The following is a 57,671-nucleotide window of genomic DNA, read 5'->3' as shown; positions in this document are numbered from 1 at the left end:
ACGGGCTGTTTGGACTTAGGGCCAGCCTCTTCAGCAGCGAACAAGGCAGCAGAGGTCTCCGGCATTGATGTTGCGACTTACTTTGTGAGCTACCAGATGGTGGTTGCTGGCGCGGCGATGATCGTGATTGCGATTCTGCACTTTGTCTGTCAGCGTTACTTCGATAAAAAAGACGCAGAAAATGGCGTAGAACGCGAATTTAATCTAGAAGAAAAAGAGCAGCGTCAGGTACCAAAATGGTTCGCGATTCTGCCTGTGCTGCCATTATTGCTCCTACTGACATTCAGTAAATTTGCCATCACCAGTATTCGTATGGATGTGGTCACAGCGATGTTTATTTCCCTCTTTGTTGCCATGGCCTGTGATTACATTGTCGAACGCGACGGTAAGGCGGTGGCAGCGTCTTTAAAAGTCTACCTAGACGGGATGGGCGGCGTGTTTGCCAGCGTGGTGAGCTTGATCATCGCGGCACAAGTGTTTGTAAATGGTCTGAAATCTATCGGCTTCATTGATTTGCTGCTTAACTCTGCCTCTAGCTTTGGTTTTGGTTACCTCGCGATGGTTCTGGTTCTTGTGGGCATTATTTTGTTGGTCACGCTGCTATCAGGCTCGGGTAACGCGTCTTTCTTCAGCTTCTCGAACCTGGCGCCGGATGTGGCCACTCAGGTGGGTGCACCGATTGCGGCCGTTGCCATGCCAATGCAGCTCGCTTCTGGCCTGATGCGTTCCGCCTCTCCGGTGGCTGGCGTGATCATCGCTTGTTCTGCGGTCGCGAATGTCTCTCCAATTGATTTGGCGAAACGTACTGTGATCCCAATGCTTGGTGGTCTGGCGACGGTGCTTATCGTCTCTCAGATGCTCATTTAATGGGAGGATGTATGAATATTATTGATCGCTTTATCAGCTATACCGAAATTAACACTACCACCAATCGTGCTAACGGGGCGGCGGGTATCATGCCCTCCTCTCCGGGTCAGATGGTGTTAGCGAAAAAATTGGCCGATGAACTCATTGGCCTCGGAATGCAAGAGGTGCAGGTTGCAGAAACCGCGATCGTCACCGCGACGCTGCCCGCCAATATCGATACTGACGCGCCTGTGGTCTCTTTCTTTGCTCACCTTGATACCAGTGCTGAGCAAAGCGCCGACACGAAAGCACAGATTAAGCGTCACGACAGCGACGCGATTTGTCTTAATACGGAGCTTGGCATCTACCTCAGTGAAAAAGAGTTCCCAGAACTGGCGGACTACCGTGGTGAGGAGATTCTTGTCACCGATGGTACCAGCCTGTTAGGCGCAGACGACAAAGCGGCGATTGCTGCCATCATGGATGCGCTGCAACATTTTCAGGCTCACCCAGAAGAGAAGCATGGCACGGTCAAAGTCGCCTTTGTTCCGGATGAAGAGCAAGGTTTACGCGGTGCAAAAGCCTTCGATGTCGAGGCGTTCGGTGCGGACTTTGGTTTTACCCTGGACTGCTGTGGCATTGGTGAGTTTGTGTGTGAAAACTGGAACGCGGGCAACGCAGTGGTGACCTTTACCGGACAATCGGCGCACCCGATGTCAGCCAAAGGCAAACTGAAAAACTCACTCCTGATGGCGCACAAGTTTATCGCCATGTTACCTCCGGGCGAAGCGCCTGAATACACCGAAGGGCGTGAAGGTTACTACTGGGTAAAAGAGCTGAAAGGCAACAGTGCGAAAACCGTGCTCAACCTCGACATTCGTGACTTCTCTTTTGAAGGCTACAAAAAACGCATGGCGTTCTTGCAGCAGCTGGCTGATAGCTGCAACGATTTGTGGGGCGGTGTTGAGATTGACTTAAGTAATCGCTACGAAAATGTGGCCAATAGCCTGCAAGGTGACACGGCTTATGTCGTGGATATCGCCAAGCAAGCGTACGCCAATAATCACATCGAGATGAAACAAATACCAATGCGTGGCGGCTATGATGGTGCGGTGTTGTCTCAAAACGGACTGCCTTGCCCTAACCTGTTCACCGGCGCTCATAACTTCCACTCCATTTATGAGTACCTGCCGGTGAAATCGCTGCGCGCCGCAAGCAAAGTGGTGCAAGAGATCATTCGACTCACGAGTGAAAAATCGATAAATCGTAATTAGCGGAGAAACGCCATGAATGTATTGTTGTTTAGTAATGGCAAAGTGGCTGGCAATACCTCATTACTTGAGTTTGGTATTGATTGGGTTGAAGAAGCTATCAACCGCACAGGTGCAAAAAAATTGCTTTTTATCCCGTTCGCGATGATCCGCGGCGACTATGATGAGCGATTGGCGCAATTGAACAGCGTCGTGGCACCGTTTGGTGCTAGCGTCACCGGACTCCATCAAGCCGACGATCCGGTTGAAGCGGTCAAAGCCGCTGATGGGTTTATTGTCAGTGGCGGTAACACCTGGGTATTGAACAAGATGTTGCACGACCAAGGTCTGATTGGCCCACTACGACAGGCGATCTTGAAGCAAGATAAGCTTTACATTGGCTGGAGCGCGGGCACAAACATTGCGTGCCCAACCATTCGCACCACCAATGATATGCCGATTGTATCGGCGGCAATCTTACCTGCACTCAATCTAGTGCCATTCCAGATTAACCCGCACTATATTGAAGCCAACATTTCTGGGCACATGGGGGAAACTCGCGATGAACGTATTGAAGAGTTTTTGATCCAGAACCCACATGAGATCGTGGTCGGCATTCCCGAAGGGACGATGCTGAAAGTAGAAGGTCAACAGCTGGCCTACCACAGCGCCACAGGTGCACCGCTCAAGCTGTTCCGACATAAACAAGAGGCGCAATACTTTAGTGCCGAGGACAATATCCAGGCGTTAATGCAGCAAGGTATTTAGTCTCTTTCATTGAGCTAACGTATAAAAAACGGTGATAAAGAATTATCACCGTTTTTTTATCCCATCACTCTATGTACTGTAATGAAAGCGCAACTGGTCGATGAGTATGGCGTCTTCATGGTATATATACAACCCCACACTCATCGTTAATTCTTCTTGACCAATAACCAGACAAACCGTGCTTGAGTGGTTCTGGCTTGCCTATCCCGTCGTAGGGTTCTCGTTGTATGCCTTTAATCAGCGTATTAATTCGCTTCAGGATCTTTTTATCGGCTTTCTGCCAGTAAAGATAATCTTCTCAAGCATTGGTCGAGAAAATTAACCTCATTCGAGCAGTTCTCTCTCTTGCCCTTTTCCTGACTCGAGTTCGACTATCGACTCTAGCAATCGACGAGCATTGGCTGGCGCACATAAAAGGTACGTGGTTTCTTGCATCGCTTCATAATCTTCAAGTGACACCACCACCACAGGCGCTTCACTTTTACGTGTAATAATAACTGGCGCGTGATCATTACAGACGTTTTCCATTGTACTCGCTAGGTTCGATCTCGCCGCGATATAACTGATGGCATCCATTTTCAACGCCAAAACGTGCATGTACAGGTTTAAGTACAGAGCATGGAAGTACATCGTCAATGCTTCAAGCGATAGATACGCCTTCCATCGTCACTCGATAGCGCCCCGTCTAAAAGTAGCGGGGTTGGACTAACTTTAAAAATCGAACATGGCTTTTCCTGGCACATACTAGCCTTACATGCAGCGCTCAAATAGCAGGTAAAACAAAGCCGCTCACGAGGAGCGGCTTGATCAACTTAAATATACGTTCGATCTTTATGCTTTTTTCAGAGTGACCTGAATTGGCAGACCATCTTTACACATAAAGGATACGGTCGTTTTGCTGCCTTTCACGTCCGCTTTCACGTTGCTGTGTTCACCCGTGAGTTCCCATGCGCCGTGCAGTGTCACCATTACTGGAGCGTAATCACTGAGCGTATTTTTTTCCATGTTGAGGTCTGGGTTTGCCACGCTTAGTTTCAGCTTGTCTTCACCTTCTGGTTGAGTCATCACTAAAGATGATGTACTCACGGCGCGAACATATTTATCCGTGATACGTGCAAAGCTAAATACAGAGTAACCCGTTGCACCCGTGGCTTTATCACGAACAACGTGAACGTTGCTGTTCTTTTGCACCACTTCGTACACATCGCCCGCTTTCACCGCGTCTGCAACCTGTGCCATTTTCGCTGGTGTAGCATCAAGAATAACGATGTATTCATATTCAGCGTTATCTGGTTTCACACCGTGGTTAATCCAAGCCGATTGGAAGTTACCGAAAGTTGGCTGTTTTTTCTGGTTATCGCGTGATTCTTGCGCCTGGCGACGAACTTGGATTTCGGCACCTTTTACGATGTAGTAACCGTTACCCATGCCATCGATCAACCAATCACCTTCTGTTAGCGTTGCTTCGTATGGGAACTGAGTGATCTTCTCACCATTCACATTCAAAGAGTCTGTTAGCTGAGTGATGCCATGTTGGAAGAGTGTCGTTTCTGTCGGATACTCGCTGTTATTGTTGCGGATATCATTACCCGTCAGTACCAGACGGTTGTCGAAACTGAACACCGCTTTCTTCGCCGTGAAAGCAGGATCAATTACTGGTGCGTAACGAGTTGGGTTTTGCAGGATGAAACCAAACGTACCGTACTTACCATCTAAGCTGGTTGCACCGTTAAACTTAACGTCGTTTACTAGCATTGTCGTATGTGGGTTTGGCGCATCAAGCAGCTCCCACGGTAGATGGATCGTGGTACCACCCGGTGGACGGTTCCAATCCCATCCGTTTTGATCGTAACCGTAATCTGACTCTTCACCAAATTTGTGAATTTGCACTGTACCGTGTGATTGGTAGCGACCGTAGCGGTTAGCAGGGCCACCGCCGCCGTAGATCTCTGATGACCACACGTATTTGTTCCAACCTTTCATGGTCGCCATCTTGTCGGAAAAACGATGGATACCCATCGCTGCGTAGTTAAACGCCGTAAAGCCTTGTGGGTGAGATTCTGGTGTGACCTTAGTTTTAAAAATCTTAGTGCCATCTTTTTCGGAAAGCTGCTCGATACGGAGATAAGCGCTGGCTAGCTCTTTATCTACTTGATTCGACTCTACGCCCGCTAAAGCTAGGTAGCGCATACCTGTCGCCACTTTATCAACACTGGTTTTAAAGAATGGACGACGACCAATCACACCCAGACCTGGGTTATTATTACTGTAAGTACGTGCCGCCAGCATCGTTTTTTTCAATACTTGACGCGCCTCAGTAGACAACTCGAATAGAGTGCCGCGCAGTAAGTACGCAAGATGTCCACTCGCAGAAAGTGCCGCAAATGAGTAACCTGGGTAGTTACCTTTATGACGCCAAGCGGTGCCATCTGGACGGAAACCATCTTCATAGCCCACTGGCACCTGCGTCAGGTTAGCAGACATAAAGTCACTAAACTTATTCATTAACGCAACACGCTCATTCTGATCAGGCACAGTCAGCGTCATAGAAAGTTGAGCAAGCAAGAGTGTGTTCAAATAGTCCATATCCAGGGACTTTTTGTTGACAAACATACCAAAGCCACGCTCATTAAATTCACGCGAGTACCACAACAAAGCGTCATGCACTGGTTTCATTAGATTGGCTTTGATCAGCTCATCTTCCATCAATAGGATGGATGCGTACCAATCGCGCGATGCGTAACCCCAGTGGTGGGTGGAAATTAGGCCAGAGCCTTTTTGAAAACCTTGATCCAATAGGTGCTTAGACATCAGAATGTATTTGTTAGCCAGGTCTTGGCGAACAGCAGCGTCATTACTCACTAAATAAGTACGAGCGATTTTACTCATCAACTCAGAGAATGGGCGCAGGTAGTAGTAACCATCAACCAACGCTTTGTCATAAGCGTTCATGTGTTTTACTTGGTAAATCACATTTTGTTTTTTGGTGATGATATGAGGGCCATTAATCACACCATCAGCATGTTGAGTTAAGCCGATGTTCGCGAATTCTTTATCGATATCACGCAGTACTTTGGCGCTCGCTTTACTCTCTTTAATGTAGTAATTAATCAGGTCATTTTTGATACGCGTAACGCCAACGATTTCTTCTGCACTTGCTTGCGGTAGCTCTTTTGGCAGTTTGAAATCGATTTCTGGTACGTCAATCGCGGTCATAACCGTGTAGTCTGACCATTGGTAGCGGGCATCATCAATACTGACCATAACGCGGTCAATGTAAAGTTGACCAGGTTTATCTGTTTTCGGTGTGATGCTTAAGCCATCCATTACCGACGATGGCATACCATTCATATCACGCTCAACGGCAAAGCCGATTGCTCGCCAACCTGTAAAGTTAAGTTTCGCTTTTGCTGTGCTTGAGCCGAGTTTGAATTCTAGCTCACCATCATTTGCTTCTTCGTTATAAACCCAAGTAGAGAGGACGGTGTAACCCCAACGACCCCACTCTTTTCGAATGGTTTTTATTGGGTAGAAATTAAAGCTTTGATCGATAACAAGCGGTGCGTTTGGTTCATATTTCCAGATCAGAGATTGTGAACCGTTCAAAAAACGTTTTTTAGTGACATCAACAGAACCTTCACCATCGATCGACACATAATCAGGCACAGACGCTTCTTCGAATGAGAGCATCTTCGGCGTCATCATATTCACTTGTTGTTCAACTACTGGCGCGGTCTCTTTTTCTGTCGATTTAGCAGCGTCAGCCCATACGTTACCTGACAATACGATTGAAATCGCGGCAGCTAACACGGTACGACTTGAAATACTCATGTCTATTCCTTCTAGAGGACGCGGGGGCAACCCCGCGACGCATTATTTAATTTTATTCAGTGTTATTTGGATCGGGTTGGCTTCGACTGTGGTGAAGTTAACCACGGTTGTGTCTTTAACACGTGTTAATGAAACCGTTGTTGGTAAGCTATCGGCTTGCCAATGACCTTTAAGCACCAATGAGTTAGCTACTGGTTGAGATGGACTATGACGCCACTCACGAGAGTAGATGCTCACCTCTTTTTGCACACCGTCTTCGGTGTACTGCGACTCATCCTTACCTTGGTATAAGTTGAGGTCTGGATTAACCATCGCTAGATTAATAGCTTGGCCTTTCTTCTCCACCATCAACATAGCTGGTTTGTCTACACTCGCAATCACACCAAATTTGAACTCTGATTGAGCAAAAACAGCGTAGCCAGTGGTTCTGCTCGCACGGTCAAGGACCACGTGTGCTTTGCTATCTTTTTGCAGGACTCGGTAAGGAGCCGCCTTTTTATCATCCAAAGTGCTAGCAAAAGTCAGTAACTCTTTTTGTTCTGGATTGATTAGAACAGCGTATTCGTATCCCGCCTTGTTAGGCGCTTTACCATGATCAATCACAGCCGTGGCAAATTCACCCTCAGTTACAGAGCTGTTCTTTTGGTGTAGTGACTGCTGCTTCTGAGCCGCAACTTTGACGACGCTGTTACCCGGAACAAAATAAGCGTTACCATCTGGGTCGATGATTTGTTGGTGACCATTTCTGGTGGACTTCAACGCTGTTTCAGCCCCCTGGTAAGCATTACCGTTAACCAATATGGTATCGCGTGGAGAACGAATCGCATGTTGGAACAAAGTCGTTTGTGTTGGGTAGTCGTTTACCTTGGTCACAATATCGCTACCTAGGGCAACAATTCGGTTATCAAAGAAAAAGATCGACTTGTTAGCGCGAAAAGAGGCATCATATTTAGGGTGGCCTTGCAGCACCATGGCATACAAGCCATTTTTTCCATTAGAAACTGCGCCAGCATAGGTTTGTTCAGAGAACAACATCTCTTCTAAACCAGAGAAACGGTCAACGTTGAGTAGATGCGCTTCAACCTGCCCCATCGGAAGCTGGACTGCTGTCGTGCCTGGCCAACGGTTCCAATCCCAGCCATCATGGCTGAATGCACGCGTCTTACCGTCTGCATCCATGATCTCTAATTGACCATAGTTAATGTAACGTCCGTAGCGGTTTGCATTCGCATAGGATTCATGGCTGACTAAGTAACGGCTGAAACCGCGTACGGCAGCAACCCAGTCATCTCGGCGTTGAATGCCCATACTGGCATAGTTCATTGCCCAGTTACCCTGCGCGACAGAGCCCGCTTTAAAGCCTTTATCTAGCAAGAAACGACGGAATGAGTCATCTTTCATACCTTTGGTTAAACGCAGGTATGCCGATGCCATATCCGGGTCAATATCTTGTTTGCCGTCCGGTGTGCCAGCCATTGCCATGTGCTGGAACGGCTCAACAGAGATGCCTTCTTTACCCGTTGGGTGGCGGCCAGTAATGGACATTAATGTTAGCCCATCATTGCTCCATATTTCCGACATTGCGGTTGCTTTTTTCAGCGTTTCATGGGCATGAGTGTCGATCGCATATTTTGTGCGAGCTAACGCTTCAACTACAGGTGTCAGACCGGTTAGCGCTCCGTTACCATATGCTGGATAGTGTTGAGAGTGGTGGAAGATAGAACCATCTTGCTTAAAGCCTCCACTGAGACCATGAGAAGTTGAGATAGACTTAGACAGCCAGAAACCAAACTGTGCCAACAACATGTCTCGTTTTTCAGCGTCTTCTTGCATCAAGATGCTGTACAACATACCACGCAATTGCGTGTTCATGACATCAACGTTGAAGCTGGTCATCTCTTCTACTGGTCGGTAGATACGCCCTGCACCCGAGAACCATGCCATCATCTCAGTAACATCTTTACTTAAGCCGTGCGCTTGCAATAGATCACGTGATAAGTAATGCGCCTGGAATAGCGCACGCAATGTATAACCAAAGTGATGCACAGTACCAACGCCACTCTCAGCGGTATAGCCTTGTGCTAATGCGTAGCGCGTTAATTTAACGTACTTATCAGTGAGATCCGCACGCGTGTTATCATCAAGTTTGCCTTGCAATGCTCGCGCAATATCGAGCATTAACTCACCATAGCGACGCAAATCGGCAGTATCAAAAACAACCTCAAAACCATTCTCATCAAGCAAACCACGATTTACGCCTTTGTCGAGGAACAGTTTCAATCGGTTTGAGTTATCAAGCCCTTCACCAACAATAACGCCATCCACCTCTTTCAGGTTATAAGAGGCGTATTTCTTTTCGATCTCAGCTAATTTTGCATGACTGTTACTTTGTGCTTTACCAAGTGCAAACGCATGCAATTTCTCATGAATATCAGCAATAGAACGAGGCGCCTTAGCGGATGATGTGACTTTTGCACTCTCATGCTGGCGATCTTGATATTGGTTGATAAAACCATAATAACGATGCAACGCTAACCAATGTTGGTTTGGCGCGGTATCGGCAGCTAAATTCACAAACGGGACTTGTGCGTCACGTGTAGCCCAGCGAGGATCAACAGGAATGCTCACCATCACCTGATCCAGGTAAATCGTTCCCTTATCTGCCATATCTGTGGTGTCAATCACCAACTGATCCATGGTTTCCGTTGCTTTACCTGTCATGTCTTCGAAAGGAATCATTAACTGACGCCAACCTTCGAAATCCATGTTTACATCAAAGTAGACTTGAGTTTTACCTGCCTCTTTGAATGAAAAACGCAATTGACCTTTGTTCGCTTTGGTATTGTAAATCCAAGTGGTAAAGGCACTGGTCGACTGGTCTTTACCGTTGGCTTCAAAGTGCTTGTAGCCAATTGGCTGGTTAAAAATGAGCTTACCTTTACGCTCAAATTCCCATTTAAGACCCGTATCACCGTCTTTACGGAAATCATTATTTAAGCTCAGCGTGCCTTTTTCCGCCTGAATGGGCGCAGGCATGCCTTGCTCAAAGAAATACATGTGTCCCGCAGGCTGTAAATAAGACGTAGTATCGATGTCTGCAGCCATGACCGCGCCACTTTGTAATGCAGAGAAGACAGTAAGTGGCAGGAGTTTAAGTGTCATTTTCATTTTCAATACAACCCACTAAATTAGAAAGAGTACGCCCCACGGCCGTAGAACATGGTCGTGTCTTGTGAATCACTCCAAGAGTACTGAGCACCGAGGTTAAATGAGAAGTTGCTTGCGGTTTCCCAGATGAAATCGACGTTGGTTTCATAGAAAGTGTCATCAAGTTGTGCAATTGGCGCTGAAAATTCATAACCACTATTAGCCAGACGACCTTTGGAGAAGGTGGTATGATCAAGCACTTCTTGTTTGGCTTTAAATTTCGCTTGTGCAGAGAAAATACCCAGGTTAGTGGAAATGCTGTTCGCGACTTCAACACCAACACCGAGATACAAGGCTTCATGCTCAAGTTTGTCAAAATCTTTCACTACTAGAGAATTATCGGCTTGATTTTCTTTATAACCATCCACGCGAACCAATTGGTAATTGGCGTAAACAGATGGAAGAACAGTAAAAGAACCAACGTAAAGTGGGTAGTACAAATCCGCACTCACACCGTAGTTATCACCACCAAACGTTGCATCTTCAGCGGTTGAACCTGAGTAAGAAGGAACACCATTCACATTGTGTTTGCTTAGGTAATCAGACCAACCAACAATACCTTGTGCTGAAATATATATGTCGTCAAATTTGAACAGACCATGCAAGGCCGCATAGTAATTTTCGATATCCAGCCTACGGCCAGTCAGACGGTTTTTCACGTCTGTTTTTTGTTGACTGAATGCTAACCCAACAATTGCATCACTTGAACGCATAAGATCGTAACCGAAGGCAATACCCGTGGATTCTGAGTTATAACCATCATAGCGATTGCTACCATCATTCGTCACATAGTGGCTTGAATCTGCCCCCAAAACCGATACCCACAAAGAAGTGTTACCGTAATCCCCTAAGATAAAGTCTGTGCCACGTTTACGTAAGGTATTGGAAAAGAGAGATTGTGATGACATTACGCTGTATAACGACGCCCCGCTGCGATCTGGACTGAGAGCACTCGCCAGCGCCGCCGCTTCTTCTTTAGTGGTTGCGGATTCTAACAACTGATAAAGCCCTGAGTTCCATGCCTGGTTTGCATTAACATACTCATACAGTGCTTTTAAGTTGTACACATCATAAGCATCAGCACCACCACTGGCAGCTAGTCCGGTTAGGTTATCAATATTGACGTTTGCTGAAACACTTGTTGTAAAGACAAAACCCATCGATGTAGCGAGTGTCAATTTGACTAAATTGCTCAACTTAGTGTTTTTGTTCATCGACATTCTTATTCACCCCTTGATGATAAGGCCATAGTTTTAAAGTTGCGGGGTGTCGTAGCCTTTACCCTCAACTTACGAAGATGTTCATTATATTTACAAACACTTTCGAAGTAAGTGATCTTGGTAAGGATTTCATATAAAAACTAGTAAAAAATCAAAAAAGAAAGGATTCGAAAAGAATAAATCACAAATAAACCACGCGCGAGGAGGAAAAGAAGGGACAGAAGTCACATTCTGAATTTTTCAGGATAACGCACTCAGATTCATACCCAGCGCAGCAAAACTAAAGAGAGATTTATATCCATACGTAACCATAAAAAAGTGCCGAACTTGCGTCGGCATCTTGAAGTTAGTTAACTATAAATTAGCTTAAGAAGTCTGGAACATCATTTTGTTCCCACTCGCGTAAGTGTTTTTCTAAGAAATCACCTTGCTTAAAGTCTTCCATACCATAAGGTAAGCGATTCTTTGTTGGGATCCATACTTTGAGTTTTTCAATCACACCTTTGTATTCTGACTGATTTGCCAGGTTGGTATGTTCATTTGGATCGACGTTGTGATCATACAACTCTTCAGAACCATCGCGATATTGAATGTAACGGTAGCGTTCATCACGCACGGCATGGTTTTTATATCCCCAAGTCATCACCGCTGGCTTATTTCGTTTAAAGTCAGGGTTATTAATGAAAGGGGTCAGGCTTAACCCTTCGTTGGAAGGCACTTCTGGCAAACCGCATAGTGATGTAATGGTCGGGTAAACATCAAGTAAGCTTACCGCTTCTGTATATTCCACACCTTGTGTCTGTTTCGGCATTTTAATTACTAAGGGAACATGAGTAGACTCTTCCCATAACGTGTTTTTACGCCAGTTTCGGTGTTCACCAAAATTTTGCCCATGATCAGACCAAAGCATCACCACGGTATTATCGTTATATTTACTCGACTCAAGCGCATCTAAGACTTTACCAATTTGCGCATCCACGAAAGCAATGCAAGCCAGGTTAGCGCGCACCAGCTCTCTCCAGAACGTCGGACTCACTTTTTCTACTGCTGCGTGGTCCCCTCCTTCAATTGCGCCCATCGTCATGGCTTTACCGTAAAGTGGGATATCTTTCATTTCGTCTTCGATAATGTCCGGCATCTGAATAGACTCAAGCGGGAACATATCAAAATACTCTTTCGGCGCAGTGAAAGGCACATGCGGTCGAATAAAACCCGCCGCTAAAAAGAAAGGCTGATCGTAATCTTTGTGCAGTTGCTCGGCCGCCCAATGTGCAAAATATTCGTCCGGCATCAAGCCGCCCATTGGGATATCCTTACGCTCAAGTTCGCCCCAGCAGAGGGATTTCCCTTTCGCATCCGGACCAAATGTCGTGACGATTTGACCGCCATCTTTCGGAAATGGGTAGTATTTGTGATCATTGACGCCGTAACGACCATAGCCAAAACCACGATCGAGGTATTCCTGGTTTTTGATTTCGTATTTATCTTGCTCAACGTGCCACTGCTTTTCTGCACGATAGTCCGAGGTACCATGATGGAAAATTTTGCCACACGCCATGGTGTAGTAACCATTCTGCTTAAAATGCTGTGGTAAGGTGGGAATATTGCCCATCACTTCTTCAGCGATCGCTGGAAAGTTTTTCAGACCAAGTTCTCGGTTGGTGTACCAACCTGTTGTCGTTGGCGCCATACCAGACAAAATCGCGTTACGTGACGGACCACAAACGGGGACCGCACAGTGGGCATTGACAAAATTATGGCTTTTTTGCATCAAACGATCGATGTTCGGTGTTTTTGCCTGTACATGACCACGTAACCCACCAATCCAATCGTTTAGGTCGTCAATGGCGATAAACAGCACATTCGGCTTTTGGTTCTGAGCATGAACTAACGGGCTCAAGCTTAAACTCGCCCCTAACGCTCCAATAGATTTAAGAAAATTACGGCGTGAAATTTTCACTTGAACTCCTTGGTTTAAATTCTACGTTACCAAAACGATATACCCAACAACTCCAAATACTTGGTCTACAGACGCGCTAAGTATGCGAATACCCACTATTGATACAAATACCAATAGAAACAACTAAAAAACCAAACAGTCCTGAAGGCATGCAATTGCATACAAACCGGGCATGAGTGATCTATTTGGATATAGTAAAATTAAGACAGATGAAACTGAGAGACATGCTCATTGATGTCATCCTTACAAGCAGCTAACTGCTCTGCGGTTTTTTCTAGCTGTTCAGCTCGCTCGGAATAACGTCGGGTAATATCGACAATGACTTGCATGCTTTCGTTAAATGACTCAGCAGTCACGTTTTGCTCAACCGATGCCGATGATAAGTTAATCGCCTGATCAGCAACATTGCTGACTAAATCTTGAACATTGTGCAGGTGTGAAGCAATATCATTCACTTGTTGGTGAGAGGCAGACATCGCATTGCGGCTCTGTTCCATGACTTCAACCGCTTGTGAGGCATCTTCACGCAATGAGGTGATGATGGTTTTAATTTCTAGAGTCGAGCTTTGTGTTCGTTGTGCAAGCAAACGTACTTCATCTGCCACCACAGCAAAACCACGCCCCTGATCACCAGCACGTGCCGCTTCAATGGCGGCATTCAGTGCCAATAAGTTGGTTTGCTCGGAAATGCTATTGATGACTTCAAGCACGGAGCTGATGTTTTCCGTCCCTTTCGCTAGCTGCTCAACGACAGTGGATGCCCCCATAATATTGCTATCTAGTGTGGTAAAACCCTTAATCGCGTCGTCGGTCACTTCATTACAACGATTGATGAGCTGCTGACTTCTGCCTGCACTTTCTGCAACTTCAGAAATACTGCCTGTAATCTCATTCATTGTTGCCGTCAATTGAGTCATCGCCGTCGCAACGAGTTCAGATTCTGATAACTGTCTTTTCGAGCCGTTATTGTTTTCCGTTGCCATCACGCCCACGTCTGCCGCGATAGTGTTAAGTGCACCAAGGTTATGACTGATGTCCCCTACCATAGCACGTAGCGATCTCGTCATATCGTTGATCGCAATCGCAAGGCTGGCCATTTCATCTTTACCTGTGGTTGGCAAATGATGGTGTAATTCCCCCGCAGCCAAATGCTTTACAATACGAATAGTCGCATTAACCGGGGTAACCACAGAACGCGTAATCACCAAACCAATAAAGAAGCTCGCAATAACGGAAAGCAGGCAAACCACAATACTGACTATCGAACTAAAGCGCTCCGATTCCTCCATTTGGGTTTCAATGTTACTCGCTAACGTTTTGGCACTATCACGCACTTGTACTGCATATGTGTTCATTACTTCACGAGTATGAACAAGGTTAGAAACATACTGAGCAACTTGATTTAACTCATTTTGATATTCAGCAACTTCGTTACCCGTCACCATAATATTGCGATTCCACTCTTCAAGCTGATGCTGCCACGCTTCAATCAATGACGGTTCTAATTGCAGTTCAACCTGCATTCTTGCTTTACTTAGTTGTATTAATCTCAATTGTGCGCTGTCAGATAAAAACTCACTTGCCCACTTTTCTTCTAATTGTTCAAGCTGCTTATTGATGCTTTGAACCTTATTCATCTGTTGATTGAAGGCATCGAATTCCTTGCCATAAGCAACACTTGCAAATTCAAATGTCTCAACTAATTCACGGTTATCCGGATGAGTAAAAATATGTTCATTAGCAATAAAATTATCTAAGTTGACCTTATGCCACTTTTTGAAACGTTGAGCATAAACAGGGTCTCGTGTATTAAGGTAGCTATTTTCTAATACTTGCAAACCAAACACTTCACGTACGCCAACATGCGCTTTAATCAACTGACTGACTTGGCTCTTCGTCACCGAGTGAGAGCGAAGACCTTCTCCATAAATCACCAACGACAATAGGATGATGATGGCAAACCCGGCCCCTAATCGTTTAGCAAAACCATACTGGTTCAAATGAAACATCTGACTTCCTCATGAATCTATTAAATAAAAACTACATACATTGAATACCAAACACTTCTCTCACGCAGATTCATAATTATTTAAATATCATTGAATTGTACCGTGTTTTTCATCATCCCTTTGTGACTTTATGCACAAAACGAAAACAAACGAAAGGTAATGACTTTTACCTTATTACCAACTTGCAAAAAAAAACAAAAGAAAAAGAAAGTTGATATACAATAAGATGAGTTTAGTATACTAGTTCGTATTATCAAAATGATAGATTGTGTCCATTTTTAGATCTTATAAGTTACTGTAAGTATTAAAAATGTTAATTCTCTTAAATAAAATACTTTGATGCCAGCAGGTATTGGACGAATATTAAATAAGTTATTTGTGCGCTGCATACCTAGATGAAAGTAGATGAAGAAGAGAAGAGTGCAGCCTGTCACGGAATTGAAAGCTGCAACATGATTCAATCAAACTAGTTTAACTGAGTTGAGCCTGCACTTATTTAATTTTTATATCGCCGACAACCCCCTGAATATTAGAGTTTGAATACTAAAAATGGCGCGCTGTTTAAAAAAGTCAGATGCGACGCTTGGTTAACGATACTTTATAAAAAAAACAATTCGCAAGTGGTTAGCTTGTTGTAAGCTTGCTTTCGATTTAGTATATAATCCTTTTAAAGAAACAAAATGAAAGTTAGTTTCATGTTACAGGAGTAATCCAATGATAACGGCGGTCGAAAGACGCAATGAAATTGTTGAGCTAGTCAATTCTGTCGGCAGAGCCCGTGTTGAAGACTTGGCCTCTAAGTTTAATGTGTCCAGTGTTACAATTCGTAGCGATCTCTCTTTTCTTGAAAAGAATGGCTATATTGTCCGTTCACACGGCGCAGCAATCCCTAATTCAGGATTAATCTCTGAGTTGTCGGTCCACGAAAAACGACGTCATAACTCTGAGAGTAAAGCGCTCTTAGGTAAGGCGGCAGCAAAACTCGTAGAAGATGGTGACACTGTGATCCTAGATTCCGGTACCACGACGCTAGAAATTGCACGTTATTTAAATAACGTCGAAAACGTAGTCGTGATGACTAATGGACTCGATGTCGCGATGGAACTCTCATCGAAATCAGGCGTTGAAGTCTTAATGACCGGTGGCGTTTTGAGAAAAAAAGCTATGTCTTTTTCAGGACCAAAGTCAGAAGCAGGATTGCAAAATTATCGCTTCGATAAAGTGTTCTTAGGCGTAGATGGTTTCGATATTAAAGCGGGTATTACAACATACAGCGAACAGGAAGCCTCCCTCAACCGACTCATGTGTGAAGTGGCAGATAAAATAATTGCTGTGGCAGATTCAAGTAAGTTTGGCAAACGCAGCTGCCACATGATTCGAGCATTTAACAACATTGATACGCTGGTCACTGATTCAAACATTCCAGATGAATATTTGAAAGAACTACAAGATCAAGGAGTTAACGTCATTATTGTACAAACATCTCCTCAATAAATCGTACTCACTTTTGTCACGGTCGACATGCTGTTCTCGACAGCTGGACATAACCTAAAGCGGTTCAGGACATTTCATTGGTGTAGCTAATGTCTTCCATATAGGGCCGCCTAATGTTATTCAAATCTATTTTCTCCCCTACTATACCCGTTCAACTTGAAGATGCAGGTTTCAATATCTGAAAATTATCTGTAATTCTGGATGCGAGTGAGCCTGCAACTTCAGGGAGCGTTACATCAAAAAACGTTTTGATAGCAGAGGTGAATGCTGCTTTGGAGGGAAAATAGACGTTGTTCCTCACATGCTCATTCATTACTTTCCAAAGCCGCTCTATCGGATTTAAGTTCGGACTATATGGCGGAAAGTAATGAAGCTCTATATTGAGCTTCCAAAAGAAGCGAACAATACTCTCGCTATCTATCGTCTCATAAGTATCGGTGATCGTGGCGCTAATATCTTTCAGGGGGAGAGCACCGATTAAATTCACTCGAGTACGACTACCTGTCGTTTCAATAAGCTTATCCTGACCCTTACGGATCCAGCCATAGCTGAGCTTTGTTGATTGAGTCGGATGAACAGCATCCATGAAAAGCACTGGCGCATCATTGGACTTAAGCACCTCGTTGTAATACTCGATAAATGCTTGCTGCTCTTCAGGTTTTAGCTTGTGCGGTACACCTTTAGGCTTTTTGTATGAAAAACCATGGTGATGTAACCACTTATTCATGCCTGCAACTGTGTAGCGAACGCCGAATTCAGCCTCGACGTAAGCAACGATTTGATGGGTATGGAAATAAGTTTTTTCAGTCAAATGCTCGATTAGATGCATGGTTTGGGTAGCAGAAAGCTTGCTTTGGCTTCCACCATTTTCAGGCTTGAGTTTTTCAGAAAGCACGTAGTCGCTGAGGTGACGTGCAACAGTCGATTCGTGAATGCGAAGAGCTTGAGAAATCATCGCCTGACTCCAACCTTCAGACGCAAGTAAGACCGCTTTGATGCGGTCACGTACTCGACCATCACGAGTGGAATCGTGCATCTCTTCGAGTTGTAGTTTCTGTTGGGGAGTCAGTGTTATTTTCATGGAGCGTAGCATGATCCTGATTTTATGAAAAATCAAGCATCTTCAATGATCACTGGTATAATACTAAGCCCCTTAAATTTTTCTTCCTGTTACTTTTCACAGGCACTTAGATAAAGAGATCAAAGCACAAGCTCTATGTAAGAATAAGTATTTTTAGAGGAGAGGACTTCGGCCTACTAAAGCGATTCCGTTAAGACCTCCATATACCTAGAAGCCAAAAATTGGACTGGCATTTAAACTCTTAAAGCCACCATTTCGTTTTGATCAACCAGCTCATGAGGTGTCTCCCCAACAAAATAGTAGGCATCAAAACGGTTTTCATTATAATGAAGATACCGCTTGATCAATACTGCGGAAATCATGTCACCCAGGTTTCTTTTAATTCAATCGCTGGGTTAACGCATAAAAAATTAGCTTTTTTACCGACAGCGATGGAACCATATTTATCCTCAACACCCAATAAACGAGCCGGAAATAAACTGGCTGATTCAATCGCATGTTTTAATTCCACACCCGCCATGGTTGATAAATTCTTCACCCCTTGGAATAACGCTAAAGTACTCCCTGCTAATCCCCCTTCTTGGGTGGTCACAATGCCGCTTTGCATACGGACCGCATTACCGCCCAAGAAATACTCACCATCAGGTTGGCCAGTTGCACGCATGGCATCGCTGATCAGCACTAAACGTTCTGCGGCACAACTGACACAAATTTTCATTGCTGCTGGATGAACATGATGGCCATCTGCAATCAACTCAATATAAGCTCGTGAGTCACTGAGCCCAGCGCCTACCACACCGGGTTCTCGATGATGAAGGCCACTCATCCCGTTGTAGCAATGGACAATGCCATCTGCACCGGCCTCAAATGCCGAGTTTGCTTGAGCGTAACTCGCATTGGTATGTGCCAACATCACGTTGAGTCCTCGCTGTTTCAAATGACGAATGGCGTGGCATGCATTCTTTTTTTCTGGTGCTAACGCAACCGCTTTTAATGTGTCTCGACTGACTGCGATCAGATGATCCAGTTCCTGTGTGTCCAACTCACGGAATAAACTGGCATCATGAGCACCTTTATGCCGTTCGGTAAAATAAGGGCCTTCTAAATAACTGCCTAAAATCGTCGCCCCAGGAACACCTTGCACCATGGCTTCAGCCACATTAATCAAAGCACGTTCAATATGTGGTAGCTGATCGGTAACCGTGGTTGCGAGAAAAGCGCCAACGCCTTGACTCGCTAAATGTTGTGATAATTGGGTTAATGATTCGAGCGTGCCGTCCATCACATCGACACCAGCGCCACCATGCACGTGTGAGTCAACCAGTGCGGGTAACATCACTTCCACTTGCATCATGGTGGATATATCGTCTTCGGGCTGCTTAGGCCGAATTTGCGTAAAACACTCATCTTCGATGCTAATAATGTAATCTTGCTGCCATCCTTGCTCGGTAAGAATCTGTTTTACATTAATTTTCACTTTATTCGCTCCTCAACATATCACAAAAGCATTCGGTTAAATGCCTTCACATGCCGTTTCGGTCTGTGATTGTTTGGCCAACTCATCAAATAAACATGTCATTCCACGGTGGCCACATAACAAGGCTTGTTCTCTAAATTCGGTAATGTTGAGTTCGTCACGCTCCAACATCATCTCTAAAATTAATTGCAGGTTAGCCCCTGTAATGACTTCTATATTACCGTGCTCTAAAGCAAGGGTTGACGCGATACGAAATGGACTGCCACCCAATAAGTCGGTGATAAATACCAGCCCATCTTGTGTACCAACATTCTCCATTGCGGCTCGAAATTGTGCTTCCAGTTGTTGGGTTGTTGATTCCGGAGGGAAATCAATCGCTACACATTGCTCTTGTACCCCAATCACTTGGTGCATGGCTTTTTCCATACCTGAGGCAAATGCACCATGGCCGGAAATAATCACACTCAACATCTTCTTTTCCTCTTCTATTAAAGAGGGGGATCCAGCTGACTTAAAGCATAAGCGAAGTCATCGATTATCCAACACTCATGGCAACACCAAGTCAATTGGCTGGTACGTTGATCCCTTTAAGGATTCACGCCCCCTCTGATTAGCCGTTTTCTCTCTCGGTTAAAGCGTTATAAGAAACCGATAAAACGACCCGCAACCGCCATCACAACCGTAACCACAATCAGTTTAATTGGGCTCCAACCACGTTTAACTAGGGTATACATTAGCAAGGTATACACTAATGGAAGGAATGCGGGCATCAGCTTATCAATCACATCCGCTTGCAACTTAACGACCGCATCACCGGCATTAATTTCTAGCGTAGTAGAAAGACGTACATACGTCGCGACCAGTGCCCCAATGACCGTCATCCCCACAATGGAAGCCGCATGACCGACTTTTTTGGTATTGGCTTTAATCATCGGTATCGCTGCCACGCCCATTCGGTAAGCATAATGAGCCAAACCAAAGCGAAGGCCGAAATGGACCACGTTAAATAAGCAGAAGAAAACCACGGCTCCGAGAATCGAGCCTTGCAATGCGAGATCGGCACCAATCCCGCCACAAATGGGCAGTAAAGTGAGCCAGAACATGGCATCGCCAATTCCTCCCATAGGAGCACCAACCGCAATTTTAGTGCTTTGGATACTATTCACATTCTGCTTTGAACGCTCCATCGCCAAAATAATGCCCATCACAAACGTAACTAAGAATGGGTGTGTATTAAAAAAGCCCATATGCCCACGCATTGACTTGGATAGGTCACTTTTGTTGGTATGAATTTTTTCTAATGCCGGTAATAACCCATACAGCCATCCCGCAGCTTGCATACGCTCAAAGTTAAATGAAGCTTGTAATAGCAGTGAACGCCATGCCATTCGGTTAATGTCTGATTTGGTTAACTCAGTACCAATCGATTTATCACTGTATTCATCTTGTGGGACGTCAGGCGTTTGGTTGACATCGATATTGTGATTAGATCCCATCTTCAAATTCCTCTTGTTTAGTCGCAACAACAGCGGTGTCTGTTCCTTTTTTCATAAAATCAATCAATGCCATCGCCAGTGCTGCAGCGGCAATCGCTAACACAGGGAGTTCAAGCCAAGCTGCCGCGACGAATCCAAGAATAAAATAAGGAATGTAGGCATTTTTCATCATAATTTTCATCAGAACCGCAAAACCAATCGCTGGCATGATGCCACCCGCAACCCCTAAACCGTCGATCAAGGTTTTAGGTAGGGCTTCAACAGCCACCTTGGCGTGTTCTGCACCCAAATAGATTGGAAGAAAAGCCCATAGGAAATAAAAGGTACCCAATACCAGTAGCGCAAAATAGTTGACGCGTTCAATGCCTTTAGTGTCGGCGTTATCTGCCATTTGGTCACATTTAGACATCATGGGTGCCATCACAGAGAATAAGAAAGTAATCCCCATTTGTACGGCAACCGCAAAAGGTACCGCGACCCCAACCGCGACATCAGCGGGCACACCGGAACTGATAGCAAATGTCGTCCCAACAATCGTCCCAATAATAACATTGGGTGGCTGAGCCCCCGCTAACGGGGCTAACCCCATCCAAACTAGCTCTAATGTTCCGCCCACTAATATCCCCGTTGGTAAGTCGCCCAAAATCAAGCCAACTAAAGGGCCTAATACCACAGGTCTATGAAAGTGAGTTAAACCGTTAAAGAGATCTAATCCAGCGAAAAATGCCAGTATTCCCAGCATTAACGCTTGTATGAATCCTATTTCCATCTTTCAGTTCCTTTCTTAATTAAAGTAATTCAAAAACATCCGTAGCAGATTCGGTAGGGACTCCCTGCACACGGCATTTCACGTTATGTTTTTTTAATTGTTCAAAGCTTTCAATATCTTGTGCATTGACGGAAACGGTTTTATGAATTTGTTTTTTTCCATCCACGTAATGCATATTGCCAATATTAATGTCTTGAATTGGCACTCCGCCTTCAACCATCCTTAAAAAATCAGACGGTGTTTTAGCGACTAACAAAATTTTCTGGCGATCAGCGGCTTTGTGAATATTGTCGATGACTTTTTGAATACTCCAGAAACGAATCGCAATGCCTTCGGCAATCACCATTTCCATTAAATTTTGTTGGATGGTGTCCTCGGCAACGTCATCATTAGCCACAACGATGATATTTGCATCGACAAACCCAACCCATTGCACGCCCACTTGACCGTGCACCAAACGTTCATCAATGCGACTTAATACGATATTTGGCATTGTTTATTCCTTTTTAACGGTTGAACGGATAAATATTAACGCCCTGTACCACACGATTGACTTCCCCACTTGGGCAAGGATTATCTGGGCCAATCTCGAGATCAAACGAGCGAGTAAATGCATAAATCTGGGCAAACAATAAGAATGGGAAAGCCAGTGCCGCATCATCTGCATCGGCAAAATGCGGAATTTGAAAATAATCGCCTTCGGCAATCATGGCATCAACTTCAGTGGTTAACGCCACCACTTTCAGAGCTTTATTTTCCGCTCGTAACTCCCTCAAGAGATCACGATCATATTGGCGGGTATAAGGGTCATTAGAGATAAAAATAAAGATTATACTGGCATCATCGACAACCGATTTAGGGCCATGACGAAAACCTACCGGGGAGTCAAACGTGACAGAAAGCTTACCCGCCGTTAATTCAAGTAACTTTAATGCCGCTTCTTGCGCGACCCCTTGCAAGCTGCCACTGCCTAAGTAAATAATTTTATTGGCGTCTAAACGAGCCAATGCGGTAATACTGGCTAACTGGCCGGTCAAAATGGCACGGCACGCCTGTTCTATCGCGTTAAACCGTTCTCCATTAAACTGCTGGGGGAGCAAGGCATGTAAACAAGCAACCATCATACTCGTTAGGCTACTGGTCATCGCAAAGCCTAAATCATTCGTTTCAGGTGGCATTAATAAGGCAAAACTTCTTACATCTTCGCTGGCTCGTAAATACAAGTTACCTTGCTCATTACACGTAATCACCAAATGATAACAGGTATCAAGCACTTCGCTGGCAAGCTCAACCGCAGCAACGCTTTCTGGGCTATTACCAGAACGAGCAAACGAAATCAGCAAGGTGGGACAGTTTTCCGCAAAATACTCTTCAGGATCAGCCACAATATCGGTGGTTGCGATTGCATCAATTCGACGCTTTAGTTTTCCTGATAAATAAGGCGCAAGAGCGCGTCCAGCAAAAGCAGAACTCCCCGCTCCCGTGAGCACAATTCTTCCATTCGGATAAGAAAAAAAGGTGTTCATAAAATCGTTGATGCTCGCTTGCAAAGGCATTAATCCTTGTAACGTTCTTTGCCAAGCATCAGGCTGTTGTGTAATTTCTTTAGCGGTTGCTAATCCATTTTTATGCGCTAATTGTTGTTGAGAAATATTTAAATACATAAGGTTAGCCTTCTATTTATCACGGCAAGCGGCAGCATATAACGCCACCACTTCACCAATTTTGTTAACAATGATTGCCTTGGGATCCGGTGTGAGCCGGCCTTCACGGATCGCTTGAAACTGAATGGGTAAATATTGGCTGATTAACGGCAGAGGAATAGGATGATCTTGTAAGTTGTGTAATAGCACAGCTAAGCCGTCATTGACCTTTTGATCAGGCCAGTAGTAGCGAATGCGATCAGAAAAACTAAAGCTACGGGCTAAACGCTGAGTTTCGCTGTCTCCTTCGTAATACTCCTGCCAATATTTCGGCTCAGCATGCATCGCCCCTTCAAGTACTTGTCGCAATCCAGAGCAATGTCTCGCTGGAATTAATTCTTCTTCAATGCATGAGAGGGAAAATAAAGCTTCACGCAAAGCAAAGGTTAACGCGGGCCCAACTTTTAAAATCGCAAAATGATCGCGAACTAATGCTTTATAAGCCTGTGCGGTTTGATAATCGGTCGAATGAGCTTCAAACACCAAATGAGGATAACGTTCAACGACTTTACTCAGCGCTTGTGCTTTCTCTGGGCAATAATCAATAATGCCTTGATGATCAAACTCAACACCAGGTTGTACTACAAGGCCAATAACGCGTGACCAAATGTCTGCTAACCCTTGCTCAACAAAGGCAGAATAATGCGTTTCGATCGTGTTAATCGCCGCTTGAGGTTGAGTGACTTGTACACTGCTTAGCGTTTCTGTTGCGCCACCAGGAACAGGAACTTCGGTACCGATCACATAAACCAATGTGGAGTGGCCAAAAATACGATCCGCGGTTTTTTCTGCCACGAGAGCCAGTTTCGCTGCACGTTGTGCCACCGTTTCATCACTCAAGGGTACGGCATCACCCAAACAGCTCATGCTGCAATCTAAGTGAATTTTTTGAAATCCTGCAGAGACATAAGCCACAATTTGATCTTCAGCGAATTTCATCGCCGTATCTGCATCTAAATGCTGCCAACGATTGGGGCCTAAATGGTCGCCCCCCAACACGATACGTGACATGGGAAAGTGAGCCGATTCAGCTAACCGTTCAACCAAAGCACAGAAATCATTAGGTTGCATCCCTGTATAGCCAACAATTTGGTGTTTCAACTGTCACCATAAGAAATGATTTGGCAGCATTGGAAAAGCAAGGAATCGCAACGAGAGCTTATGGTGGTGCTTACCTTCAAGACAATGACATTCGGCCATATGAGCACTCAGTTGAAGATAAAAATCAACTCAATAAAACCTTGAAGGAAAAAATCGCCGCAGCGGCCGTTAGTCTGATTGAAGACGGAGATACCCTGATCCTTGACTCGGGCACCACAACCCACTGTATTGCAGAGGCACTAAGACACGCCAATGATTTAGTGGTTCTGACGAATGGCTTAAATATTGCCAATGCACTTTTTCCAGCAGAAGGCGTTGAGGTGTTAGTCATTGGCGGAAAGTTACGCCGAAAATCCATGTCATTTTACGGCGAACAAAATGATGGCGTGTTAGAGAACTATCACTTTAATAAATTATTTCTTGGGGTGGATGAGTTTAACCTAGAAAAAGGCATTACTACACATAATGAAAATGAAGCAAGACTGAACCGGAAAATGTGCGATATTGCCGATGAAGTGATTGCTGTTACCGATTCATCAAAATTCGGTAAAGTCAGTCTGCATAAAATTCTAGAAACCACACGAGTTGATAAAGTGATCACCGATCACGGGATTCCCGAGGAATATTTACAAGGCTTGAAGCGTCTAGGGATCAGTGTAATTTTAGTCGACGACTGAACGACGTTCGACGATCACAATCTGATTGATCTTACCGCCGATGGTAACTTATCAAGACAAAAAACCTCTCGTAACTGAGAGGCTTTTTCATGAACATTCAACACACAGAACTCAATCCATTAAGATCAATGTTGCGCTTCTGGCTCTACCTTTGACTCAGCCACCGGATCTGTTTGCGCTTGTGGTAATTCAACCTTAATAAATAAAGCCAAAACGCCCATCAACGCCATCGCCCAGAAAACAGCCGCACCCCAATGTTCATATCCCCATCCGCTGAGCGTTGTCATTGCCGCAATCACCGCACCAAGAGGAATCGCATTGTAAAGTGCCTGCAATGCCACCATTTTATTTTGTGGCGCATGCTGAATGTATTGAATGGCCGCAATATGTGCCATAGCAAAGGTGACGCCATGCAGTAATTGAATCGCAACTAAAGCCACAATCATCGTGGTCGAGGCCGTCAATCCCCAACGGATGATCACCCCAATGGCAGCGACCATAAAGAGTGAACGTAAACTCCAGCCAGCAAACATCCGTTTACTCAAGGCAAAGACTAACACTTCAGCAACCACCCCCAAGCTCCACAGGTAACCGATGATCGCCTCAGAGTGTCCCGCCTCTTTCCAATAAATCGCACTAAAACTGTAATAAGCAGCATGGCTTCCCTGAATCAATGCCACCAACACTAAAAACTTAATAACCGGTAATTCACGTAGCAGTTCTGAGAGTTTCGGTCTAACCGCATAGGCTTCACTCTCGGTGACTGGCAATGGTGTTGGGTTACGTAAACTAATCAGTAGCGCCACCGCCACGCCAAATAAGGCGGTATACAAAATCATCGGAGTGCCATACAACGCAACAAGATAACCAACAACTGTTGAACCCGCAATAAAGGCCACCGACCCCCATAAACGTGTCCGTCCATAATCCAACAAATTGTGTTTTGCGTAGTAGTTCGCCATCGCGTCAGACAGTGGCACCACAGGGCCACAGCAAAGGTTAAACAAGATCGTCGCTAATGCCATTAACCAAAAACTGCCCCCAGTAAAAAAGTGGAAAGCAATAAACAGGACAGCTGCCAAGCTTAACCACCGTAAGGCCGGTAATAGATGCTCAACTTTATGAACGCGTGGGGTAATCACTAAATTAGCAACACAGCGTGTCGCAAAACCGATACCGACTAACAAACCAATATCAGTTGCCGAGACACCTTGATCTGCAAACCAAAGCGCCCAAAATGGTAAATACACCCCATACGCAAAAAAGAAACCAACAAAATATTGGGATATCCACCCAAACGGAGAGGGGTTAAACATACTACATCCTAGAAAATCAATAACCAGTGAATCATCAGTGGTACTTACAAAGGTCGCTATTATGCAATGACTCCCTTTAACTAAAAAGGGAACTTTCACTTAAAATCTTATTTCCCTGATCTGCTAAGTCGATAAGGACTATACCCAAACAACTTGCAGTTGCAGGGAGGTGGCAAGTGAGTGACAAATTTGTCTGGAACAAATTTGAATAGCCGTAGGCTGGCCTTGGGTGAAAGTCACGGATAGCTCTCATCATCCCCATCAGCATAGGCAAGCTATGTGATTGGGGGTGAACGAACGTAGCCAAACACTGCCGCTTCAAGTAGGAAGGGTATAGACCAAAGTCGTCTGGCGAGAGACAAAAAATTAGCCACACTTAATCCAGTGTTCTCGTTGCGGTGAAAACCATGCCAGAAAAATTCAATATGCACTCGCCTCCGTTTGATCGACTCACGGAACCTCAGCAACAACTGCTCCGCCGTTCATTAGATATCGCCTACTACCGTGAGCGGGATATTTTGATTCAAAGTGGCCAAACGTGTCAGCAACTCTGGATTTTGATTAAAGGCACCGTCGAAGAACGCTCTGCCGATGGTCGAGAGATTTATGCCCATTACGCTAACGACGATATGTTTGATGTACGTGCCCTGTTCGAGCCGCACGCCAAACACCATTATGTGGCCTTAGAAGATACCTTGAGCTATCTATTACCCAAAACGATATTTTTAACCTTATATCGAGAAAATGGTCAATTTGCGGCTTACTTCGATAATAACCTCGCTAAACGACAAGCCCTCATTGAAGCTGCCCAGCAACAAAAAAATATCGCTGAATTTATCCTCACCAAGATAGAGCCTTCGCTCTATCTTCCCCCAACATTACTCAAACCAGAAGACTCTTTACAAGCGGTAACACAACTCATGAGAGAGCAGAGTATTGATGCCGCTTTTGTCGAATTAGCCCCCGATGATCCACGTTTAACCCAGCAGAATATTCCGCCTTATGCCATTATCACCAGAACCAATTTATTGCACGCGATTGCGCTAGACCATTATCCGCTTGATACCCCTGTGGCTCAAATAGCCACCTTTCCCGTGTTACATATTGAACAAGGTGACTTTCTGTTTAATGCCATGGTGATGATGACTCGCCATAAGGTCAAACGTTTAATGGTCTGCGATGGACATCGTGCGGTGGGGTTGCTATCGATGCTGCAGATCTTAAGTACCTTTTCGACCCACTCTCATGTCTTAACACTCGCGATTGCCAGAGCTTCTAGCATCGATGAATTAGCTCTCGCCGCCAATAAACAACGGCAACTGGTGGACAACTTACTCAGCCGCGGGGTTCGTACTCGTTTTGTGATGGAATTGATTGCGGCGGTCAATGAACAAATTATCGAAAAAGCCTTTGCTCTCGTGGTTCCACCAGCGCTGCATGATCACTGCTGCTTTGTCGTACTTGGCTCAGAAGGACGTGCGGAACAAATACTCAAAACCGATCAAGATAATGCCTTGATCATCAAAGATGGCTTTGAATGGCATTCATTTTCACCGGTGTTAGAGACGTTAACCCACACCTTGTTACAACTTGGCTATCCACTTTGTCCCGGTCAAGTGATGGTAAACAATCCCGAATGGGTAAAATCGCAAGCAGCATGGAAAAAGACCCTCACCGATTGGGTGAAAAACGCGCATCCCGAGCACGTAATGAAGCTCGCCATCATGGCCGATGCTCATGCTATCGCCGGCAATCAACAGCTATTATCGCCGATCAAACAACACCTCAGCCAATTAATGGCCCATCAAGAATTGATTTTAACGGAATTTACCCGCCCCGCACTTAACTTCTCGGTGCCACTGACATTATTTGGGCAGGTCAAAAGTGGCAAATCTGGGTTAGATATTAAACAAGGCGGCATTTTTCCAATCGTCCATGGTATTCGTGCGCTCAGTTTAGAATATGCCATCACCTGTAATAACACTTTCCAACGTATCGAAGCCTTGGTCAAACAACAAATATTAGAAAAAGAAACGGGAGATAACCTCAGTGAAGCCCTCAAGTTATTTTTTAAACTGCGCCTCGCTCAACAGCTCGATAATCAACATAACCATAACCAGCTTGACTTAAAACAGCTAGAACGAGCCGAGCGTGATCTGCTGCGCCACAGTTTGCATGTGGTAAAAAAATTTAAACAATGGTTAGGCTACCATTACCAAATTAGAGATTAAGTAACGATGAATCGGCTTATGCGATATTATTGGTTTCGTAAGTTAAAGGGCTCGCCATATCAAGCGCTTTTTGCTCCCTGTCAACAACAAGAGCTGGTCTCTCTAGACTGTGAAACCACGAGCTTAGATCCTAAACGAGCAGAACTTGTCACCATCGCGGCCACTAAAATCATCGGGAATCGTATTTTAACCAGTCAGCCCTTCGAAGTCCGCTTGCAAGCACCACTATCTTTAGATTCTCAATCAGTCCGCATTCATCGCCTGCGCCATCAAGATCTGGTTTATGGCCTCACAGAACGAGAAGCCTTGCTCCAACTGATCGAATTTATGGGGAATCGCCCATTAGTGGGATATCACATCCGCTATGATAAAACGATTCTTGATCGCGCGTGTCGTCAACAGCTTGGCTTTCCATTACCCAACCGATTAATCGAAGTTAGCCAACTTTATCAGGATAAATTAGAGCAGCAATTACCCAATGCTTATTTTGATCTGAGCTTAGCGGCCATCTGCCATCATCTCGACCTCCCTTTACATAACAAACACGATGCTCTACAAGATGCGATTGCCGCTGCACTGGTATTTGTTCGTTTAACCAACGGCGATCTTCCCCGTTTAAGCTCTCCCTATCAACACATCGCTTAATTCGATACCAAACGTCTCATACTTCATCCTAAAGTCTAATTGTAGAAATTGTGCCTGTGGCTAACAGTTATAGGTATCGACCCAGCCCACTCGAAGTTATCGCTTCCAGTCAAAAATGGGGTCATTAATTTCCTCAGTGATGTTTAAAACCGGCACTGAAATGGAAATTTGTCGTATTCACAAGGAGAATAACAATGAGTGATGCCTATATCTATCCGGTCAAAGACCATATTAAAGCCCATACTCATGCTGACAACGAGACGTACCTAACCATGTATCAACAGTCCGTGAACGATCCAGAAAGCTTTTGGAGTGAGCATGGTAAAATGGTTGATTGGATAAAACCTTTTCATCAAGTCAAGCACACCTCATTTGATACTGGCCATGTGGATATACGCTGGTTTGAAGATGGTACTCTGAACGTTTCTACCAACTGTTTGGATCGTCACTTGGCAGAAAAAGGCGATCAAATCGCGATCATTTGGGAAGGGGATGATCCGGCAGATGATAAGACATTAACCTACCGTGAACTGCATCAGCAAGTATGTCGTTTTTCAAATGCCCTAAAAGAACAAGGCGTTGGTAAGGGCGATGTCGTCTGCCTCTACATGCCGATGGTACCAGAAGCCGCGGTTGCCATGCTGGCTTGTACCCGTATTGGTGCCGTTCACACCGTAGTATTCGGTGGATTCTCTCCTGAAGCCTTGTCTGGGCGCATTATTGATTCGAATGCGAGTGTCGTGATTACCGCCGACGAAGGCATTCGTGCTGGCCGACCGGTTCCGCTCAAAAAAAACGTCGATGAAGCCTTAACCAATCCTGAAATCAAAAGTATTAACAAGGTCATCGTCTTGCAACGAACAGGCGGCCATGTTGAGTGGCATAACCACCGAGATGTATGGTGGCATGATGCCATTGCCCATGTCTCCGATGACTGTCCAGCAGAAGAAATGCGTGCCGAAGATCCACTCTTTATTCTTTACACCTCCGGTTCAACGGGCAAACCCAAGGGGGTATTGCACACCACTGGCGGCTATTTAGTTTATGCGACCATGACGTTTAAATATGTGTTTGACTATCAACCACAAGAAGTGTTTTGGTGTACTGCAGATGTCGGTTGGATCACCGGGCATAGCTACCTAATTTACGGCCCACTCGCCAATGGTGCAAAAACCATTTTATTTGAAGGTGTGCCAAATTATCCAGATACCAACCGTATGAGCCAAGTCATTGATAAACATCAAGTCAACATTCTCTATACTGCACCAACAGCGATTCGCGCCTTAATGGCGAAAGGTCATGAAGCCATCAAAGACACCCATCGCAGCAGCTTACGCATTATGGGATCGGTTGGCGAACCAATAAATCCAGAAGCTTGGGAGTGGTATTACAAAACGATTGGCGAGCAAAAGTCCCCGATTGTTGATACCTGGTGGCAAACAGAGACTGGAGGCATATTAATCAGCCCGTTACCCGGCGCAACCGCATTGAAACCCGGTTCAGCAACTCGACCTTTCTTTGGTATTCAACCAGCGTTAGTGGATAACATGGGTAATATTATTGACGGCGCAGCAGAAGGAAACTTAGTCATTCTCGACTCTTGGCCGGGGCAAATGCGCAGCGTCTATGGTGATCACGATCGATTCGAACAAACCTATTTTTCTACCTTTAAAGGGATGTATTTTACGGGTGATGGCGCACGTCGCGATGAAGATGGTTATTACTGGATAACTGGACGCGTAGATGATGTGCTCAACGTTTCTGGCCACCGAATGGGCACAGCGGAAATTGAATCCGCCTTGGTTGCATTCGATAAAATTGCCGAAGCCGCCATTGTTGGTGTCCCACATGATATTAAGGGACAAGCGATTTATGCCTATATCACCCTAAATGATGGCGTCTACCCTAGCGCGGAATTACATAAAGAAGTCAAAGACTGGGTACGAAAAGAGATAGGCCCAATTGCTACCCCTGATGTTCTGCATTGGACCGACGCACTCCCCAAAACCCGTTCAGGCAAAATCATGCGCCGTATTTTGCGTAAAATCGCCACAGGTGATACCAGTAACCTGGGCGATACCTCCACACTGGCGGATCCAAGCGTGGTCGACAAGTTGATCGCCGAAAAAGCACTACTGTAGAACAGTAAGCTAGGGTTTTAGGTTCTAGGTTTTAGGTCCTAGGTCCTAGGTTCTAGGTTTTAGGTTTTAGGTCCTAGGTTTTAAGTCCTAGGTTCTAGGTTCTAGGTCCTAGGTTCTAGAACCTGGGTTTCGCTTTTCCTAGAATCTGCTTTCCTCTAGGCCTCTCCTTTTCTAGCACCGTTTTTAGCTAAGATCCGATCAGCTTCAGCCAACCACATTCGTTCAAAAAACCACCCAACCGAGTCATTAGACCAGTAAATTGCTGCCATTTGCGATGAATTAGCTATAATCATGGTCAATTTAATAAAAACAGTGAACTTTTGACCAAAAAAATGTGTCGAAAAATTTAAAATATGGGATTATTGGATTACATCTCACAATAGAGGAAGATAGCCACACAATGTCCACAAATTTACGCATTCTTGTTCTTAATGGTCCAAACTTAAACCTACTCGGTCTACGTGAACCAGAACACTACGGCTCGCAGAACCTAGCGCAAATCGTCGAAAAACTAACAGAACAAGCCGCACAAGCTAATGTGGAATTAGAGCATCTCCAGTCTAACCGTGAGTATGAATTGATCGAAGCTATCCACCGAGCCTATCAACGGGTGGACTTTATCATCATTAATCCAGCCGCATTTACGCATACCAGTGTCGCTCTACGTGATGCGCTGCTTGGTGTGGCCATCCCCTTTATTGAAGTGCATCTGTCAAATATACACGCACGAGAAGCTTTTCGTCATCACTCCTATCTATCGGATAAGGCCCAAGGGGTGATATGTGGCCTAGGCGCACAAGGTTATGAATTTGCTTTGGCTGCAGCAATCAATACGTTGCAAACCAAGTAATAACCCAACACTCTACAACCCAAACTGGGTTGTCTTACTCACAAGATAAAAGAGAAAGAAACAATGGATATTCGTAAAATCAAGAAACTGATCGAATTGGTGGAAGAATCTGGCATTTCTGAGCTAGAAATCTCTGAAGGCGAAGAATCAGTACGTATCAGTCGCCATAATCCAGCGCCAACCGCTCCGGTTCATTACGCTGCAGCACCGGCTCCAACTGCCGCACCTGCGCCCGCTCCGGTGGCTGAAACCGCTGCACCAGCAGCGAAAGTACCAACGGGTCATCAAGTGCTTTCTCCAATGGTTGGCACCTTCTACCGCTCGCCAAGTCCTGAGGCAAAATCGTTCATTGAAGTAGGACAAAGCGTTTCAGCAGGCGACCCTCTATGTATCGTAGAAGCCATGAAAATGATGAATCAAATCGAAGCCGATAAATCAGGCGTGGTAACAGAAATTTTAGTCGAAGATGGTCAGCCAGTAGAATTCGACCAACCTCTTGTGGTCATCGAATAATCGAGGCGTGTTGTTATGCTAGATAAATTAGTCATCGCGAACCGAGGCGAAATTGCGCTTCGTATTCTTCGTGCATGTAAAGAATTAGGCATCAAAACTGTTGCCGTCCACTCCACCGCTGACCGTGATTTGAAACATGTTCTGCTGGCGGATGAAACTGTCTGTATTGGCCCAGCAAAAGGGATCGATAGCTACCTAAATATTCCTCGTATCATTTCCGCCGCTGAAGTGACAGGGGCGATTGCTATCCACCCAGGTTATGGTTTTTTATCAGAAAATGCCGATTTTGCCGAACAAGTTGAGCGTAGTGGCTTTATCTTCGTTGGCCCAAGAGCGGAGACCATTCGCTTGATGGGGGATAAAGTCTCCGCTATTACAGCAATGAAAAAAGCCGGTGTTCCTTGTGTACCGGGGTCAGATGGGCCACTCGATAACGATGATGCCAAAAACAAAGCTCACGCTAAACGCATCGGCTATCCCGTTATCATCAAAGCCTCAGGCGGTGGCGGTGGCCGCGGTATGCGCGTAGTTCGCAGTGAAGCAGAGCTTATTCCAGCCATCAATATGACCCGCGCAGAAGCAAAATCGGCGTTCAACAACGACATGGTATATATGGAGAAATACCTAGAAAACCCACGTCACGTTGAAGTTCAAGTGTTAGCCGATGGCCAAGGCAATGCGATCTATTTAGGAGAACGTGACTGCTCCATGCAGCGTCGTCACCAAAAAGTGGTCGAAGAAGCGCCAGCTCCGGGAATTACCGAAGAAGTTCGTAAATACATCGGTGAACGCTGTACTCGTGCTTGTATCGAAATCGGCTACCGTGGTGCAGGTACCTTTGAATTCTTGTATGAAAATGGTGAATTTTACTTCATCGAAATGAACACACGAATTCAGGTTGAGCACCCCGTAACCGAAATGATCACTGGCGTTGATTTGATCAAAGAGCAATTACGTATTGCCGCTGGCCAACCACTCTCCTTTACGCAAGATGATATTAAGATCCGTGGCCATGCGGTGGAATGTAGAATTAATGCCGAAGATCCTGAACGCTTCCTTCCTTGTCCGGGTAAAATCACTCGCCTCCATACTCCAGGAGGAATGGGAGTTCGTTGGGAATCACATATTTATTCCGGTTATACCGTTCCGCCATACTATGACTCAATGATCGGTAAACTCATCACCTATGGTGAAAACCGTAATGTAGCGATTGCTCGTATGCGTAACGCGTTAGACGAAATGATTATTGAAGGAATTAAAACCAACATTCCTTTGCAAGACATGATCATGAGAGATGAAAACTTCCAAAATGGTGGCACAAATATCCACTATTTGGAGAAAAAGCTTGGCATGCAATAATCTATTGGCCTGTTAATAATCCTCATGAGCATAGATACACCATGCTCATGAGGTAAACGGACTTGGCTAATACCGCAACCACTTAAAATAGAAGGAATATAACATCATGATGTCTTTTGCTGAGTTAACCTGAAACCACCTAATGTAATACCTAACTCTTGTGCTTGCTTATTCAAGTTCTCAGCTAAAGTTTGCAACTGTTCCGCCTTACTCTCAGTCGTTCGACTTTGTTCACTAATTTTCTCTACCGATTCACTCATTTCACGGGTAGCCTGCTCTTGCTGTGCGGCGGCAGAAGAGATTTGTTCACTCATATCAGCAACCGCATCTGCTTGCACACGAATATCATTAAAGTTTTGCTGGGATTTATTCACATTATCAAGTGCCACCTTGGCATGATTACTATTCTGAGTAATAGTTTCCGATGATTGAGCAATCCCCAACTTGAGACTCTCCAGCATAGAACGGATATCCTGTGTTGCTTGCTGGGTTCTCGTCGCTAGTTCGCGGACTTCATCGGCAACAACCGCAAAACCACGGCCCTGCTCCCCAGCGCGCGCGGCTTCAATGGCAGCATTCAAAGCTAATAAATTGGTTTGTTCAGCAATCGAACTGATAGACTCCGTCACCGTACTAATTTTTTGGCTCTCATCAGAAACAGTAATAATCTGTTGAATCGTGTGCTCCAACTCGGTAATAAATTTACCCATACTCATCACGGCACTTTCAACTAACTGGTCACCTTCACGCACTTTTTGTTGAACTTCGTCAGCAGCATGAGCAGTTTGCACAATACTCTCGGTGACTTCGATAACCGTTGCGGTCATCTCCGTCATCGCGCTCGCCACTTGGGTAGTATGTATGGATTGAGAGCCCATCTCATTCTGCATTGAATGGCTATGCTCCGACATTTTACCAGCATAAATAACTAAATCTTGAGTCACTTCTTGCATGCGCCCAAGAACCGCCTTGTAACGAGCTTGGATCATTTTACTATTTTGAATCAGTAAACCCATTTCATCTTCGCCTGCTAACTGAATGTTTTCCGTTAAATTTCCCGTAGCAAGTCTGCGTAATGTCCTCGACATGATTTCCACTTGCTTAAGCAATCTGCCTCGAATCAAATAGAGTTGGAAAATCAACACAACCGTGGTAAGCGCTAACGATATTAAAACTGGCCACTGCTGAGTCATATCGATTTGAGTGACCGAAAATATCAACATCAGCAAAGCAAAACAACTCAAGCTAGTATAGAGAGAAGCATAGGTGAGTCTCTGCAACCAATTGGGCTTAGGTAACAACTTGGTTGGATCGGCTTTCATCTGCTTATAAAGCGCTTCAGCTTGGCTAACTTGCTCTCTAGTCGGTTCTGAACGTACCGACTGAAAGCCAATGATTTCCCCCTCTTGGGTAATCGGAGAGACAAACGCATCAACCCAATAATGATCGCCATTTTTACAACGGTTTTTAACCATGCCACGCCAGTTTTTGCCTGATCGGACGGTCTCCCATAAACTTTTAAACGCGGCAGGCGGCATATCAGGATGGCGAACCATATTATGGTCACTCCCCATCAGCTCTTCCGTGCAATAACCACTAATCGTTATAAAAGGATCATTAACATAGCGAATTTTTCCTTGCGTATCGGTGATCGATACAAGATCACCGAGTCCATTAAAGTACACTTCCTTATTTGTCACTGGCCCATTATTTCTCATATTATTGCCTCCCACCAAGTCCCTTACGATGACATTTCATTGCTGTATTTATACTGATTACAACTGCTGAAAATATCACTGAGCAAATATCGTTCCAGAAAAAAATAAGCAACAAAATACATAAGCAACTGATTTTTTTAGCTACATTTGGCGTTGTAGACATTCTGTTGCAATTTAGTAATCATGTAGAGAAGCCGTTGCAAATTGCGAGCTTGGCACCAAATCATATTCATCAACACCACCTTATTAGAAAATATGCAAATGAACAGGTAATGAGATCTATCTGTTTCGTTACCAGCTCTTTTCTCTTACACTTAATCTCAATCGTTAACCAACCCTCTAAAGAGCCGATCTCCATGCCTTGGATTCAAATAAAACTTAACGCCACCAATCAAAATGCCGAGCCCATTAGCGATATGTTAATGGAAAAAACTGGTGCATTATCTGTCACCTTTCTCGATGCAAAGGATACCCCTGTTTTTGAACCTCTTCCGGGTGAGACTCGCTTATGGGGGGATACGGATGTACTGGCCCTTTATGACGCTGAAATCGACACACAACGCGTCATTCAGCAGATTCAAGCAAGCCAGCTACTGGCTGATGGCTTTGCGTATAAAATTGAACAGATTGAAGATAAAGACTGGGAACGGGAATGGATGGATAACTTCCACCCCATGAAATTTGGTCAACGGTTATGGATCTGTCCAAGCTGGCGGGAGATCCCTGAACCAAATGCTGTCAATGTTCTTCTCGACCCGGGTCTGGCTTTTGGAACCGGAACACACCCAACGACAGCGTTGTGCCTACAATGGCTAGATTCACTCGATCTATCCGGTAAAACCGTCATCGATTTTGGTTGCGGCTCCGGTATTCTCGCCATTGCTGCGATTAAACTCGGTGCAGCAAAAGTAATCGGAATCGATATTGACCCACAAGCATTACTCGCTTCTAAAGATAACGCCGCTCGTAATGGCGTTGCCGATAAAATTGAGGTTTACCTGCCACAAAATCAGCCGGAAAATTTAATGGCCGATGTCGTGGTCGCCAATATTCTAGCCGGGCCACTACGTGAGCTTTCCCCTGTCATTAAAAGCCTGATTAAACCCGGAGGGCAACTGGCGATGTCTGGTGTACTCAATACTCAAGCTCAAGATGTCGCTAACTATTATCGTGATGAATTGAGTATTGATCCGATTATCGAGCAAGAAGAGTGGTGCCGAATCACTGGGCGAAAACAAGGCTAGTGATAAGTTTATACGCTAATTGATTGAAAAATAGACTATTTGCAAAAACAATTTGCTAACGCTCAAATATTAGTCTTTTCACACAGTAAAAAAATGCGTAAAATGCGCGCCCTTGCTGGTACGAAGCTGTGAAGACGTTTTGAAAATCGGAAATCATCAACTTAACAACAATCTCATCGTTGCCCCGATGGCCGGTGTCACCGATAGACCGTTTCGAGAGTTGTGTCTCCGTTATGGTGCAGGAATGGCAGTCAGCGAAATGATGTCATCCAATCCGGCACTATGGAAAACAGACAAATCGAAAAACCGCATGGTACATGAAGGCGAATCGGGCATTCGTTCTGTACAAATTGCAGGTAGCGATCCACAGCTGATGGCCGAAGCTGCGCAGTTTAGTGTTGAAAACGGTGCACAAATCATCGACATCAACATGGGCTGCCCAGCCAAAAAAGTGAATAAAAAGCTAGCCGGTTCTGCACTATTACGCTATCCGGATATTATAGAAGGTATCCTCAAAACCGTCGTCAATGCAGTGGATGTTCCTGTAACACTCAAAACCCGAACTGGCTGGGATACAGCGCATAAAAACTGTGTCTATATCGCTAAATTAGCCGAAGACTGCGGCATACAAGCACTTGCCCTTCACGGGCGCACTCGAGCTTGTATGTACCAAGGAGAGGCAGAATACGACAGCATTAAAGCCGTTAAGCAGGCCATCAGTATTCCTGTCATCGCTAATGGAGATATTGATTCTCCACAAAAAGCTAAACAGGTACTGGAATACACAGGGGCCGACGCTTTAATGATTGGACGCCCAGCCCAAGGCCGCCCATGGATTTTTCAGGAAATCCAACACTATTTGGAAAACGGTACCACCATGCCTGAACTTCCAGTGATGGAAGTAAAAGCCATTTTGCTTGGTCATGTAAGCGCTCTCCATCAGTTTTATGGTGAGTATTTAGGGCCTAGAATCGTGCGTAAACACGTAGGCTGGTACCTAAAAGAACATGAGCAAGCAAGTGAGTTTCGCCGTGCCTTCAACGCGATAGAAGCAGCATCGCTGCAACTAGAAGCGCTTGAAGGTTATTTTGATAACGTTGCATCATAATTAAGAGAAGAGCTAGACCGAATATGTTCGAACAAAATCTGACTTCAGAAGCTTTAACCGTCACTACTGTCACTTCACAAGATCAAATCACGCAAAAACCCCTGCGCGATTCCGTTAAAGCATCTCTTAAAAACTATCTTGCCCAGTTAAATGGTCAAGAAGTCACTGAACTCTACGAATTAGTTCTAGCTGAAGTTGAGCAGCCACTGCTCGACACCATCATGCAGTATACGCGTGGAAACCAAACTCGCGCAGCAACCATGATGGGGATCAACCGCGGTACACTTCGTAAAAAACTGAAAAAATACGGCATGAACTAATACCCATTAGTTAACCTATTATTTATAAAGGGCTTATCTTTTAAAGGGTAGGCCCTTTTTTATTAAACGACCTTATAAACTATTTTAGACGGCTCAACGCTGATGCTTGAGTTGTGTGAAGTGAAGAAAAGAAAAAAGAGCCCGATTGGGCTCTTGATTGAATCATTAACAGTGAGTGGAAAGGCGTCAGATTTAACATCCATCGTTTTCCCGAACCACCACTCACCGGATTGGTGGCTAGGCTTTTAGTACCTTCACCGTGTAGCTGCCATCATTTTGATGATACAGACCGTGAATATCGGTCTCAAAGCCTGGATAGTGAGCACCAATTTCACACAGCATTTCTAAAAATTCCAATACTGGGCGAGAATCTTCAGTCACCATTTCACCAGGAAGCACCAAAGGAACACCCGGAGGATAAGGCAAAATCATATTAGCACTAACTCGGTTTACCATCTCACTAAGTTTCACTTCTTCAGTTTGACCGCGTAATTCTTGCTGCCAAGCCGCATGAGGGGTTACTTTCATTTCAGGTAATACATCAAATGCTTTATACATCAACTCAGGCAATTGATATTTTTTAATCAGATCATGAATACCTTGCGCCAACTCTTGAATGCGCATGCCTTCATAGAAACTTGGATCTTCTTTATACAGTGCTGGCAACATCGTACGGATCGTTAGGTTCAAATCATAACCACGTTTAAATTCGGTTAAGCCGCGTAGCAATTGCATCGCTTTTGACTTATCAATCCCAATCGAGAATAGGAACAGCAAGTTATAAGGGCCGGTTTTTTCCACCACAATACCGCGTTCATCCAAGAATTTCGCTACCAAAGAGGCTGGAATACCCGAACCTTCAAGCTCCCCATCCTTGCTCATTCCTGGCGTTAGTAGGGTAATTTTGATCGGATCAAGGTACATGTGGTTATCATCGAGATCCTTGAAACCATGCCAGTTCTCTTTAGGATCTAACTTCCAACATTCCGTGGTTTCAATATTTTCAGGTTGCCAAACATCAAAGAACCAACTTTCGCTTTCCCCTTTCAACCGTTTAATCTCTTTACGGAAGCGCACTGCACGATCGATAGAATCTTGCATCAATTTGCGCCCGGTATTACCGCGCATCATGGCCGCCGCAGTTTCAGTTGAAGCGACAATCCCGTACTGCGGTGAGGTTGAGGTGTGCATCATAAAGGCTTCATTGAAGGACTCTTTATCAAATTCACCTTTAATATGAATCATCGATGCCTGAGAGAAAGCGGCAAGCAACTTATGGGTTGATTGTGTTTCGTAGAACACTTTACCCGGCATCGCTTCACCACTCATGCCACACTTACCTTGATAAATCGCGTTAAAGTTAGTGTAAGGCACCCAAGCACTATCGAAGTGGATATGTTTACAATCTAACGACTCTTTAATGAACTGAGTATTGTAAAGCAAACCATCGTAAGTTGAGTTGGTGACAACCGCATAGCTTGGTGCGCTTGCACCCGGTGTGTTTGCCACTTTTTCGGCAATCACTTCACGGCTAAATTCACGTTGCGGAATACCGCCTAAAATCCCGTAAGCATTACGAGTAGGACGGAAATAAATCGGTGTGACATCGGTCATCATCATCAGATGAGTGAGCGATTTATGACAGTTACGGTCAACTAACACTGTGCTACCCGCAGGAGCGGAGAACATGCCAACAATCTTGTTTGAGGTCGACGTTCCGTTGGTCACAATGTAAGAGCTATCAGCATTGAAGGTGCGAGCAATGTACTCTTCTGCTTCTTGATGTGGGCCTGAGTGATCAAGCAATGACCCCAATTCAGGCATAGAAATGGATACGTCTGCTTTGAATGTATTTGGACCGTAGAAATCATAGAAGATGCTACCTGCAGGGCTTTTTTGAAATGCGGTGCCGCCCATGTGTCCAGGTGTACAGAAGGTATATTTACCTTCTTCGACATACTTAAAGAGTGCTTTGGTAAACGGAGGCATAATCGCCTCTTTATACTCTTGTGTCGCCTGATTGATTTTAATCGCAATATCATCGGCCATGCCTAAAGCATATTCGAAAAAGCTCACGTTCAAACGCAGATCAGTTAAAGAAATATCCAGGGTCGATTGCTCATTGGCAAAGGCATGCACTGGCAATTTTTCATTGACCTGACTGATGCGCTCGCACAGTTCCAGTGAGTATTTATCCCAGTCAAACAACACACCACAGATACGAGGGTTCATTTCAATCAGTTTAATCAGGTCTTTGTCATCAACCGGATAAACCACTTCATAACCCGCTTTTTCTAAAGCCGCATGCAGTTGGCGCACTGGCTCTTCTTTAAAGAACACACCCATGTGGTTCAAGATAGCAAAAATATTCATTTGGACATCTCCAAGACGAAAGAAGGCGCTCCCTATCTAACCTGATAGTGAGTATTAGGAACGCCAAAGAAATTAATTGACTAGCGCAAGCTCGGTATTGCGAGCGCTAGCATTGAGGAATTAAGCTGCTGACGTCGAAACGCGCTGCTTATGCGATTCATGGTATTGAGCAAAACCGGCTTTTTTGCTGTAGAACATCAATATGACTAATGAAATGATGAAGGTTGCGGTCAGTGTGCTTCCTTCTGCTCCTGCAAGCGCAATCATACAAAAAGCACAAGCAACACCAGAGAAGAGCATGACAAAACCATTACGGGTGGTCATACCTTCAAAGCGAATCAAGTTAATGCTGGAATAAAAATAAGGCAGCATGGTCAGTAGTACCGCATCGGTCGTAAGTTGGCTAAAGATGTCCGCGGCATGAGCGGTTTGCGAGCTAAACAACATCAACACAATCATTAAGGCTGTCATTTTCAGCGACGCAAGGATTAAGCCTTTTTTCGGTACACCATTACTATCCGTTTCACCATAAACTTTCGGGAAGTTACCATCAGCCGCCGCACGTTTACCGGCTTCACCCACCAACATCATCCAAGAACCTAATGATGTAAAACAGGCTAATGCGGTAAAGGCAGACACAAAAGGTGCAGACCAACTACCAAATAAGTTGGTGGTTGCCATCGCAAAAGGGGCACCAGAAGCGGCAATTTCACCCGCAGGGAAAAGGCCACTAATCATCTGAGTTGAAACAATATAAATAACACCGGCCAATGCTGTACCCAGCATGGTTGCTAATGGAACAGTGCGTTTTGGATTGTGAACCATACCGGAAGAAACCGCAGCAGACTCAACCCCCACAAACGACCATAAACAAATAAGTACCGCGCTGATGATTGCATGACTATCACTACCAGCAGACACATTCCAGTTATGCTGATAAATGGCCATGTCAAAATTCATCCAACCAAATAACGCCGTTCCAAGAACCGGGATCAAAATCAGCACCAAACCAATCGTACATAAACGGCTCACCCAGCTGCCACCAAGTAAGTTAACCAAGGTAAAAAGCCATACAGAAGCAATGGTTGCCAAACCAGCAGGAACCGGGTTATTCAGAATAGGGAAGAAAACAGAAAGATAAGAAACACCCGTAATGGCAATCGCGAGGTTACCAATCCAGTTAGCATGGTAGTAGAGTACGCCAGCCTGAAAACCAAACACTGGTGACACTTCCCCAGCATAAGCAATCGGGCCACCCTCTTGTGGGTTTTTTGTCGCTAAACGTGCGAAAACAAAAGCCAGACTCAACGCACCAATAATGCAGATAATCCAACTAAATAAAGAAATAGATCCAACGGTCGCCAGACTTGATGGTAACAAGGCAATGCCACTTCCCATCATGTTACCTGCGACGACCCCTGTACAGGCAATAACGCCAATTTTTTTGGTACTCGATGACATAACGTCTCCCGATTTTTCCACGAGCTATTTGCTCAAACCCTCAGAAGTAAAAGAGCGCAACACAAGCAGGCTCCTTCACTGAACAGGGCGAAGGTTACGCTGAAAAAGCGCAGAAAAAATCAAGATGTGATTATCAATAAAAAAATGACCAAATCTTTATTTTGGTCACAAGCTGATAAAAATAAAAAATATAAACAATTTAAAATACAAAGCCTTATTGACAAAAAATTGTGTCAATAGGAAAAATATAAAGATATAAACCACCCCACACGATTCATCTTTATACCCAATAAAGTTATCAACCTTTATACCCTTCCTACTTGAAGCTGCAGGGGTGTTGGCTACGTTCTTTCACCCCAATCACATAGCCTGTCTATGCTCATGGGGATTCACTCACTTGCCGCCTACCTGCAACTCCAAGTTGTTTGGGTATACTTAAACCGTTAAAGGGAAGCATAGCTGAGTGATTTTTTCATCGTGCGCAACCGTTCCATCACTCCTAACGCAACACGTGGATTGAGAACGATCTTGCGATCAAATCGACCTGATCATTGAACAAGCAAGGGAAAGGCAGTAGCGGGGAAACTGTCCTAAGTAAAAAGCGTCGTAAGTAAGAAATAAGATGAGTAAGAAAGATGGATCAGTAAATCGACGCCTTCCTCCAATCATCCAAGATAACTGGAAAGCGCATCATCACCATAACCGTCAGTTTACGTTATCCATAAAGGCTATAGCACGGTGGTTACAGAAGGGTGTACTGAGCGATAAAGCGCATAATCAATTGATTTTAAGTTGCTATAAAACGCTAGGTTTTCGCATAATAAATAGGTTTCTAATGAGGTATCAATATAAAAAGCTTCGCTATAAGCATCACTGGCAGCCTCCATATCCCCGTTTAATTCAAAAAGCTTACCCCGCAACACATAGCCTAATACCGATTCACGCTGGGTAAATGCTTGCTGCAAATAAATATGCGCCTGTTCAGGGCGGTTGGATACGATTTCATGCAGCGCTAACGCTTCAACAATGCGCCCTTGAATGTCAACGTCAGCCAATTGAGTGGCGTTGATGAGCTGATACGTCAGTTGATTAATTCGATCTTGCGCTAACGCTTGCTCTGGTGCTAAAGCGACTTGTACATAATAAGCCACTAATAATTCTGCTTGCACATAACGATTGTCTGGCTCAGCACGTAATACTTGCTCTAATAATTGAATCCCACGTTGAAATGATTCAGGTTGTGAGGTATTCAAATAATGATGCGCTCGAATTAATTGAGAAAGTGTTTGGTGATTCACCGGCAGACCAGCCATTAACTGCTCTACATGACTTTGAGCATCAACGACCTGTAAGGCCTGCATTAAGTCAAACGAGACCTGTTTAAGCACACGATTCAAGTGTGGAGGAACCAACAAGTATTGACGACTAAATAAAATGGTACCGGATGCATTATTTCGGTATTCCAGATCGAGATAAGCCTTATCCTCTTGCTCTTTAACCAATACAGTCACGGTTTTTCCCGGTAATATTCCCGATGCAAAGCGAGCCTTACTCAGTCGGATACGGTAATGGGTCACTTGGCTTATATCTGCCGCTAATTTTTGTACAATCCCATCAGCTAATTCGGCACGCTCCTCGTGTTGAGAAAAGCCGTGATCAAATCTAAATTCAATTAAACGCGTATCGACCGCTTGAGTGATCGAGATATCAGATTGATGATAGGTAAAAAGGCCAAAGCCGATAATAAGCACGCTGATCCATAGCACATCAAAAATCAAAGTTCGCCAGCGTTTAAATGCCGTATGATGATCTTTGGTCGTCGTGCAACGAAATTGAAATGCTCGAGTTAATGGGGCCGCCGGGAAAGTGATATCAGAAGAAGAAACAGCGCCCTCTTGCTCAATGGCCCGGGCATCGTCGACAGTGATTGGTGGGCTAAGATCCCCTTCCTGCAATTGATGCACAGGATCAGAAAAAACTTCAGTGACCGTGGCGACTAATTTATAACCTCGCTTAGGTACCGTCGTTAAATAAGAAATGTTTTCTTCACGTCCATCACGTAGCAATTTTCTCAATTCAAAAATAGATTGAGTAACCACTTGATCGGTGACGATAGCGCCACCCCAGACATGTTCGATTAATTCCTCTCGACCAAAGACTTCGCCGGCATTTTTTGCTAAAAAATACAATAGATTAATCAATCTTGGCTCAACCGAAACTTCCCTATTTTGGCGATACAATTTATTTTCATCAACACTTAGCATCCAGTCGTTGATTTGAAAGCATCTTCCAACCATGTGTACACCATGAAGTCACAGTAAAGGCAGTGAGTTATCTCACCGCGACTGATCCATCCCTAACCATCCAATAACAAAAGAGGCGAATTATACTGATTTTTTACTCCGCAAGACTAACACTCAAAAGCCTCAAAAATGGAAACTAAGGTTGGGCTATTCTAAGGCCGCTAAAATTGAGCAGTGACTGGCATCATCATCAGTATCGCCACAACACGCATCGTTGATTTTTTTCAGTGCCGATCGAATTCGATTTAACTCTGCAATTTTTTCATCAATCAATTTGAGCTTAGCACTGGTAATTGACTTGACTTCGGCACAGCTATGCTCGGTAGCTTCGAGTTTAATCTCAAGCAACTCTTTTATTTCATCAAGGCTAAGCCCCAACGCTTTGGCTTTTAAAATAAAACTGACTTGCTGTTCATTCGCTTCATTATACAAACGATACCCGGACTCACTGCGTCCGGCCGGTTTGATCAGCGCATTTTTCTCATAAAAACGCAACGTATCACTCGACACCCCACAACGTTTCGCTAATTCACCAATTTGAAACATCCGCTTATCCTTTTTTCTGTCTGATTAAAGTGCGCGTTGCTAACAGCATTTTTACTTGAAAAAGGCCTTTTTAACGGTTATTTTCCCAATGCCAAACGATTGCTCGAGATCTTTTCACATAAACTCGCTAGAATATGCATCATTAAAATAATCAGTAAAAGGCCTTTACCCCAGTGAGGAATGCCATCATGTTAACGCATAGTATCGGCCATTGTGGTAAAGCTCTTTAGTGATAGTCCACGATGTAACATCGTATAAATTGAAGGAAAATGGAAGCATGAACCACGCTCGCCCTATTCGTCGCGCTCTGATCAGCGTATCCGATAAAACTGGTATTGTTGAGTTTGCGCAAGCCCTTGCGCAACGAGGTGTCGATATTCTCTCCACTGGCGGTACTGCTCGTTTGTTGGCGGAACAAGGAATTACCGTGACCGAAGTGTCTGACTATACCGGTTTTCCAGAGATGATGGATGGGCGAGTAAAGACCCTTCATCCCAAAGTTCACGGGGGCATATTGGGCCGTCGCGGTCAAGATGACGCGATCATGGCCGAGCACGGCATTCAATCCATCGACATGGTGGTGGTTAACCTGTATCCCTTTGCTCAAACCGTGGCAAACGCCGATTGTACTTTGGCAGATGCCGTAGAAAATATCGATATTGGCGGGCCAACTATGGTGCGTTCAGCCGCCAAAAACCATCAAGATGTGACCATTGTGGTCAATGCTAAAGACTATTCACGAGTGATTGCAGAAATGGATGCCAATGAACGCTCACTCACACTGGCAACGCGTTTTGATTTAGCCATTGCCGCATTTGAACATACCGCCGCCTATGACGGCATGATTGCCAACTACTTCGGCACTATGGTTCCTTCTTATGGTGACAACACAGAAGGGGATGAAGAATCGACCTTCCCTCGCACTTTCAACCAGCAATTTATCAAAAAGCAAGATATGCGTTATGGTGAAAACAGCCACCAATCTGCCGCTTTCTACGTAGAAGAAACCCCTCAAGAAGCCTCGGTTGCGACCGCTCGCCAAATCCAAGGCAAAGCCCTTTCTTACAACAATATTGCTGATACCGACGCAGCATTAGAGTGTGTTAAAGAGTTTGTGGAACCCGCTTGTGTGATTGTCAAACATGCCAATCCATGTGGAGTCGCCCTAGGCAGCGATATTCTCGAAGCCTATAACCGCGCTTACCAAACCGACCCCACCTCGGCCTTTGGTGGCATTATCGCTTTCAACCGAGAACTTGATGCAGCAACAGCAAACGCAATTGTGGAACGCCAGTTTGTCGAAGTGATCATTGCACCGAAAGTCTCAGCGCAAGCGGTCGAAGTGGTGGCAGCGAAGAAAAATGTTCGTCTACTAGAGTGTGGTGAATGGTCAAGCAAAACTACCGGTTTGGATATGAAACGGGTCAATGGCGGCTTACTGGTGCAAGAACGCGATCACGGCATGGTATCAACCGCTGACCTTAACGTCGTCTCCAAACGTCAACCCACGGAAGAAGAACTCAAAGATGCGTTGTTCTGCTGGAAAGTGGCCAAGTATGTAAAATCCAACGCGATTGTTTACGCCAAAGGTGACATGACGATTGGCGTCGGCGCAGGGCAAATGAGCCGCGTTTACTCAGCGAAAATTGCAGGCATTAAAGCCGCTGATGAAGGTTTACCAGTAGCAGGGTGTGTCATGGCGTCAGATGCATTCTTCCCTTTCCGTGATGGCATTGATGCCGCGGCCCAAGCGGGTATTAAATGCGTCATTCAGCCTGGGGGTTCCATGCGTGATGAAGAAGTCATCGCCGCTGCGGATGAACACGGCATGGCGATGATCTTCACTGGAATGCGCCATTTCCGTCATTGAGTTTGGTTCTAGGTTCTCTAGGTTCTAGGTCCTAGGACCTGTTCTTCCTCGGGCCTAATATAAAAATTTAAGGTAATTATTTATGCAAGTTCTCGTTATCGGTTCTGGCGGTCGTGAGCACGCTCTAGGCTGGAAAGTCGCACAAAACCCTCAAGTAGATACCGTATTTATTGCGCCTGGCAATGCCGGTACTGCGCTTGAACCCAAGTTAGAAAACGTCAACATAGCGGTCGAAGATATCGCTGCTTTGGTGACATTTGCTGAGCAAAAACAGGTTGACCTGACCATTGTTGGCCCAGAAATTCCATTAGTACTTGGCGTCGTCGATGCCTTTCGTAGCGCTAATTTACCCATATTTGGCCCAACTCAGGCCGCAGCACAACTTGAAGGTTCAAAAGCCTTTACCAAAGACTTTTTAGCTCGCCATCGTATTCCAACCGCGGCTTATGCTAACTTTACCGAAATCGAACCCGCACTGGCTTATGTGCGAGAGCAAGGTGCACCGATTGTCGTGAAAGCTGATGGGCTTGCCGCTGGAAAAGGCGTTATTGTCGCCATGACGGTGCAAGAAGCAGAAGCCGCCATTAAAGACATGCTGGCAGGGAACGCGTTTGGTGACGCGGGCAGCCGGGTTGTGATTGAAGAGTTTTTAGAGGGTGAAGAAGCCAGCTTTATTGTTATGGTCGATGGTGAACATGTATTACCGATGGCGACCAGCCAAGACCATAAACGCGTCGGTGATAACGACACGGGCCCAAATACGGGCGGGATGGGCGCTTACTCACCGGCTCCGGTCGTCACGCCAGATATTCATGAACGGATCATGCAGGAAGTAATTTATCCAACGGTGCGTGGTATGGCAGAAGAAGGCCATCCCTATACTGGATTTTTATATGCGGGTCTCATGATTGATCGTTCAGGCACACCAAAAGTGATTGAATACAACTGTCGCTTTGGCGATCCGGAAACACAGCCGATCATGATGCGTATGCAGTCGGATCTGGTTGAGTTATGCTTCGCCGCACTTGATGGCAAGCTAGACCAAGTCGAATCACACTGGGATCCTCGCGCATCGATCGGTATCGTCTTAGCCGCAGGCGGCTACCCTGCCGAATATCGTAAAGGGGATGTGATCCACGGTTTACCCACGACAGCAACAAGCGACCAAAAGGTTTTCCATGCCGGAACCGTCGAGCAACAAGGTGAGGTGCTGACCAATGGTGGGCGGGTTTTATGTGCTACGGCACTGGGTGAAACGGTTTATCAAGCCCAACAACATGCTTATCAGTTAGCGAAGCAAATTCACTGGCAAGGCATGTTCTACCGCCATGATATCGGTTATCGCGCTATCGCCCGCGAGCAAGCGGAGAAGTAATCCAAACGCTTAATCGCAACTCTGTTGTCTCACAAGCCGGGTATCCCGGCTTGTTTATCTACCTATCGTTATCGTGCACCATTCACTCATCGCCAATCAATTCAGGCTGTTCAATACATCCATGTTGACTGTCCGTCATCATCAGTACATCTTGAACCTGCAATTGATTTCGAGTCTTTTTACCTAACAAAACAAGAAAATGCTCGTCGTTCAAACGTGATTGAATCCATTCAGGAACCGAAGCGTCAAAGGTAACTTGAGAGAACGATTGCGCCGAACAACTGGTCAATGTCTGATCGCGCCAAACACCTTGAAATAAAGTGATATGTTGACTCGCTTGCGCTTTACTGAGTTCAGATAAACCTTGTGCCTGCTGTTGATACTCGCGCCACTGCTGTTGGTTTAGGGGAAGGACTTTACCTTCGAGGCGAAACTGCTGATAAATCGCCTCACCTTGTTGGTTAAATCTTAAATGAACGCGATAAGGCACCAACGCGTTATCCTTTAACTGCATACCTTCCCGAACCACTTCACGAACTTGTCCATCTTCCCAGCGATAACTGGTCTGATAGTGTCCATAGTCACCTAATAAAACATAGTCTGAAGCTTTTACTGGACGATTCTGATACTCGGTGTACCAGTAGAGACGCGTCGCATCGCCGAGAGTTTGACCACCGGAGTAATCATGCAGTAATTCAAGGTTAGGATGAGGGAGAGAAGAGGCGCAACCGGCCAATAAGCCTATGGTATAAAGTTGTAGCAGAAGCCGTTTTTTCATAAAAGAGACGCCGAGATAAGATACCTCGGCGTAGTATAAATTACTTTACTGAATCTTTCAGTGCCTTACCAGCAACAAACGCTGGAACATTGGCCGCAGCAATTTGGATTTCTTCACCTGTTTTTGGATTACGCCCCGTACGAGCGGCACGATGATTTACTTTGAATGTACCAAAACCAATGAGTTGAACCTGGTCTCCTTCTTTCAGTGCCCCTTCAACAGCACCAAGAGTAGCTTCAAGAGCAGATTTAGCCTGTGCTTTTGAAAGATCTGCTTTCTCTGCGATAAAGTCGATTAATTGGGTTTTGTTCATTAGGTTTCCCTTCTTATAGGTTGTCAAATTCAGCCCACTCTAAAACATAAAGCCCCTGTCTGGCAAAGGTTTGTCGCGTCACTTCGGCTTCTCTGACGTAGTTTTAACCATAATATGAGCTTTAACTCACAATTTCCCCTTGATGATGGTAGGTATTAACCTTGTTTTTGGACGTTGACGCCATTATTTATAGCCAAACAACTTAGCGTTGCAGGGAGACGGCAAGTTGGAAAGATATAGTTCAACATAGCGACAACAAGCATCAAAAACTGGATCAAAACCAGCTTAGATAAAAACAGTATCCGACTTTAACCACGACAAATTGAACGTTTAACTGAGTAATTTTTCTTGCTATGAAGAGTAAATCACGATAGAAACACAGCACATTAACCCGGTCAGACACCTAATTTTTAACATCACCATTTTTTGATCACGACCAGCTTAATGCTAAGGACTTTATGCTACTGCTTACTCTATACATCACGATTGCTATTGGTGTGTCATTTATCTGTTCGGTACTTGAAGCGGTGCTACTCAGTGTCACCCCAAGCTATATTGCTCAACTGAGACAACAATCTCATCCTGCAGCTCAAAAACTGAGCGACATGAAAGCAGATATTGATCGTCCACTAGCCTCTATCTTAACGCTCAATACGATCGCGCATACTGTCGGCGCATCTGTCGCGGGCGCGCAAGCGACCTTGGTATTTGGTAATCATTGGTTAGGGCTATTTTCTGCTCTGTTAACGCTGGCCATATTAGTTTTTTCTGAGATCATTCCGAAAACGATCGGGGCAACCTATTGGCGTCAATTGGCTCCGTTGAGTGCAACAATTCTGCGTGCCATGATCTGGTGGCTAACGCCTTTTATTTGGTTTTCTCAACAAATCACCAAGCGATTAGCAAAAGGAAATGAAACCCCGAGGCTGCGCGATGAACTGTCGGCGATGGCCTTAATGGCCAGTGATAGCGACGAGTTTGATGTCGGTGAATCTAAAATCCTTAATAATCTACTTAATATTCGGGCCGTCCCGGTGACCCAAGTGATGACTCCTCGGCCAGTTCTGTTCCGAGTACCAGCAGAAATGTCGGTTAACCAGTTTCTGCAAGAGCATCAAGATACGCCCTTTTCTCGGCCTTTAGTCTATAGCGAAGATACCGATAACATCCTTGGTTTTGTTCATCGGTTGGAATTATTCAAATTACATCAAAATGGTCTTGGTAATCAGCAACTCGGGGCCGTCATGCGCCCGATCCATGTACTACTTAATACCCAAACACTGCCTGTAGCGTTTGAACAAATGCTTAAAATGCGCTTACAACTGGCGTTGGTGGTGGATGAATATGGTACGGTGCAAGGTTTGTTAACCTTAGAGGATATTTTTGAACACTTACTGGGCGAAGAAATCATTGATGAGGCCGATAAAATTACCGACATGCAACAACTTGCGACTGAACGTTGGGAGCGCTGGAAAAAAGAGCACCGGGTGATTGAAAGCCGAGATGAAGAAGACCCACAATAAGCGCACCTAGGGGAAATCTATCCGTCCCTCAATAAAACGCCATCCCCGCCTAAGCGGTGGATGGCGAAAAAGACCAAAACAGCTTCAATGCATCTGCCAATTTCAATGCATCTGCCAATGGCGAAAATCACTCCCGGTAGGAGCCTGAGAGACGCGTAAATCAAACTCTGGCAACACAGCATAAAGATGGTCAAAAATATCTGACTGAATCCGTTCGTATTCCACCCAAACCGTGGTGGCCGTAAAGCAATATAACTCTAAGGCAACCCCTTCATGAGTCGGTGCCAGCTGACGCACCATCAAGGTCATATGCTGATGAATTTCAGGATGAGCACGAAGGTAGCGTTCTAAATAAGCCCGAAAACTGCCTAAGTTGGTCAACCGACGACCATTTATCGGAGTACTATCATCCACCTGATGCTCACGATTATAGGCGGTAATTTCTTCAACCTTTTGTTTTATATAAGGTTCCAGTAACTGAGCATGGGTTAATCGTTCAATCTCACGCTCAGATAAAAAGTGGATACTCGAGGCGTCAATCAGCACGCTACGTTTGATCCGTCGCCCCCCTGACTCCTGCATTCCTTTCCAGTTTTTAAACGAATCAGAAATCAGTGCGTAAGTCGGAATCGTGGTAATGGTTTTATCCCAGTTTTGTACCTTGACCGTGGTTAAGCTGATATCAATCACAGCACCATCCGCACCATATTTTGGCATTTCTAGCCAGTCACCGACACTGAGCATCTTATTAGCCGAGAGTTGAACTCCGGCAACTAATCCTAAAATAGGATCTTTAAATACCAACATAATCACAGCGGTCATCGCACCAACACCGCTGAGTAGAATCAAGGGTGACTTGCCAATCAGAACCGAAGTGATCAATAACGCGGCAATAATAAACAAAATGATTTTCAGACTTTGAGAAATGCCTTTCAGGGGCATATTTCGCCCAATCGAGGTTCGAGAAAGTAACACCTCCAATGCGTTCAACAATGAGTACAAAGCTAGTAGCGCATAAATCACCACCCACAGCGCGACAAACATCAGAATACTTTCTCGTATTGCACTCTCCGGAGCCAACCACCATTTGGCCTGAATCCCTATGACTATCCCCTGAATCATTAATGCAATACGGCTAAATAAGTTGCCAGCAAAAAGCACATGACGCCAAGAAGCCTGAGATTGTTCAGCATGCCGCTTTAACCAAGCCACCACACCTCGATGTAATAGGATATGGATAACAATGGCAATCAGCACAATCAGCCCCAAAGCTTCAGTCAGCTGAATCACTTGCGACATCTTAATACCATATTGACTCAACCATTGAGTCATGGATTCCAGCATGCTTTACTCCTTTTCTTACTTTTCTTAGTCTAAAGTGAGACCAATATTGCTGACACATTCATCACGCAACTCTTGGCGTAAATCTTTGATCAACTCAATATCTCTCTCAGTCGCTTCACGTAACGGTCGAAAAATTGCCCATTGCACATCCCATTCCTCGCACACCGCTTGATTATTTTTCTGATTATCGTTGGTAATGACGTCACCGGTTTGCGCTTCTTCCAACTGGGCAACCGTACGCACCGAGATCTGACTGATTTTTTGCATCGATTGGTAAAGATCATCCCGATCTAATAAGCCATGCAATAAGGTAGACAATGCTTCACAGGCATCAATGGCGGGATAAACTAAATAAAGCTCAAACTCCGCGGCGGTCGGAATTAAGACTTCCAGCTTTTCTAATTGACGTTCGAAATTGATTTTAGCATTTTTCACCGTCATCAGCTCCCAGACGCTATCAAGGATATCTCGATAGCCACGCGCTTGAGCAAACTCCGTTTGTTCACAGAACAAGGCGTAATTAGGATACATACGTTCACATAGGCATGCCATAAAGGTAATCTGTTGCCAAGGTTCAAACTTCTCAAGACGAAGTTGTAATGGGTTCTGTAACATAGCCACTCTAATGGTTGTGGAAAAAGACACCGAAAGTGTACTGGATAACCAGCAGAGGGAAAAGGATGCTTATCGATAATGTGCCCGATAATAACCCAAGGTCAGATTGATATAACAAGATAGGGAAGCAGGATCATTTCCCTATCTTGGGCTGGCGGTTAAATATTCAGCAACAGGCTGGTTAACCAATGCGATGGGTACATTAATGGTTTGGTTGTCCCCTTTAATCACGCTTAATTCTCAAAAGACTAGCTGATCCTTAATGATCGCAAGCATTAACGCCTGAGATTAAACGCCCACCAAGATAAGCCTGAACTAATAATTCTGGTGTCTCTGATGGTGCACCAACAACAACTTGAATTGAACGCGCTTCAAACAGCTGTTTCGCTTTTTGGCCCATTCCACCCGAAATAACCAATTCGACATTTTTGTCACCTAACCATGCTGGCAATAATCCAGGTTCATGGGGAGGAGCATCAACATCATTTCGTGAGACAATTTTTTTAGTATCTAAATTCACATCTAATAGTGCGAAGTTTTTGCAATGACCGAAATGTAGATCAAGTTTTCCGTCTGCGACAGGGATAGCTATTTTCATTTTATTTCCTTTATCTAACAAGCAATTGCCTGTACTTGATTCCAAATAATTTGAATCTCTTTTGATACATCGCTCTCACCTAGCTCGATCACGCTTTTCTCTTCGATTTGAGCCTGAGTGATCGCTTTGTCATATCGGATTCGTCCAAGAATATGAGCGCGATAAGCAGCAGCAAGACCTTCAATCTCGGCCGTCATATCAGGGTTTATGTCCCATTTATTTACCACGACAGAAGCTGGTAGGGAAAAATGTTTCGCCAGCTGCAAAACACGTTCAATATCATGCTTTCCTGATAATGTTGGTTCGGTAACTAATACCAAAAAATCGGCACCAGTAATGGAAGCAATAGCTGGACACCCTATTCCGGGAGGCCCATCAACCAACAAAACATCAGCCTGTATTTGTCTGGCTTTTTTCTTTGCTTCCTGCCTCACCAGACTCACCAGTTTTCCGGAATTTTCGGCTGCGATACCCAAATGCGCGTGAACCATAGGGCCAAAACGGGTGTTTGAATGATACCATTCACCACATTTCCTTATAGGAAAGTCAATACAATGATCAGGACAAAAATGGACACAGACACCGCAGCCTTCACAAGCAATCGGATCGATACGATATTCACCACTTTCTTCGTTACGCTGGATGGCACCGAAACGGCAGTAATCGGTACATACGTCACACTGCGAACAGTCTTGAGTGCGAATAACCGCTTCATGTCCGCTGGTAAAGGTATGAATAGTCTGGATATCAGGTTGAAGGATCAGGTGTAAATCGGCACCATCAACATCACAATCAGCGAATACCGCTTTATTGGCTAACGAGGCAAATGACGCTGTGAGACTGGTTTTACCTGTCCCTCCTTTACCACTTAAAATCACAATTTCCTTCATGCAACCTCTCCCGATTCTAAGACAAGTTTTATTGCAGACAATAATTGACTAAACTCGTCTTTTAATTGAGGTAATGCTGAAAACAATGACTCTCCCCGAGAGTAAGCTTCAGCTATCTTTCTGTTTTCGGGAATACGAAGCAAAACAGCGATGCCCTGATCCGCACAAAACCAATCAACACAGTTATCTATATTCTCAAAACGATTAATGATGACAGCAAAGGGGCGCTTTAACACTTCAAGCGTTTTGACGGCGATCTTCAAATCATGCAAACCAAATGGAGTGGGTTCTGTAACCAATAGAACAAAATCTGCATCCTGCACCGTACTCACCATTGCACAGGACGTCCCCGGAGGTGAGTCAATAATCGTCACTCCGTCTGATACCTGTTCTTTTACCGCATCAATCACCGGCGTCGCCATGGATGCACCGACATTCAATAAGCCTTCTATATAACGTATATTTCCTGCTTGGCCTTGGTTAAGCAAACCAACCGGATGCATTTCTTCCGTAATGGCTCTTTCAGGGCAAACATAGACACATCCACCACAACTATGACAAAGTTCAGGAAACACCATGGCATATTTCCCTTGAGTAACAATGGCATTAAACTGGCAGATATCAACACAATCGCCACAACCTGTGCAGCGTTGACGATCAATGACAGGAACCGGTACGCAAACCTTTTCGCTTAGCTCTATTTGTGGCTGAAAAAACAACTTCCCATTAGGCTCTTCAACATCGCAATCTAAATAAGTCACGGTACTCTCTGCTGACAGAGCCAATGCGATGGATACGGTTGTTTTGCCGGTTCCACCTTTACCAGAAGCAATGGCTAACTTCATAACTTCCCTCAATTTGATAAAAATTCAAGCTCCGAGCTTTTATCTCCCGAAGCTTGAGTTTATAGATCAGGCTTCTATGAGCTTGCCGCTATTAAGTAATTCAAGACACGCCTTCAGCGTCACTGAATCACTGTTAAAAATTTTAACGCCAGCACTTTTAAGCACTAGAGTGGCTTTGGGCCCACAAGAACCCGTGACCAAATATTGGACACCAGCCGCGATAACATCCTGAGCGGCCTGAATCCCGGCTCCCTGAGCTGAAGCTGAATTGAGGTCATTATTCAGATATTGGATACTTTGCTGATCGGTATCGTAAATCAAAAATCCTGGCGCTCGACCAAACTTAGGATCTAATTCACCATTCAACGTGGATGATGCGGTAGTAAAAGCGATTATCATCTATGTGCCCTTTTATATACTGTCCCGTGTTAATGCCTGTATTCGTACTAGGCCGTAGGAAGTGCTCTGTGCTATTCAAAGTCAACAAATCCAATTCGGCCTTGTCCCACAGCATTTCTTCCCTGTCCTTGAACAGGAGTTCTCCGCCTCATTCCTTGAGAACCTTGCACGTTTTGTCCAGCTCTACGACCATTTCCAACCCCGGCGTTATCTCTTCTGTTACAATTTGGCCCGTCTTGACAGGCATTTCTCATTCGCTGACGTCGTCTGATGCGTTTACATGATTCACCATCACGCATGCGAGTTTGCTCTTCCCCACGACTCAACCCCATACTTCGGCCAGTACGTGGCCCATTACCTTGTGGTCCTGTTTTGTCATATCTAGGCATCGTTGCCTCCTAAATGTTTAATTTGTCTTCGACAGTGATTATCTGAGTTCCGGCAACCATTTCCTTGTGTCCTCTGCCTTATTCGCCGTCTCTTACCGCAACCAGGCATAGCAAAAGACACCCGTTCAAGCTGATCTTTCTGCCAACATTCAATAAGCTCGGAAACTTCCCCGGAACAGAACGGATAAACATTGATGCCTTGTTCTTCAATGGCTAACTGCAAGGAACGGGAAATCGCGCCACATATCAGCAAGTCGACTTTCTGAGAAACCAAAAAAGTCAGTTTATTGATTGCCGAGTCCACAGGTAAATCGACCACTTGTTGCTGCTGGATTACACTTTGTTGCGCTTCCAGCAACAAGACATGTTGTGCAACATCAAAAACCGGAGAGATTCGATTATTCCAAATAGTTAATGCGACTTTCATTCTGGACTCCATTGCTGATAATCCCTATAGAGCAACAAGCATTCCACTTTAATCACAAATACAAATTAAACTTATCCCTTTGTTTTTTAATACAAAACTAGAAAGATAAAAATCAGAGATCCACACTACTGTTGCAATATTGCAAGCATAGTGATTGCAGTTCGATTCACAAATGCAACCATTGCAACACCTTCTCACTCCATCACCAAACGTGACCTTATTCACGCTTTGCATAACACATCACCATTTCTAGGACTTTTTCCTAGTTCACCTAAGCCGCTCTCTGATGTTCAGAGATCAGACAAGACATACACTTTGCGACAACGCTTTAATGTCCCTTTTATTTATACGGCAAAGAGAACGTATTATGTTGCAATTCCTAGAACAAGTCAGAAAACCGACGCTAGACATCCCCGTCGAAGTAAGACGGAAAATGTGGTTTAAGCCCTTTCTTCAATCTTATTTAGTGGTCTTTATTGGCTATATGGCCATGTATTTGGTGCGCAAAAACTTCAATATTGCGCAAAATGATATGATCTCAACCTATGGTCTATCGATGACCGAACTGGGCTTAATCGGCCTTGGTTTTTCGATTACCTATGGGGTAGGTAAAACGTTAGTTTCTTACTACGCTGATGGTAAAAACACCAAACAATTTCTTCCCTTTATGCTGATCCTTTCCGGTTTAGCCATGCTTGGCTTTAGCTTTAGTATGGGTGGCGGTAGTGTGAGCCTGTTCTTAATGATCGCTTTTTATTCATTAAGTGGTTTATTCCAAAGTACCGGTGGGCCATCAAGTTATTCGACCATTACCAAATGGACACCACGCAATAAACGCGGCTCTTACTTAGGGCTATGGAATATGTCACATAACGTCGGTGGCGCTGGTGCGGCTGGGGTGGCTTTATTTGGCGCTAACTACCTGTTTGATGGCCATGTAATCGGTATGTTTATCTTCCCGTCTATTTTGGCATTAATCATCGGTTTTATCGGCTTACGTTATGGTAGTGACTCACCAGAAGCTTACGGCTTAGGTAAAGTTGAAGAGCTGTTTGGCGAAGCGATCAGTGAAGAAGATACTGCTGCCGAAGCGAACAACATGACTCAATGGCAAATTTTTGTTGAGTATGTTTTGAAAAACAAAGTCATTTGGTTGCTTTGCTTTGCCAATATTTTCTTATATGTCGTACGAATCGGGATTGACCAATGGTCTACGGTTTATGCTTTCCAAGAGCTTGGTCTTTCAAAAGAAGTGGCAATTTCTGGCTTCACCATGTTTGAAGTCGGT

Annotated in this window: 48 protein-coding genes and 1 pseudogene (2 of these 49 only partly in view); 18 read left to right on the top strand and 31 right to left on the bottom strand. The window is 44.8% G+C overall.

Annotation, left to right across the window (positions count from 1 at the left end):
- The 3 genes in view from dcuC to pepE are tightly spaced (at most 12 nt apart) and all read left to right on the top strand, a layout consistent with a single transcriptional unit that may run on beyond the window.
- Positions 1 to 867, top strand: the 3' portion of a protein-coding gene (gene dcuC, locus FKN05_RS12545; RefSeq protein ID WP_170887678.1) for a C4-dicarboxylate transporter DcuC. It extends 492 nt beyond the left edge of the window; only the last 867 of its 1,359 coding nucleotides appear in the window; its start codon lies beyond the left edge, outside the window; it ends in the stop codon at positions 865 to 867.
- Positions 868 to 878: 11 nt separating this feature from the next.
- On the top strand, positions 879 to 2,120 hold the full coding sequence (pepT, locus tag FKN05_RS12540) for a peptidase T (RefSeq protein WP_170887677.1): 1,242 nt from the start codon (positions 879 to 881) through the stop codon (positions 2,118 to 2,120).
- A 12-nt stretch (positions 2,121 to 2,132) separates the two neighbouring features.
- Positions 2,133 to 2,864: a dipeptidase PepE gene (gene pepE / locus FKN05_RS12535; RefSeq protein ID WP_099610726.1), complete on the top strand. Its 732-nt coding sequence runs from the start codon at positions 2,133 to 2,135 to the stop codon at positions 2,862 to 2,864.
- Between the two features lie 69 nt (positions 2,865 to 2,933).
- Here pepE and FKN05_RS12530 read toward each other — a convergent pair.
- The 7 genes and pseudogenes from FKN05_RS12530 to FKN05_RS12500 form a co-directional block, all read right to left on the bottom strand.
- Positions 2,934 to 3,126 (bottom strand): annotated as a pseudogene (locus tag FKN05_RS12530) (Txe/YoeB family addiction module toxin).
- Between the two features lie 62 nt (positions 3,127 to 3,188).
- Positions 3,189 to 3,494, bottom strand: coding sequence for a type II toxin-antitoxin system Phd/YefM family antitoxin (locus FKN05_RS12525; protein WP_212752286.1), 306 nt, complete (start codon positions 3,492 to 3,494; stop codon positions 3,189 to 3,191).
- Positions 3,495 to 3,695: 201 nt separating this feature from the next.
- The gene (locus FKN05_RS12520; protein WP_170887676.1) at positions 3,696 to 6,695 is read right to left on the bottom strand and encodes a chondroitinase family polysaccharide lyase; all 3,000 of its coding nucleotides are present in this window, start codon (positions 6,693 to 6,695) and stop codon (positions 3,696 to 3,698) included.
- A 42-nt stretch (positions 6,696 to 6,737) separates the two neighbouring features.
- A complete protein-coding gene (locus FKN05_RS12515) occupies positions 6,738 to 9,857 on the bottom strand; it encodes a chondroitinase family polysaccharide lyase (protein WP_170887675.1) in 3,120 nt (1,039 codons plus the stop codon).
- A 26-nt stretch (positions 9,858 to 9,883) separates the two neighbouring features.
- Positions 9,884 to 11,122 (bottom strand): autotransporter outer membrane beta-barrel domain-containing protein, encoded by a 1,239-nt coding sequence (locus FKN05_RS12510; RefSeq protein WP_099610729.1) that lies wholly within the window; start codon positions 11,120 to 11,122, stop codon positions 9,884 to 9,886.
- A gap of 361 nt (positions 11,123 to 11,483) precedes the next feature.
- The gene (locus tag FKN05_RS12505; RefSeq protein ID WP_170887674.1) at positions 11,484 to 13,082 is read right to left on the bottom strand and encodes a sulfatase-like hydrolase/transferase; all 1,599 of its coding nucleotides are present in this window, start codon (positions 13,080 to 13,082) and stop codon (positions 11,484 to 11,486) included.
- Positions 13,083 to 13,282: 200 nt separating this feature from the next.
- Positions 13,283 to 15,091 carry a methyl-accepting chemotaxis protein gene (locus FKN05_RS12500; RefSeq protein ID WP_170887673.1) on the bottom strand — a complete coding sequence of 603 codons (1,809 nt, stop codon included), beginning with the start codon at positions 15,089 to 15,091 and terminating at the stop codon, positions 13,283 to 13,285.
- Between the two features lie 714 nt (positions 15,092 to 15,805).
- Between FKN05_RS12500 and agaR (FKN05_RS12495) the strand changes: the two genes are divergently transcribed.
- Complete coding sequence (agaR, locus tag FKN05_RS12495) at positions 15,806 to 16,585, top strand: transcriptional repressor AgaR (protein ID WP_099610730.1); 780 nt, start codon at positions 15,806 to 15,808, stop codon at positions 16,583 to 16,585.
- Positions 16,586 to 16,736: 151 nt separating this feature from the next.
- Here agaR (FKN05_RS12495) and FKN05_RS12490 read toward each other — a convergent pair whose 3' ends face one another.
- The 8 genes from FKN05_RS12490 to FKN05_RS12455 form a co-directional block, all read right to left on the bottom strand.
- Entirely contained in the window at positions 16,737 to 17,666 is a 930-nt protein-coding gene (locus FKN05_RS12490) for an IS630 family transposase (protein ID WP_099610731.1), read from the bottom strand.
- A 358-nt stretch (positions 17,667 to 18,024) separates the two neighbouring features.
- Positions 18,025 to 19,143, bottom strand: coding sequence for an N-acetylglucosamine-6-phosphate deacetylase (gene nagA / locus FKN05_RS12485; protein ID WP_099610732.1), 1,119 nt, complete (start codon positions 19,141 to 19,143; stop codon positions 18,025 to 18,027).
- Positions 19,144 to 19,179: 36 nt separating this feature from the next.
- Positions 19,180 to 19,614 (bottom strand): PTS galactosamine/N-acetylgalactosamine transporter subunit IIA, encoded by a 435-nt coding sequence (gene agaF, locus FKN05_RS12480; RefSeq protein WP_099610733.1) that lies wholly within the window; start codon positions 19,612 to 19,614, stop codon positions 19,180 to 19,182.
- A gap of 167 nt (positions 19,615 to 19,781) precedes the next feature.
- Positions 19,782 to 20,639, bottom strand: coding sequence for a PTS N-acetylgalactosamine transporter subunit IID (gene agaE / locus FKN05_RS12475; protein ID WP_161428197.1), 858 nt, complete (start codon positions 20,637 to 20,639; stop codon positions 19,782 to 19,784).
- Positions 20,629 to 21,408 (bottom strand): PTS N-acetylgalactosamine transporter subunit IIC, encoded by a 780-nt coding sequence (gene agaW, locus FKN05_RS12470; protein WP_170887672.1) that lies wholly within the window; start codon positions 21,406 to 21,408, stop codon positions 20,629 to 20,631. Before agaW ends, agaE begins: the two co-directional genes overlap by 11 nt.
- 19 nt (positions 21,409 to 21,427) lie before the next feature.
- The gene (gene agaV, locus FKN05_RS12465) at positions 21,428 to 21,901 is read right to left on the bottom strand and encodes a PTS N-acetylgalactosamine transporter subunit IIB (protein WP_099610735.1); all 474 of its coding nucleotides are present in this window, start codon (positions 21,899 to 21,901) and stop codon (positions 21,428 to 21,430) included.
- Between the two features lie 13 nt (positions 21,902 to 21,914).
- Positions 21,915 to 23,072 (bottom strand): SIS domain-containing protein, encoded by a 1,158-nt coding sequence (locus FKN05_RS12460; RefSeq protein ID WP_170887671.1) that lies wholly within the window; start codon positions 23,070 to 23,072, stop codon positions 21,915 to 21,917.
- A gap of 12 nt (positions 23,073 to 23,084) precedes the next feature.
- Positions 23,085 to 24,212 (bottom strand): D-tagatose-bisphosphate aldolase, class II, non-catalytic subunit, encoded by a 1,128-nt coding sequence (locus tag FKN05_RS12455; protein ID WP_170887670.1) that lies wholly within the window; start codon positions 24,210 to 24,212, stop codon positions 23,085 to 23,087.
- 20 nt (positions 24,213 to 24,232) lie between these two features.
- On the opposite strand from FKN05_RS12455, the gene agaR (FKN05_RS12450) reads away from it, so the two are divergent.
- Positions 24,233 to 24,889 (top strand): transcriptional repressor AgaR, encoded by a 657-nt coding sequence (gene agaR, locus FKN05_RS12450; RefSeq protein ID WP_249339322.1) that lies wholly within the window; start codon positions 24,233 to 24,235, stop codon positions 24,887 to 24,889.
- Positions 24,890 to 25,014: 125 nt separating this feature from the next.
- On the opposite strand, the gene FKN05_RS12445 is transcribed toward agaR (FKN05_RS12450), so the two are convergent.
- Positions 25,015 to 26,205 carry a 3-phenylpropionate MFS transporter gene (locus FKN05_RS12445; protein ID WP_099610739.1) on the bottom strand — a complete coding sequence of 397 codons (1,191 nt, stop codon included), beginning with the start codon at positions 26,203 to 26,205 and terminating at the stop codon, positions 25,015 to 25,017.
- A 407-nt stretch (positions 26,206 to 26,612) separates the two neighbouring features.
- Between FKN05_RS12445 and FKN05_RS12440 the strand changes: the two genes are divergently transcribed.
- The 6 genes from FKN05_RS12440 (at position 26,613) to accC (ending at position 33,944) form a co-directional block, all read left to right on the top strand.
- Positions 26,613 to 28,436 (top strand): DUF294 nucleotidyltransferase-like domain-containing protein, encoded by a 1,824-nt coding sequence (locus FKN05_RS12440; protein WP_170887669.1) that lies wholly within the window; start codon positions 26,613 to 26,615, stop codon positions 28,434 to 28,436.
- Between the two features lie 6 nt (positions 28,437 to 28,442).
- Positions 28,443 to 29,081, top strand: a complete 639-nt coding sequence (locus FKN05_RS12435) for a 3'-5' exonuclease (protein ID WP_099610741.1) — start codon at positions 28,443 to 28,445, stop codon at positions 29,079 to 29,081.
- Positions 29,082 to 29,275: 194 nt separating this feature from the next.
- Entirely contained in the window at positions 29,276 to 31,222 is a 1,947-nt protein-coding gene (gene acs, locus FKN05_RS12430; RefSeq protein ID WP_170887668.1) for an acetate--CoA ligase, read from the top strand.
- Positions 31,223 to 31,622: 400 nt separating this feature from the next.
- The gene (aroQ, locus tag FKN05_RS12425; protein WP_161428203.1) at positions 31,623 to 32,072 is read left to right on the top strand and encodes a type II 3-dehydroquinate dehydratase; all 450 of its coding nucleotides are present in this window, start codon (positions 31,623 to 31,625) and stop codon (positions 32,070 to 32,072) included.
- 63 nt (positions 32,073 to 32,135) lie between these two features.
- Positions 32,136 to 32,585, top strand: coding sequence for an acetyl-CoA carboxylase biotin carboxyl carrier protein (accB, locus tag FKN05_RS12420; protein ID WP_099610744.1), 450 nt, complete (start codon positions 32,136 to 32,138; stop codon positions 32,583 to 32,585).
- A 15-nt stretch (positions 32,586 to 32,600) separates the two neighbouring features.
- A complete protein-coding gene (gene accC, locus FKN05_RS12415; protein ID WP_099610745.1) occupies positions 32,601 to 33,944 on the top strand; it encodes an acetyl-CoA carboxylase biotin carboxylase subunit in 1,344 nt (447 codons plus the stop codon).
- A gap of 104 nt (positions 33,945 to 34,048) precedes the next feature.
- On the opposite strand, the gene FKN05_RS12410 is transcribed toward accC, so the two are convergent.
- Positions 34,049 to 35,662 (bottom strand): methyl-accepting chemotaxis protein, encoded by a 1,614-nt coding sequence (locus FKN05_RS12410; protein ID WP_170887667.1) that lies wholly within the window; start codon positions 35,660 to 35,662, stop codon positions 34,049 to 34,051.
- A gap of 356 nt (positions 35,663 to 36,018) precedes the next feature.
- Here FKN05_RS12410 and prmA point away from each other — a divergent pair, with 356 nt between their 5' ends.
- The 3 genes from prmA (at position 36,019) to fis (ending at position 38,334) form a co-directional block, all read left to right on the top strand.
- The gene (gene prmA / locus FKN05_RS12405; RefSeq protein WP_099610747.1) at positions 36,019 to 36,906 is read left to right on the top strand and encodes a 50S ribosomal protein L11 methyltransferase; all 888 of its coding nucleotides are present in this window, start codon (positions 36,019 to 36,021) and stop codon (positions 36,904 to 36,906) included.
- Positions 36,907 to 37,045: 139 nt separating this feature from the next.
- Positions 37,046 to 38,014, top strand: a complete 969-nt coding sequence (gene dusB, locus FKN05_RS12400; protein WP_170887666.1) for a tRNA dihydrouridine synthase DusB — start codon at positions 37,046 to 37,048, stop codon at positions 38,012 to 38,014.
- Positions 38,015 to 38,037: 23 nt separating this feature from the next.
- On the top strand, positions 38,038 to 38,334 hold the full coding sequence (fis, locus tag FKN05_RS12395) for a DNA-binding transcriptional regulator Fis (protein WP_000462885.1): 297 nt from the start codon (positions 38,038 to 38,040) through the stop codon (positions 38,332 to 38,334).
- A gap of 237 nt (positions 38,335 to 38,571) precedes the next feature.
- On the opposite strand, the gene FKN05_RS12390 is transcribed toward fis, so the two are convergent.
- The 4 genes from FKN05_RS12390 to zntR all read right to left on the bottom strand — a co-directional run bounded on the left by FKN05_RS12390 (position 38,572) and on the right by zntR (position 45,017).
- Positions 38,572 to 40,707: a lysine decarboxylase CadA gene (locus FKN05_RS12390; protein ID WP_099610749.1), complete on the bottom strand. Its 2,136-nt coding sequence runs from the start codon at positions 40,705 to 40,707 to the stop codon at positions 38,572 to 38,574.
- A 120-nt stretch (positions 40,708 to 40,827) separates the two neighbouring features.
- Positions 40,828 to 42,168 carry a cadaverine/lysine antiporter gene (gene cadB, locus FKN05_RS12385; protein WP_099610750.1) on the bottom strand — a complete coding sequence of 447 codons (1,341 nt, stop codon included), beginning with the start codon at positions 42,166 to 42,168 and terminating at the stop codon, positions 40,828 to 40,830.
- A 728-nt stretch (positions 42,169 to 42,896) separates the two neighbouring features.
- Positions 42,897 to 44,465, bottom strand: a complete 1,569-nt coding sequence (gene cadC / locus FKN05_RS12380; RefSeq protein WP_161427953.1) for a lysine decarboxylation/transport transcriptional activator CadC — start codon at positions 44,463 to 44,465, stop codon at positions 42,897 to 42,899.
- 153 nt (positions 44,466 to 44,618) lie between these two features.
- Positions 44,619 to 45,017: a Zn(2+)-responsive transcriptional regulator gene (gene zntR / locus FKN05_RS12375; RefSeq protein ID WP_099610752.1), complete on the bottom strand. Its 399-nt coding sequence runs from the start codon at positions 45,015 to 45,017 to the stop codon at positions 44,619 to 44,621.
- A 277-nt stretch (positions 45,018 to 45,294) separates the two neighbouring features.
- Here zntR and purH point away from each other — a divergent pair, with 277 nt between their 5' ends.
- Together purH and purD are read left to right on the top strand one after the other, a co-directional pair.
- Complete coding sequence (gene purH / locus FKN05_RS12370; RefSeq protein WP_161427954.1) at positions 45,295 to 46,887, top strand: bifunctional phosphoribosylaminoimidazolecarboxamide formyltransferase/IMP cyclohydrolase; 1,593 nt, start codon at positions 45,295 to 45,297, stop codon at positions 46,885 to 46,887.
- Positions 46,888 to 46,969: 82 nt separating this feature from the next.
- A complete protein-coding gene (gene purD, locus FKN05_RS12365; RefSeq protein ID WP_170887665.1) occupies positions 46,970 to 48,262 on the top strand; it encodes a phosphoribosylamine--glycine ligase in 1,293 nt (430 codons plus the stop codon).
- Between the two features lie 82 nt (positions 48,263 to 48,344).
- Here the strand turns inward: purD and FKN05_RS12360 are convergent, their stop codons facing one another.
- Together FKN05_RS12360 and hupA are read right to left on the bottom strand one after the other, a co-directional pair.
- The gene (locus tag FKN05_RS12360) at positions 48,345 to 49,040 is read right to left on the bottom strand and encodes a DUF1481 domain-containing protein (RefSeq protein WP_170887664.1); all 696 of its coding nucleotides are present in this window, start codon (positions 49,038 to 49,040) and stop codon (positions 48,345 to 48,347) included.
- 40 nt (positions 49,041 to 49,080) lie between these two features.
- Positions 49,081 to 49,353 (bottom strand): nucleoid-associated protein HU-alpha, encoded by a 273-nt coding sequence (gene hupA, locus FKN05_RS12355; protein WP_099610756.1) that lies wholly within the window; start codon positions 49,351 to 49,353, stop codon positions 49,081 to 49,083.
- A gap of 458 nt (positions 49,354 to 49,811) precedes the next feature.
- On the opposite strand from hupA, the gene FKN05_RS12350 reads away from it, so the two are divergent.
- On the top strand, positions 49,812 to 50,876 hold the full coding sequence (locus FKN05_RS12350) for a CNNM domain-containing protein (RefSeq protein ID WP_099610757.1): 1,065 nt from the start codon (positions 49,812 to 49,814) through the stop codon (positions 50,874 to 50,876).
- Between the two features lie 102 nt (positions 50,877 to 50,978).
- On the opposite strand, the gene FKN05_RS12345 is transcribed toward FKN05_RS12350, so the two are convergent.
- The 8 genes from FKN05_RS12345 to FKN05_RS12310 all read right to left on the bottom strand — a co-directional run bounded on the left by FKN05_RS12345 (position 50,979) and on the right by FKN05_RS12310 (position 56,383).
- Positions 50,979 to 52,220, bottom strand: coding sequence for a mechanosensitive ion channel family protein (locus FKN05_RS12345; protein ID WP_170887663.1), 1,242 nt, complete (start codon positions 52,218 to 52,220; stop codon positions 50,979 to 50,981).
- A gap of 24 nt (positions 52,221 to 52,244) precedes the next feature.
- Positions 52,245 to 52,835: a YjaG family protein gene (locus FKN05_RS12340; RefSeq protein WP_099610759.1), complete on the bottom strand. Its 591-nt coding sequence runs from the start codon at positions 52,833 to 52,835 to the stop codon at positions 52,245 to 52,247.
- A 259-nt stretch (positions 52,836 to 53,094) separates the two neighbouring features.
- Entirely contained in the window at positions 53,095 to 53,433 is a 339-nt protein-coding gene (locus tag FKN05_RS12335) for a NifB/NifX family molybdenum-iron cluster-binding protein (RefSeq protein ID WP_170887662.1), read from the bottom strand.
- Positions 53,434 to 53,447: 14 nt separating this feature from the next.
- Positions 53,448 to 54,323 (bottom strand): ATP-binding protein, encoded by an 876-nt coding sequence (locus FKN05_RS12330; RefSeq protein ID WP_099610761.1) that lies wholly within the window; start codon positions 54,321 to 54,323, stop codon positions 53,448 to 53,450.
- Entirely contained in the window at positions 54,320 to 55,168 is an 849-nt protein-coding gene (locus tag FKN05_RS12325; RefSeq protein WP_099610762.1) for an ATP-binding protein, read from the bottom strand. The genes FKN05_RS12330 and FKN05_RS12325 overlap by 4 nt, the downstream gene beginning before the upstream one ends.
- Before the next feature lie 66 nt (positions 55,169 to 55,234).
- Positions 55,235 to 55,567, bottom strand: a complete 333-nt coding sequence (locus tag FKN05_RS12320) for a NifB/NifX family molybdenum-iron cluster-binding protein (RefSeq protein WP_099610763.1) — start codon at positions 55,565 to 55,567, stop codon at positions 55,235 to 55,237.
- A gap of 71 nt (positions 55,568 to 55,638) precedes the next feature.
- Positions 55,639 to 55,956 (bottom strand): DUF5320 family protein, encoded by a 318-nt coding sequence (locus FKN05_RS12315; RefSeq protein WP_099610764.1) that lies wholly within the window; start codon positions 55,954 to 55,956, stop codon positions 55,639 to 55,641.
- Complete coding sequence (locus tag FKN05_RS12310; protein WP_157928682.1) at positions 55,949 to 56,383, bottom strand: NifB/NifX family molybdenum-iron cluster-binding protein; 435 nt, start codon at positions 56,381 to 56,383, stop codon at positions 55,949 to 55,951. The genes FKN05_RS12315 and FKN05_RS12310 overlap by 8 nt, the downstream gene beginning before the upstream one ends.
- A gap of 367 nt (positions 56,384 to 56,750) precedes the next feature.
- Here FKN05_RS12310 and uhpT point away from each other — a divergent pair, with 367 nt between their 5' ends.
- A protein-coding gene (gene uhpT / locus FKN05_RS12305) for a hexose-6-phosphate:phosphate antiporter UhpT (RefSeq protein WP_099610766.1) crosses the window boundary here: on the top strand, positions 56,751 to 57,671 show its 5' portion. 480 nt of this gene lie beyond the right edge of the window; only the first 921 of its 1,401 coding nucleotides appear in the window; its start codon is at positions 56,751 to 56,753; its stop codon lies off the right edge, out of view.

Origin of the sequence: Vibrio sp. 1-1(7) (genome assembly GCF_013048485.1) — a bacterium.
GTDB classification, from domain to species: domain Bacteria; phylum Pseudomonadota; class Gammaproteobacteria; order Enterobacterales; family Vibrionaceae; genus Vibrio; species Vibrio fujianensis.
Note: the sequence above shows the minus strand (reverse complement) of the source record. Positions and strands in the feature narration are given on the sequence as shown.

Coding starts and splice junctions, on each gene's coding strand:
- pepT (WP_170887677.1), top strand. CDS start 879: ATGAATATTATTGATCGCTTTATCAGCTATACCGAAATTAACACTACC.
- pepE (WP_099610726.1), top strand. CDS start 2,133: ATGAATGTATTGTTGTTTAGTAATGGCAAAGTGGCTGGCAATACCTCA.
- FKN05_RS12525 (WP_212752286.1), bottom strand. CDS start 3,494: ATGTACTTCCATGCTCTGTACTTAAACCTGTACATGCACGTTTTGGCG.
- FKN05_RS12520 (WP_170887676.1), bottom strand. CDS start 6,695: ATGAGTATTTCAAGTCGTACCGTGTTAGCTGCCGCGATTTCAATCGTA.
- FKN05_RS12515 (WP_170887675.1), bottom strand. CDS start 9,857: ATGACACTTAAACTCCTGCCACTTACTGTCTTCTCTGCATTACAAAGT.
- FKN05_RS12510 (WP_099610729.1), bottom strand. CDS start 11,122: ATGTCGATGAACAAAAACACTAAGTTGAGCAATTTAGTCAAATTGACA.
- FKN05_RS12500 (WP_170887673.1), bottom strand. CDS start 15,091: ATGTTTCATTTGAACCAGTATGGTTTTGCTAAACGATTAGGGGCCGGG.
- agaR (WP_099610730.1), top strand. CDS start 15,806: ATGATAACGGCGGTCGAAAGACGCAATGAAATTGTTGAGCTAGTCAAT.
- FKN05_RS12490 (WP_099610731.1), bottom strand. CDS start 17,666: ATGAAAATAACACTGACTCCCCAACAGAAACTACAACTCGAAGAGATG.
- agaF (WP_099610733.1), bottom strand. CDS start 19,614: ATGTTGAGTGTGATTATTTCCGGCCATGGTGCATTTGCCTCAGGTATG.
- agaE (WP_161428197.1), bottom strand. CDS start 20,639: ATGGGATCTAATCACAATATCGATGTCAACCAAACGCCTGACGTCCCA.
- agaW (WP_170887672.1), bottom strand. CDS start 21,408: ATGGAAATAGGATTCATACAAGCGTTAATGCTGGGAATACTGGCATTT.
- agaV (WP_099610735.1), bottom strand. CDS start 21,901: ATGCCAAATATCGTATTAAGTCGCATTGATGAACGTTTGGTGCACGGT.
- FKN05_RS12460 (WP_170887671.1), bottom strand. CDS start 23,072: ATGTATTTAAATATTTCTCAACAACAATTAGCGCATAAAAATGGATTA.
- FKN05_RS12445 (WP_099610739.1), bottom strand. CDS start 26,205: ATGTTTAACCCCTCTCCGTTTGGGTGGATATCCCAATATTTTGTTGGT.
- FKN05_RS12440 (WP_170887669.1), top strand. CDS start 26,613: ATGCCAGAAAAATTCAATATGCACTCGCCTCCGTTTGATCGACTCACG.
- FKN05_RS12435 (WP_099610741.1), top strand. CDS start 28,443: ATGAATCGGCTTATGCGATATTATTGGTTTCGTAAGTTAAAGGGCTCG.
- acs (WP_170887668.1), top strand. CDS start 29,276: ATGAGTGATGCCTATATCTATCCGGTCAAAGACCATATTAAAGCCCAT.
- aroQ (WP_161428203.1), top strand. CDS start 31,623: ATGTCCACAAATTTACGCATTCTTGTTCTTAATGGTCCAAACTTAAAC.
- accB (WP_099610744.1), top strand. CDS start 32,136: ATGGATATTCGTAAAATCAAGAAACTGATCGAATTGGTGGAAGAATCT.
- accC (WP_099610745.1), top strand. CDS start 32,601: ATGCTAGATAAATTAGTCATCGCGAACCGAGGCGAAATTGCGCTTCGT.
- FKN05_RS12410 (WP_170887667.1), bottom strand. CDS start 35,662: ATGAGAAATAATGGGCCAGTGACAAATAAGGAAGTGTACTTTAATGGA.
- prmA (WP_099610747.1), top strand. CDS start 36,019: ATGCCTTGGATTCAAATAAAACTTAACGCCACCAATCAAAATGCCGAG.
- fis (WP_000462885.1), top strand. CDS start 38,038: ATGTTCGAACAAAATCTGACTTCAGAAGCTTTAACCGTCACTACTGTC.
- FKN05_RS12390 (WP_099610749.1), bottom strand. CDS start 40,707: ATGAATATTTTTGCTATCTTGAACCACATGGGTGTGTTCTTTAAAGAA.
- cadB (WP_099610750.1), bottom strand. CDS start 42,168: ATGTCATCGAGTACCAAAAAAATTGGCGTTATTGCCTGTACAGGGGTC.
- cadC (WP_161427953.1), bottom strand. CDS start 44,465: ATGGTTGGAAGATGCTTTCAAATCAACGACTGGATGCTAAGTGTTGAT.
- zntR (WP_099610752.1), bottom strand. CDS start 45,017: ATGTTTCAAATTGGTGAATTAGCGAAACGTTGTGGGGTGTCGAGTGAT.
- purH (WP_161427954.1), top strand. CDS start 45,295: ATGAACCACGCTCGCCCTATTCGTCGCGCTCTGATCAGCGTATCCGAT.
- purD (WP_170887665.1), top strand. CDS start 46,970: ATGCAAGTTCTCGTTATCGGTTCTGGCGGTCGTGAGCACGCTCTAGGC.
- FKN05_RS12360 (WP_170887664.1), bottom strand. CDS start 49,040: ATGAAAAAACGGCTTCTGCTACAACTTTATACCATAGGCTTATTGGCC.
- hupA (WP_099610756.1), bottom strand. CDS start 49,353: ATGAACAAAACCCAATTAATCGACTTTATCGCAGAGAAAGCAGATCTT.
- FKN05_RS12350 (WP_099610757.1), top strand. CDS start 49,812: ATGCTACTGCTTACTCTATACATCACGATTGCTATTGGTGTGTCATTT.
- FKN05_RS12345 (WP_170887663.1), bottom strand. CDS start 52,220: ATGCTGGAATCCATGACTCAATGGTTGAGTCAATATGGTATTAAGATG.
- FKN05_RS12340 (WP_099610759.1), bottom strand. CDS start 52,835: ATGTTACAGAACCCATTACAACTTCGTCTTGAGAAGTTTGAACCTTGG.
- FKN05_RS12335 (WP_170887662.1), bottom strand. CDS start 53,433: ATGAAAATAGCTATCCCTGTCGCAGACGGAAAACTTGATCTACATTTC.
- FKN05_RS12330 (WP_099610761.1), bottom strand. CDS start 54,323: ATGAAGGAAATTGTGATTTTAAGTGGTAAAGGAGGGACAGGTAAAACC.
- FKN05_RS12325 (WP_099610762.1), bottom strand. CDS start 55,168: ATGAAGTTAGCCATTGCTTCTGGTAAAGGTGGAACCGGCAAAACAACC.
- FKN05_RS12320 (WP_099610763.1), bottom strand. CDS start 55,567: ATGATAATCGCTTTTACTACCGCATCATCCACGTTGAATGGTGAATTA.
- FKN05_RS12315 (WP_099610764.1), bottom strand. CDS start 55,956: ATGCCTAGATATGACAAAACAGGACCACAAGGTAATGGGCCACGTACT.
- FKN05_RS12310 (WP_157928682.1), bottom strand. CDS start 56,383: ATGAAAGTCGCATTAACTATTTGGAATAATCGAATCTCTCCGGTTTTT.